General features: G+C 28.2%; 48 protein-coding genes and 1 pseudogene (1 of these 49 running past the window's edge). 28 read left to right on the forward strand and 21 right to left on the reverse strand.

Translation table 11 applies throughout. From position 1 onward, the window contains the following. Positions 1 to 138: 138 nt before the first annotated feature. Both C4S76_RS09275 and C4S76_RS09280 read right to left on the reverse strand, forming a co-directional pair. Positions 139 to 603, reverse strand: a complete 465-nt coding sequence (locus C4S76_RS09275; RefSeq protein ID WP_105194192.1) for a DinB family protein — start codon at positions 601 to 603, stop codon at positions 139 to 141. A 40-nt stretch (positions 604 to 643) separates the two neighbouring features. Beyond that, the gene (locus C4S76_RS09280) at positions 644 to 1309 is read right to left on the reverse strand and encodes an HAD family hydrolase (protein ID WP_105194193.1); all 666 of its coding nucleotides are present in this window, start codon (positions 1307 to 1309) and stop codon (positions 644 to 646) included. Between the two features lie 362 nt (positions 1310 to 1671). Between C4S76_RS09280 and C4S76_RS09285 the strand changes: the two genes are divergently transcribed. The 15 genes and pseudogenes from C4S76_RS09285 to C4S76_RS09355 all read left to right on the forward strand — a co-directional run bounded on the left by C4S76_RS09285 (position 1672) and on the right by C4S76_RS09355 (position 16407). Then, positions 1672 to 2928 (forward strand): nicotinamide-nucleotide amidohydrolase family protein, encoded by a 1257-nt coding sequence (locus C4S76_RS09285; RefSeq protein ID WP_105194194.1) that lies wholly within the window; start codon positions 1672 to 1674, stop codon positions 2926 to 2928. Between the two features lie 80 nt (positions 2929 to 3008). Continuing rightward, positions 3009 to 3557 (forward strand): hypothetical protein, encoded by a 549-nt coding sequence (locus C4S76_RS09290; protein WP_105194195.1) that lies wholly within the window; start codon positions 3009 to 3011, stop codon positions 3555 to 3557. A gap of 749 nt (positions 3558 to 4306) precedes the next feature. After that, positions 4307 to 5260 (forward strand): aldo/keto reductase, encoded by a 954-nt coding sequence (locus C4S76_RS09295; RefSeq protein ID WP_105194196.1) that lies wholly within the window; start codon positions 4307 to 4309, stop codon positions 5258 to 5260. 140 nt (positions 5261 to 5400) lie between these two features. Then, positions 5401 to 6663: a cation:proton antiporter gene (locus tag C4S76_RS09300; RefSeq protein ID WP_105194197.1), complete on the forward strand. Its 1263-nt coding sequence runs from the start codon at positions 5401 to 5403 to the stop codon at positions 6661 to 6663. Between the two features lie 175 nt (positions 6664 to 6838). Further along, entirely contained in the window at positions 6839 to 7048 is a 210-nt protein-coding gene (locus tag C4S76_RS09305; protein ID WP_105194198.1) for a hypothetical protein, read from the forward strand. Between the two features lie 129 nt (positions 7049 to 7177). Continuing rightward, a complete protein-coding gene (locus tag C4S76_RS09310; RefSeq protein ID WP_105194199.1) occupies positions 7178 to 8524 on the forward strand; it encodes an MATE family efflux transporter in 1347 nt (448 codons plus the stop codon). A 24-nt stretch (positions 8525 to 8548) separates the two neighbouring features. Beyond that, positions 8549 to 9151: a cytidylate kinase-like family protein gene (locus tag C4S76_RS09315; RefSeq protein ID WP_105194200.1), complete on the forward strand. Its 603-nt coding sequence runs from the start codon at positions 8549 to 8551 to the stop codon at positions 9149 to 9151. Positions 9152 to 9293: 142 nt separating this feature from the next. Next, positions 9294 to 10040 (forward strand): 3-oxoacyl-[acyl-carrier-protein] reductase, encoded by a 747-nt coding sequence (fabG, locus tag C4S76_RS09320; RefSeq protein ID WP_105194201.1) that lies wholly within the window; start codon positions 9294 to 9296, stop codon positions 10038 to 10040. Between the two features lie 74 nt (positions 10041 to 10114). After that, entirely contained in the window at positions 10115 to 11782 is a 1668-nt protein-coding gene (menD, locus tag C4S76_RS09325) for a 2-succinyl-5-enolpyruvyl-6-hydroxy-3-cyclohexene-1-carboxylic-acid synthase (RefSeq protein ID WP_105194202.1), read from the forward strand. Between the two features lie 3 nt (positions 11783 to 11785). Continuing rightward, positions 11786 to 12343 (forward strand): hypothetical protein, encoded by a 558-nt coding sequence (locus tag C4S76_RS09330; protein ID WP_245915823.1) that lies wholly within the window; start codon positions 11786 to 11788, stop codon positions 12341 to 12343. 382 nt (positions 12344 to 12725) lie between these two features. After that, complete coding sequence (locus tag C4S76_RS09335) at positions 12726 to 13493, forward strand: exodeoxyribonuclease III (protein ID WP_105194203.1); 768 nt, start codon at positions 12726 to 12728, stop codon at positions 13491 to 13493. Positions 13494 to 13525: 32 nt separating this feature from the next. Next, on the forward strand, positions 13526 to 14446 hold the full coding sequence (locus C4S76_RS09340) for an OmpA/MotB family protein (RefSeq protein WP_105194204.1): 921 nt from the start codon (positions 13526 to 13528) through the stop codon (positions 14444 to 14446). Between the two features lie 3 nt (positions 14447 to 14449). After that, a pseudogene (locus C4S76_RS12040) lies at positions 14450 to 14569 on the forward strand (glycine cleavage system aminomethyltransferase GcvT); the annotation flags it as partial. Between the two features lie 95 nt (positions 14570 to 14664). Continuing rightward, on the forward strand, positions 14665 to 15117 hold the full coding sequence (dtd, locus tag C4S76_RS09350; protein WP_105194206.1) for a D-aminoacyl-tRNA deacylase: 453 nt from the start codon (positions 14665 to 14667) through the stop codon (positions 15115 to 15117). Between the two features lie 294 nt (positions 15118 to 15411). Further along, positions 15412 to 16407: a ketose-bisphosphate aldolase gene (locus C4S76_RS09355; RefSeq protein ID WP_105194207.1), complete on the forward strand. Its 996-nt coding sequence runs from the start codon at positions 15412 to 15414 to the stop codon at positions 16405 to 16407. Positions 16408 to 16474: 67 nt separating this feature from the next. Here the strand turns inward: C4S76_RS09355 and C4S76_RS09360 are convergent, their stop codons facing one another. Beyond that, positions 16475 to 17968, reverse strand: a complete 1494-nt coding sequence (locus tag C4S76_RS09360) for an FGGY-family carbohydrate kinase (protein WP_105194208.1) — start codon at positions 17966 to 17968, stop codon at positions 16475 to 16477. Positions 17969 to 18015: 47 nt separating this feature from the next. Then, a complete protein-coding gene (locus C4S76_RS09365; protein ID WP_105194209.1) occupies positions 18016 to 19650 on the reverse strand; it encodes a glycerol-3-phosphate dehydrogenase/oxidase in 1635 nt (544 codons plus the stop codon). 400 nt (positions 19651 to 20050) lie between these two features. On the opposite strand from C4S76_RS09365, the gene C4S76_RS09370 reads away from it, so the two are divergent. Further along, complete coding sequence (locus tag C4S76_RS09370; RefSeq protein WP_105194210.1) at positions 20051 to 21247, forward strand: pyridoxal phosphate-dependent aminotransferase; 1197 nt, start codon at positions 20051 to 20053, stop codon at positions 21245 to 21247. 73 nt (positions 21248 to 21320) lie between these two features. On the opposite strand, the gene C4S76_RS09375 is transcribed toward C4S76_RS09370, so the two are convergent. The 7 genes from C4S76_RS09375 to tilS all read right to left on the reverse strand — a co-directional run bounded on the left by C4S76_RS09375 (position 21321) and on the right by tilS (position 31416). Continuing rightward, a complete protein-coding gene (locus tag C4S76_RS09375; RefSeq protein WP_105194211.1) occupies positions 21321 to 22574 on the reverse strand; it encodes an aminotransferase class I/II-fold pyridoxal phosphate-dependent enzyme in 1254 nt (417 codons plus the stop codon). Between the two features lie 20 nt (positions 22575 to 22594). Then, positions 22595 to 23626, reverse strand: coding sequence for a PLP-dependent cysteine synthase family protein (locus tag C4S76_RS09380; RefSeq protein ID WP_105194212.1), 1032 nt, complete (start codon positions 23624 to 23626; stop codon positions 22595 to 22597). A 164-nt stretch (positions 23627 to 23790) separates the two neighbouring features. Continuing rightward, the gene (locus tag C4S76_RS09385) at positions 23791 to 24954 is read right to left on the reverse strand and encodes a putative sugar nucleotidyl transferase (RefSeq protein ID WP_105194213.1); all 1164 of its coding nucleotides are present in this window, start codon (positions 24952 to 24954) and stop codon (positions 23791 to 23793) included. Positions 24955 to 25192: 238 nt separating this feature from the next. Then, positions 25193 to 25876 (reverse strand): SIR2 family NAD-dependent protein deacylase, encoded by a 684-nt coding sequence (locus tag C4S76_RS09390; protein ID WP_105194214.1) that lies wholly within the window; start codon positions 25874 to 25876, stop codon positions 25193 to 25195. 93 nt (positions 25877 to 25969) lie between these two features. Continuing rightward, a complete protein-coding gene (locus tag C4S76_RS09395; protein ID WP_105194215.1) occupies positions 25970 to 28015 on the reverse strand; it encodes a protein-disulfide reductase DsbD family protein in 2046 nt (681 codons plus the stop codon). Positions 28016 to 28161: 146 nt separating this feature from the next. Continuing rightward, positions 28162 to 29478, reverse strand: coding sequence for a YihY/virulence factor BrkB family protein (locus C4S76_RS09400; RefSeq protein ID WP_105194216.1), 1317 nt, complete (start codon positions 29476 to 29478; stop codon positions 28162 to 28164). Between the two features lie 633 nt (positions 29479 to 30111). Beyond that, positions 30112 to 31416 (reverse strand): tRNA lysidine(34) synthetase TilS, encoded by a 1305-nt coding sequence (gene tilS / locus C4S76_RS09405; protein ID WP_105194217.1) that lies wholly within the window; start codon positions 31414 to 31416, stop codon positions 30112 to 30114. A gap of 354 nt (positions 31417 to 31770) precedes the next feature. Between tilS and C4S76_RS09410 the strand changes: the two genes are divergently transcribed. The 6 genes from C4S76_RS09410 (at position 31771) to C4S76_RS09435 (ending at position 37630) form a co-directional block, all read left to right on the forward strand. Next, the gene (locus C4S76_RS09410) at positions 31771 to 31965 is read left to right on the forward strand and encodes a hypothetical protein (protein ID WP_146105726.1); all 195 of its coding nucleotides are present in this window, start codon (positions 31771 to 31773) and stop codon (positions 31963 to 31965) included. Between the two features lie 163 nt (positions 31966 to 32128). Continuing rightward, the gene (locus tag C4S76_RS09415; protein ID WP_105194219.1) at positions 32129 to 32782 is read left to right on the forward strand and encodes a T9SS type B sorting domain-containing protein; all 654 of its coding nucleotides are present in this window, start codon (positions 32129 to 32131) and stop codon (positions 32780 to 32782) included. Between the two features lie 61 nt (positions 32783 to 32843). After that, entirely contained in the window at positions 32844 to 33860 is a 1017-nt protein-coding gene (locus C4S76_RS09420) for an o-succinylbenzoate synthase (RefSeq protein WP_105194220.1), read from the forward strand. Positions 33861 to 33947: 87 nt separating this feature from the next. Beyond that, on the forward strand, positions 33948 to 34949 hold the full coding sequence (locus C4S76_RS09425; protein WP_105194221.1) for an AMP-binding protein: 1002 nt from the start codon (positions 33948 to 33950) through the stop codon (positions 34947 to 34949). A gap of 395 nt (positions 34950 to 35344) precedes the next feature. Further along, positions 35345 to 36952 carry a SulP family inorganic anion transporter gene (locus C4S76_RS09430; RefSeq protein WP_105194222.1) on the forward strand — a complete coding sequence of 536 codons (1608 nt, stop codon included), beginning with the start codon at positions 35345 to 35347 and terminating at the stop codon, positions 36950 to 36952. A gap of 27 nt (positions 36953 to 36979) precedes the next feature. After that, on the forward strand, positions 36980 to 37630 hold the full coding sequence (locus C4S76_RS09435; RefSeq protein WP_105194223.1) for a carbonic anhydrase: 651 nt from the start codon (positions 36980 to 36982) through the stop codon (positions 37628 to 37630). 50 nt (positions 37631 to 37680) lie between these two features. Here C4S76_RS09435 and purD read toward each other — a convergent pair whose 3' ends face one another. From purD to aspT, 4 genes are all read right to left on the reverse strand, one after another. Further along, positions 37681 to 38916, reverse strand: a complete 1236-nt coding sequence (purD, locus tag C4S76_RS09440) for a phosphoribosylamine--glycine ligase (RefSeq protein ID WP_105194224.1) — start codon at positions 38914 to 38916, stop codon at positions 37681 to 37683. A 177-nt stretch (positions 38917 to 39093) separates the two neighbouring features. Continuing rightward, a complete protein-coding gene (locus tag C4S76_RS09445) occupies positions 39094 to 40116 on the reverse strand; it encodes a type II asparaginase (RefSeq protein WP_181044098.1) in 1023 nt (340 codons plus the stop codon). Positions 40117 to 40172: 56 nt separating this feature from the next. Further along, positions 40173 to 41813, reverse strand: a complete 1641-nt coding sequence (locus tag C4S76_RS09450; protein ID WP_105194225.1) for a bifunctional aspartate transaminase/aspartate 4-decarboxylase — start codon at positions 41811 to 41813, stop codon at positions 40173 to 40175. 47 nt (positions 41814 to 41860) lie between these two features. Further along, entirely contained in the window at positions 41861 to 43564 is a 1704-nt protein-coding gene (gene aspT, locus C4S76_RS09455) for an aspartate-alanine antiporter (protein WP_105194226.1), read from the reverse strand. A gap of 486 nt (positions 43565 to 44050) precedes the next feature. Between aspT and C4S76_RS09460 the strand changes: the two genes are divergently transcribed. The 3 genes from C4S76_RS09460 to C4S76_RS09470 all read left to right on the forward strand — a co-directional run bounded on the left by C4S76_RS09460 (position 44051) and on the right by C4S76_RS09470 (position 46819). Continuing rightward, positions 44051 to 45712, forward strand: coding sequence for a DEAD/DEAH box helicase (locus C4S76_RS09460; protein ID WP_105194227.1), 1662 nt, complete (start codon positions 44051 to 44053; stop codon positions 45710 to 45712). Positions 45713 to 45817: 105 nt separating this feature from the next. Beyond that, positions 45818 to 46165 (forward strand): heavy-metal-associated domain-containing protein, encoded by a 348-nt coding sequence (locus C4S76_RS09465; protein WP_105194228.1) that lies wholly within the window; start codon positions 45818 to 45820, stop codon positions 46163 to 46165. Between the two features lie 363 nt (positions 46166 to 46528). Beyond that, the gene (locus C4S76_RS09470) at positions 46529 to 46819 is read left to right on the forward strand and encodes a putative quinol monooxygenase (RefSeq protein WP_105194229.1); all 291 of its coding nucleotides are present in this window, start codon (positions 46529 to 46531) and stop codon (positions 46817 to 46819) included. A gap of 208 nt (positions 46820 to 47027) precedes the next feature. Here the strand turns inward: C4S76_RS09470 and C4S76_RS09475 are convergent, their stop codons facing one another. From C4S76_RS09475 to mnmD, 3 genes are all read right to left on the reverse strand, one after another. Next, positions 47028 to 47276 (reverse strand): hypothetical protein, encoded by a 249-nt coding sequence (locus C4S76_RS09475; protein WP_105194230.1) that lies wholly within the window; start codon positions 47274 to 47276, stop codon positions 47028 to 47030. 400 nt (positions 47277 to 47676) lie between these two features. Continuing rightward, positions 47677 to 48117: an NUDIX domain-containing protein gene (locus C4S76_RS09480; protein ID WP_105194231.1), complete on the reverse strand. Its 441-nt coding sequence runs from the start codon at positions 48115 to 48117 to the stop codon at positions 47677 to 47679. After that, positions 48105 to 48776, reverse strand: a complete 672-nt coding sequence (mnmD, locus tag C4S76_RS09485; RefSeq protein WP_105194232.1) for a tRNA (5-methylaminomethyl-2-thiouridine)(34)-methyltransferase MnmD — start codon at positions 48774 to 48776, stop codon at positions 48105 to 48107. The genes C4S76_RS09480 and mnmD overlap by 13 nt, the downstream gene beginning before the upstream one ends. A 105-nt stretch (positions 48777 to 48881) precedes the next feature. Here mnmD and C4S76_RS09490 point away from each other — a divergent pair, with 105 nt between their 5' ends. The 3 genes from C4S76_RS09490 to C4S76_RS09500 all read left to right on the forward strand — a co-directional run bounded on the left by C4S76_RS09490 (position 48882) and on the right by C4S76_RS09500 (position 52442). Further along, on the forward strand, positions 48882 to 49946 hold the full coding sequence (locus C4S76_RS09490; protein ID WP_105194233.1) for a branched-chain amino acid aminotransferase: 1065 nt from the start codon (positions 48882 to 48884) through the stop codon (positions 49944 to 49946). Positions 49947 to 50036: 90 nt separating this feature from the next. After that, entirely contained in the window at positions 50037 to 51725 is a 1689-nt protein-coding gene (locus tag C4S76_RS09495; RefSeq protein ID WP_105194234.1) for a glycosyltransferase family 39 protein, read from the forward strand. Positions 51726 to 51773: 48 nt separating this feature from the next. Beyond that, the gene (locus C4S76_RS09500; RefSeq protein ID WP_105194235.1) at positions 51774 to 52442 is read left to right on the forward strand and encodes an ABC transporter ATP-binding protein; all 669 of its coding nucleotides are present in this window, start codon (positions 51774 to 51776) and stop codon (positions 52440 to 52442) included. Positions 52443 to 52532: 90 nt separating this feature from the next. Here the strand turns inward: C4S76_RS09500 and C4S76_RS09505 are convergent, their stop codons facing one another. The 3 genes from C4S76_RS09505 to C4S76_RS09520 all read right to left on the reverse strand — a co-directional run. Next, the gene (locus tag C4S76_RS09505) at positions 52533 to 52853 is read right to left on the reverse strand and encodes a DUF493 family protein (protein WP_105194236.1); all 321 of its coding nucleotides are present in this window, start codon (positions 52851 to 52853) and stop codon (positions 52533 to 52535) included. 60 nt (positions 52854 to 52913) lie between these two features. Further along, positions 52914 to 54683, reverse strand: coding sequence for an AMP-dependent synthetase/ligase (locus tag C4S76_RS09510; RefSeq protein ID WP_105194237.1), 1770 nt, complete (start codon positions 54681 to 54683; stop codon positions 52914 to 52916). Positions 54684 to 54864: 181 nt separating this feature from the next. Then, a protein-coding gene (locus C4S76_RS09520; RefSeq protein WP_105194239.1) for a transglutaminase domain-containing protein crosses the window boundary here: on the reverse strand, positions 54865 to 57671 show its 3' portion. Its footprint extends 940 nt past the window's final position; 2807 of the gene's 3747 nt are visible here — the last part of the coding sequence; the start codon falls outside the window, past its right edge — the gene reads right to left on this strand; it ends in the stop codon at positions 54865 to 54867.

The raw sequence follows: 57671 nt of genomic DNA on the forward strand, positions 1-57671 counted from the left end.
TAAAATAGATAATTACATATTTAAATATATAAATTAATAAAAAAAAGAAATGTAGGATTACATTAATTAAATAGAAAGGAATCTTTAACCCTAATTTTTTTTATTATGGTTAAAATTTTAATAATAATAGAAAAATATCTAAAAATTAACAATAAGGTTTTTCATTGTTTTAATAATTCCACAATGTATTCCTTCATGGAGATTATTAAAATTTATGGCATCTTCAATATTATTTAAAACAATCCCCATACTTGTAGTAAATTCATTATATGTTTCAAATTTCTTATCTTCATAGTCTTGCTCCAATTGGTCTACAAGTATTATTAATTTTTGTTTTACAAATTCCACTTCATCATCATTTATAAGAAATCTGGTTTGGGTTCCTTTCTTATAATTCTCTACCCAATCATTTGTAATTAATAAATCTAAATTTGAAAATTTATAATGTAATATTTGTTGTCCTATTAAACAATGAGCCATATGCCAAAATATATTACATTTAAAGCCTTTTGGGACTACCTGCAATTGATCCAAACTTAAATCATCTATTGTTTCAATAATTGCTTTCCTACATGCTTTCAATATTTCGAATTGCTTTTTCATAAGGACATTGATAATGTTTTATACAAACTTACAAAAAAGATTAATTTATTCCTTGTAAGTCTTTTATAATTTGAGGAGTAAGTTCATTAAAGTGGTGAATTATCATATTAGCATTTTTTAAATCTTGATCTCCTGATCTATCACTTGAGTATCCTATACAAAACACACCTGCTGCATTAGCTGCTAAAACACCGTTTGTAGAATCTTCTATAATAATACAATTTTGTTTAGTTTTTTTTGAAAGCTCTACTGCTTTTAGAAAAATTGCAGGATCTGGCTTAGATTTTGGAAAATCTTCTCCACTAACTATATGGCTAAAATATGGAAACAATTTAAATCTGTTAAATACTTTAGTTAAAGTAACTCTTGCTGAAGAGGTTGCTAATATTAATTGAAATTTTTCTTTATATAGATTTTCTATAAGATTTCTCATTCCAGGAAGTAAATCCAAATCTTTTTTTTCTTCAAATGCCTGATTAAAAATATTTCTTTTTTGTTGAACCAGCTCTTCTACTCCTTGTTTAAGATTATACTTATCTTTTATTTTCTGATATAAATTTTTAGTTGATAACCCACGAAAGGTATCATATTCTTTATTTGAAATTTCTAATCCTATCTGTTTAAAATGTTTAAAAAAAGCATACTTATGTACAGGTTCAGTATCAACAATAACACCATCCATATCAAAAATAACCGTATTTATCATTAATTTTTTTATTTATTATTTTTATTAATCTAACCTATATTTTAACAATATATAGAAACTATAGATTTTATTAAAACATATTAATTTTAAAATATATTTATATTTCTATATCAAAATCTGTTCAAAAATATTAATTTTTCACAAATCTTATACAATTTAATTTATCAGTTAAAAAACGGATAAAATATAATTTTAGAATATAGTATGTTATTTTAAATCTCTATTTATTTGTTGCATATTAACACATTTTTACATACTTTTAAGAAAATCCTCTTTGTATCTTCTACCCAATTTTTATTACAAATTATTTTTTGTAAACATGATTTTCTCTTATATTTATACTATAAATTATAGATTTATATATGAAAGCTTACATTATAATTATTGGAGATGAGATTCTTTCAGGTAGAACTTTAGATACAAATTCAAATTTTATTGTTTCAGAATTAGACAAAATAGGAATATCTACATTTAAAATTGTGACTATTCCTGATCAAGTATCCCAAATTAAAAATCAAATTGAAGTTGCTTTTGCATCTGAAGCTAATTTTATTTTTACTACCGGAGGATTAGGCCCCACTAAAGATGACAAAACAAAACAAGTAATCACTGATTTTTTAAATGACACTTTAGTTTTACATCAGCCCAGTCTGGATTATATTAAGCAGATATATTATAAAAATAACAGGGTAATGAACCCTTTAACTTATAATCAGGCTATGGTCCCTTCTAAATCCGAAGTAATTATTAACAAATATGGTACTGCTCCAATTCTTTGGACATTAAAAGATTCTAAGTTATTAATCAATTTACCTGGTGTTCCTTATGAAACCTGCGGAATGCTTAAAGAGGTTATTATTCCTAAAATAAAAAATGATTTCCAATTAGATTATATTATCAGAGAATCAGCTATTGTTATTGATATTCCTGAAAGTGAACTCGCCATAAAACTTGAAAATTGGGAAAATAATTTACCTGAATTTATTTCATTAGCTTATCTCCCATCTGGCTCGAGAATTGAACTTCGGTTAACAGCTATAGGAAAAAATAAAATTTATTTACAAAATAGTATACAAAATGAAATAAATAAATTAAATAGTCTTTTGGGTAAAAATCTTATAATTTCTCAAACTACTAAACTAGAAGAAATTATTGGTAATTTTCTAATAAAAAATAATTTAACTATTTCTGTAGCGGAAAGCCTAACCGGCGGATCCATCTCTAAAAAAATCACATCCATATCAGGTTCTTCTCGGTATTATAAAGGAGGGGTAACAGCCTATAGTAAAGAGGCAAAAAAAAATGTACTAATGATTAAAGAAGAAATACTAAAAGAAAACAATATAGTAAGTGAAACTATAGCAAAAGAGATGGCTATCCATTGCTCTTCACTTTTTAACTCTGATATTTCAATATCTACTACAGGTGTTGCCGGTCCTAACTCTGATGAATTTAACAACCCTGTTGGATTAGCTTTTGTAGGTATTTATTATAAAGGAGATATTGTAATAAAAAAATATTTATTTCCTAATCTTACCCGTGAAGAAATGATTGCAAGAATTACTTATAAATCGCTTGAAAGTTTATATTTTAAATTTATTGACGAAGAAAATAGCTAATAAAATAATTTTATGACATTATATTTGAAATTTATACATGTTTTAATATTAGAAAAATTTTAATTAATATTATAATAAAAATGAAAAAACTATTTATCATATCAACACTTTTACTTGTATTTGCTGAAGCTCATTCTTTACATGCCCAGAAAACAAATTGCGCTTTAATTGATGGCGTTTTAAAAAGCAAATTAGCTCAACAAGCTTACAATGCAATTAAAGAAACAGATATGGAAAAAAGACTTTATTGTAGTGATAACAGAAAATACCTGTTTGGGTTTAAAAACAACACAAAAGGAAACGAGGAGTTACAAATAGGCTTTTACTATATGGAAGAAAGCGTTGAGAACAATACTTACTCGCAAAGAAAGGAATTTACATCAATGTGTAAAAAAATATACAAACAGATAAAAGGTAAAGACAAGAAAAAACCGCTTGTATCGTTTCGCTTGTTTTTTATTACAAATTCAGGCACATATGCTATGGGAAAAATAACATATAACGAAAAGGGGCAACCTTGGTCGTACACAAATGAAAAACATATAAAAACTGGTTACGGAGGTTACAACATATTTCCCGGAATCAATCGGCCGATCGACTTCAGTTACACTTCCGATATTATTTATTAAAAATCAATATCCCAAAAAAAATCTATAAATATAGATGTTAGATAAGTATTAGTATTCATTTCGGGAACTTCAAAAATAGGACCATTAGATTTTTAAAAAACGGTAGATTTAAAATTAAGTAAAGAAGCAGTAAAAATCCCTTACAAAAGCTATTTCAATTAGATTTTATTACTAGAGAATCAGCTTTTATTATTAATATCACTGAAAGTGAACTCGCTATAAAACTGGAAAATTGAGAAAATAATTTGCCAGAATTTATTTCATTAGCTTATTTTCCCCATAAGGCTCCAAAATTAAACTTAGATTAACAGCTATAGTAAAAAATTAATTTATTTATAAAATAGCATAAAAATAAATAAATTAAAATCTTATAATTTCTCAAATTACTATACTAGAAAAAATTATTGGTAATTTTTTAATAAAAAATAATTTAACTATTTCTGCATCCTAAAGCTTAACCAACGGATCCATATCTAAAAAATCACATCCATTTCAGATTCTTCACGGTATTATAAAGGAAGAATAACTGCCTATAGTAAAATGACAAAAATATTTATTTCCTAATCTTACACATGAAAAAACAATTGCACGAATTACTTATAAATCGCTTGGAAATTTATATTTTTAAAATTTCTTAACAAATAAAACAACCAATAAAATAATTTTATATAAATATAGTAAATTTATACTATATTTGTATATTGAAACAATTTTAATTAATATTATAATAAAGACATAAATATACAAAAATGAAAGTTAATAAAAGAAAATTAGGGAATTCGGATTTAGAAGTTTATCCTTTTGCTTTTGGAGGTAATGTTTTTGGCTGGACAGCTAATGAAAATACTTCATTTGAATTACTTGATCAATATACTGAATTAGGTTTTAATTTGATAGATACTGCTGATGTGTATTCTGCCTGGGTTCCAGGAAATAAAGGTGGAGAATCTGAAACTATCATTGGTAAATGGATTCATCAAAAAAAAAATAGAGATAAATTAGTTATTTCCACAAAGGTTGGCGGAGAAATTGATGCTAAACATAAAGGACTAAAAAAAACATATATACTTTCAGAAGTCGAAGAATCATTGAAACGCCTACAAACAGACTATATCGATTTATATTTCACTCATTTCGATGACCTGGAAACACCCATAGAAGAAGTATTAGAAGCCTATCAACAATTAATAAAAGAAGGTAAAATTCGATGTATAGGCGCTTCAAATATGTCTCCTGAAAGAATAATAAAATCTTTAGAAACTGGTAAAAGCAATCATCTTCCTGTTTATACTGTACTACAACCTGAATATAATCTATATGACCGTGAAAAATATGAAACAGAATATGAACCTATAGCTAAAAAATATGGCTTAGGGGTAATGTCATATTATTCCTTAGCAAGTGGTTTTTTAACCGGAAAATACAAATCAAACGAAGATCTTAATAAAAGCAAGAGAGGGGATACAATTAAACAATATTTGAATGAAAGAGGAAAACGTATTGTACATGCCTTGGAAAAAATTGCTGCTGAAAACACAGCCACTGCTGCCCAAGTTGCACTAGCTTGGTTAATACAACAACCTACTATTACAGCTCCCATAGCTAGTGCTTCAAAGTTAGGACAATTAGATATTTTAAAAGCCGTAGATTTAAAATTAAGTAAAGAAGCAATACAAACCCTTACAGAAGCAAGTAAATATTAAAAATAAAAATTTATTAAATATTATTTTTTTATAAAAAATTAATGAAAAAATGTAAAAAATTAAAATCCCCCAAAAATCAAAGCCGTAATTTGGAATAAAGAAAGATAATTTAATATTTTTGTATAAAATATCACAAAAATATGGAGTTATACTATTCTTTTTCTATCCTTATTGTATTAGCAGCTATTTTTTCATATATCAATGTTCGATTTCTAAAATTCCCTTCTACAATAGGAATTATGGTTATCGCTATAATAATATCTATAATATTAGTATTATTAGGAAATTTCACTTCTAAACCTCTTCATGATTTAGCTGAACTGATAAAAAATCTTGATTTTACTGAAATTTTGATGGGGGCAATGCTTAACTTTCTTTTATTTGCTGGCGCCATACATATTAATTTAGCAGATCTAAAAGAACAAAGATTACCCATTATAGTTTTTTCCACTCTTGGAGTGCTAATCTCGACATTTGTTGTTGGTTTTAGTCTATATTATATTTTAGATTACTTGCTTCCCATAATAAATATACATATAGAAATGCCATTAATTTATTGTTTACTTTTTGGCGCACTCATTTCTCCAACAGATCCTATTGCGGTTATTAGTATACTCAAACAGGCTAATGTTTCTAAATCATTAGAAACCAAAATTGCAGGAGAGTCTTTATTTAATGATGGGGTGGCCGTTGTTGTATTTGCTATATTAGCAAATCTTGCTGCTGATGAAAAGGTTGTTCAAACCGGACATATGGACTTATCTTTTTCACACATTTTTGCTTTATTTTTACATGAAGGGGTAGGTGGTTTAATATTAGGAGCACTTTTTGGTTATATTGCTGCTTATGCCATTAAAACAGCTCATGATTATAAAGTCTCAGTACTCATTACTCTTGCAGTAGTTATGGGCGGATACCTTATTGCTCACTCTTTACACACATCTGCCCCATTAGCTATGGTAGCTTCAGGACTTATTATAGGTGATTCTAAAAGAAAAATTAGCTCCAACAAAAAAAGTAACGTAGGCAATTTTTGGGAACTTATAGATGATATCATGAATGCTATTTTATTTTTATTCATAGGGCTAGAACTTCTTCTCATCGAAAATTTGCAAGATTATTGGCTTATGGGAGCTATTTCTATCATTACCGTTATTATAGCAAGATACTTATCTATAAAAATTCCTACCATAATTATACCATTTGAAGAAAAATTTTCTAAAGGAACCATTGCTGTTCTGGTATGGGGAGGCTTGCGAGGAGGTGTATCTATAGCTCTTGCTTTATCCGTACCCGAAAGTCATTATAAAAACGTAATTATAGCTGCCACCTACTTTGTTGTAGTTTTTTCAATTTTTGTACAGGGTATGACTGTAGGTAAATTAGCAAAAAAAATTCAATAGTTTGAATATTATTAGTAAACACAAGTAATTATTAAAATTATATAACAAATTAAAATAAAATTAATATATTAACCTTCTTTGGCATATTTATTGGTTTTTTAAAAAATATATAATTAGGACTTTATACACTAAAAAATTCTTTAAATAAATATATTTAATTAAATAACAATCAAATATGAAAAAATTAATAATTGGAGCTGCTATTGGAGCTGGTATGGTTTATATAGTAAGAAAACTTCAAGAAGAAGGGTTTTTAGACGAATTATCTAATAATATGGATAATATTGCAAACAAAGCTAAAAAAAATTTTAACAAAGCTTTTAATAAAACGAAATATGAAGCGGAAAATTTAAAAGAAAATATTCAAAATGAATTGCAAGAATAAAATGATATTTAGACGTAAATAACATATTTAAATAAAAGAACAGCTTATTATAGCTGTTCTTTTATTTAAATAGTATTAAAAAATGTATCTTTTAGTAATTTTACAAATTAAAAATCATACTGTTCAAAAATGGAAAATAAGGGACTCCCTCTAGAGTTAGGAACCAAAGATATTGGAAAACTACTTTTACAATATTCATTACCAGCAATTATAGCAATGACTGCTTCCTCTCTCTATAATATTACTGATAGTATTTTTATTGGACATGGGATAGGTCCACTTGCCATAGCTGGCTTAGCAATAACCTTCCCATTAATGAACTTAGCTTCTGCCTTTGGTTCTTTAGTAGGAGTAGGAGCTTCCACTCTACTTTCCGTAAAATTAGGACAAAAAGACTATAGCACAGCTAACAACATTCTCGGAAATGTTGTAACAATGAATCTTATTATGGGAATTGCATACAGTGTTATTATGCTCCTTTTTTTAAATCCCATACTTTATTTTTTTGGTGCAAGTAATATTACTTTACCCTATGCACACGATTTCATGGTCATCATATTATTGGGAAATGTGGTAACCCATATGTATTTAGGACTAAATGCATTGCTAAGATCTGCCGGTAGCCCTGAAAAGGCAATGTTTGCTACTATATTCACGGTAATTATAAATTTAATTCTAAACCCTTTATTTATATTTGTTTTTCATTGGGGAATTAGAGGTAGTGCTCTTGCAACAGTAATTTCTCAAATCACCGTACTAAGTTGGCAAATATATTTATTTAATAATAAAAATAATTTTTTACATTTTCAAAAAGGAACATTCAAATTAAAACGCCGAATTGTTATAGATTCTTTATCTATAGGTATGTCTCCTTTTCTTATGAATACCGCCTCATGTATTATTGTTATTTTAATTAATAAAGGTTTGTTAAAATATGGAGGAGATCTTGCTGTGGGTGCTTATGGAATTATAAATCGTATTGCTTTTCTTTTTGTTATGATTACTATAGGATTAAATCAAGGAATGCAACCTATTGCTGGATACAATTACGGAGCCGCTCATTATTCCAGAGTGAGAAAAGTATTAATAAAAGCTATAACCTATGCCACTATAATTATGTCTATTGGGTTTATTATTGTTCAGCTTACGCCTCACACTGTAGCTTCTATCTTCACCTCAGATCAAAAACTTATTGATTTATCTACCACAGGATTACGTATAGTATTTATATTTTATCCTATAGTAGGATTTCAAATGGTTACTTCTACTTTTTTTCAAAGTATAGGAATGCCAAACAAAGCAATATTTTTATCCCTTACCCGACAAGTACTTTTTTTAATCCCTTGTTTACTTATTCTCCCACATTTTTTTGGAATTACAGGAATATGGGCTAGTATGCCCATAGCAGACTTTGTTGCCTGTACTGTAGCAGCTATTATGCTGTATTTTCAATTTGCTAAAATAAAAAATAAATAATCCCTTAAAAACATAAAAAAAGCTATGAATGATAAATATATTATAAATATCGGAAGACAATTAGGAAGTGGTGGAAGATTAATAGGTAGACAATTAGCCAAAGATTTAAATTTTGCTTATTATGATAAAGAACTGATTAGTTTAGCCTCCCAAGAAAGTGGTTTAAACAAAGAATTTTTTGAAAAAGCTGATGAAAAAAATAATTTTAATTTCTTTAAAAATTTTTTAGGGTTGCAATTTTCAAAAAATTATTTAGGAAATGATACTCTTTTTAAAATACAAAGTGATATTATTAAAGATTTAGCAAATTTAAAATCTTCAGTTTTTGTGGGAAGATGTGCAGATTATATTTTGAGGGAACAACCTCTTTCTTTAAATATTTTTATAACTGCCGATATTGAGGACAGAGCAAAAAGAACCGCAGAAAGAAAAAACATATCAGAAGCAGAAGCTTTAGAATATAATAAAAAAACAGATAGACAAAGAAAAGAATATTATAATTTTTATAGCAACAGAGGTTGGGGTAGAGCTAGCTCTTACCATTTATGTATAAATTCATCTGTTTTAGGATTAGAGAAAACCACGAATTACATTCTATCTTTTATAAAAGAGAAATTTAATATATAAAATCTAATTTGATAAATCTATTCCTTACTCTAAAAAAATGTTTTAAAACCTAATGAAATAATTCACGTATTCCTTTTTTATAAGTTATCTAGATTTAGACAAAAGTTATTATCTTTGACATGAAATTAAATAACATTGTATTATGAAATTGCTAGAAGGAAAAACAGCGATTATCACAGGAGCAACCCGAGGTATAGGAAAAGGAATTGTAGAAATGTTTGCACAACATGGAGCTAACATAGCTTTTACATATGTTTCTTCTGTAGCAAAAGCTGATTCTCTAATTAAAGAATTATTTTCCATAACAAAAATCAAAGGATATAAATCTGATGCTTCTGATTATGATGATGCTCAAACTTTAGTTGATGAAGTCTTAAAAGAATTTGGCCAAATAGATATAGTTGTTAATAATGCCGGAATTACTAAAGATAACCTTCTCTTAAGAATGAATAAAGAAGATTGGGAGGAAATTTTAAAAATAAATTTAAATTCTGTATTCAATATTACCAAAGCTGTAACCAAACCCATGATGAAACAAAAAAGCGGTTCCATTATAAATATGAGTTCTGTAGTTGGTATAAAAGGAAATGCAGGACAATCTAATTATGCTGCTTCCAAAGCTGGAATTATAGGTTTTTCAAAGTCTGTAGCCTTAGAATTAGGTTCTCGAAACATTAGATGCAATGTTGTTGCTCCCGGTTTTATTGAAACTGAAATGACTCAGGTTTTAGATCAAAAAACAGTGCAACAATGGAGAGATAATATTCCATTAAAGCGTGGAGGAACTCCTGAAGATATAGCCAATGCTTGTTTATATCTTGCTAGTGATCTGTCTAGTTATGTAACCGGACATGTGCTTAATGTTAATGGTGGAATGTTGACCTATTAAATAAAAACATAATAAATAAAATTATAAGAGATTAAATATTTTTTAATCTCTTTCTTTTTTTAAATTATAAGAAAATGTATAGCAAAAAATTATCCGTACAATTATTAGGAGAAGTTCTTTACAGATACGGAATTACCGATATAATAATTTCTCCCGGATCTAGAAATGCTCCCCTAACCATTCATTTTACCCATCATAAAAAATATACATGTTATAGTATTGTAGATGAACGTTCAGCTGCCTTTTTTTCTTTAGGAATGGCACAATCTAAGCAAAAGCCTGTTGCTATTTGCTGTACTAGCGGAACAGCTTCTGCCAATTACTATCCGGCAATTATAGAAGCCTTTTACCAAAATGTTCCCATGTTAGTACTAACTGCGGACAGACCTGAAAATTATGTAGATATTTTCGATGGACAAACTATTCGTCAAAAAGAAATATATAAAAATCATATATATGGATCCTTTCAACTTTCAGAATCAGAAGAAGATCATTCTATCGCTAATAATTTTTTAATTATAAAGAAAGCCTTACAAACTTGTATATTAAAATCTGGACCGGTACATATTAATATACCTTTTTCCGAACCGTTATATGAGCAAACGGAAAAAATAGAAATTAATATAGAGAAACTTACTTTACCTGAAAGAGGCTATTCTTTAGAAAATTATGATTATTTAATTCCATTTTGGAATCGATATGATAAAAAAATGATTTTGGTAGGAATGCAACAATCCAATTCTGAATTAAAAATATTACTTGATAAAATTGCTAAGAGGAAAGATACGATTATTCTTACTGAAATAACTTCAAATATCAATTCTTCTAACTTATACTCAAATATTGACCGTTATATATCTCCTTTTGGAAAGGATACCATGGAAGAATACAAACCTGATCTTCTTTTAACTATCGGTCAAAATGTGGTTTCAAAAAAAATAAAAGTTTTTTTACGTAATTCAAAATTAAAAGGTCATTGGCATTTAGACGAATTTTGGCATCCTGATACATTCTTTTCCTTAACTGAAAAAATTATAGATTCTCCTGTTAATTTTCTCCAAAAACTTGTTAATCAACCTCACAAAGATTCTAATTATTCTTTAATTTGGGAAAAATTGAAAAATGAAAAAGAAAAAAAACATGAAGTATTCGTTAAAAATCTTCCATTTTGTGATTTAAAAGTTATAAAAATTTTAAATGAAAAAATTCCTGATCATTATAATCTTCAAATATCTAATAGCTCTATGATCCGATACACACAATTATTTAATTTTAATTCTAAGCATAAAATATTTTGCAACCGTGGAGCAAGTGGTATTGACGGGTCCATTTCTACAGCTGTTGGTTTTGCTGTTGCTGATAAAAATCCTACTCTATTAATAACTGGAGATATGGGCTTTTTCTATGATTCTAATGCTTTCTGGAATAAATATATTCCAAGTAATTTTAGAGTTATTCTTATCAATAATGGTGGGGGAGACATTTTTAAGATTATACCCGGCCCTGATACTACGGAGTCTCTGAATGAATTTTTTGTAACTCAACATAATCGGACTGGTCATACATTTGCTAAAGAATATAACTTTGAATATATTGAAGTTCACCGTACAGAAGAATTACTAAAGAACTTAGATTCTTTTTTCTATGTATCTAATAATCCTAAATTATTAGAAATAAACACAAAAGGAAGACCTAATTCAACTATATTACGAGAATATTTTAATTTTTTAAATCAGGAATAAATTATGAAAATTACTTTGTTTACCCCTATGAAAGAAGAAAAAGAAAAAATTATGAATGGTTTCAGAGAATTTACTTCATTGAAACATTCTTATGAAGTTATAACTTCCGGTATAGGTCGTGAAAAAATAGCTAAGGCTCTCTTAGCAAAACCTGAATCTGATTTAGATATATTGGTTGGTTTTACAGCAATTACAGGGATTGAAAATACTATGCCTGAAGAATTAAAAAAAGGTAAGTTAGTTGAAGTAGTTGCTTCTTCCCTTATAGGTTATACAGGAGAAATTTTTGAAAATGGAAAGTTGCAGTTAACAACCTCTAAAACAAAATTCCCTTCTCTCCACTCACTCACTTCAGATAAATTTGTAACAACGACTGATCTTCCAGTAGGTACACTTATAAATATGGAAGATTATACCTTTATGTATTTAAAAAGACCTCAGGATTTTATCCTTCGTATTATTTCAGATTTTTTACCTCATCAAGAAAATATTGATTTTTTTAAAACTATTGAAAATATCTCATTTACTCCTGTTATTAAATTTTTAGAAAGTTTAACATAACCCTCTTTCTTAAACCTCTAACTTCATTTAGTTTTTAACGAGATCATAATATCTTGAATTACTTTTAGATAGATTTAAATCTGATATTTCACTTTTAAATATAAAGCTAATTAGGTCACTTTTTATTTTAGGAAATGACATTTTGTTATGTACTAGCAATTTCATAAATTTAAATGGATGTACCTTTTACCAGAACGCTATAATTATTTATATCTGATGAGTTCTTATTTTTTGCGAAAAATAAATTTAAATTCGGCACATTTCTCGATCATACACATATGAGAAAAAAAATTAAATGTATTCTCGAATTTATAATATATTTTTTCTTAACAAAGAATTTCCAAAATAAACTAAAAAGATAAAAAAACAGTATTTTTGCTAAATGAAATTATTAAGTTATAATGTAAATGGCATACGTGCTGCTTTAAATAAGGATTTCATAAAATGGTTGCAATCCGCAAATCCAGATATACTAAGTTTACAGGAAATAAAAGCTCATACAGACCAATTTAATATTTCCCAATTTGAAGATTTGGGATATTATACCTATTGGTTTCCTGCAGAAAAAAAAGGCTATAGTGGAGTAGCTATATTATCTAAAGAAAAACCTATATCCGTAAAATTTGGGTGTGATAACGAGACGTATGATAAAGAAGGTAGAGTAATACAAGCTGATTTTAAAGATTTTTCGGCTATTAGTGTATATGTTCCTTCTGCTACCAATATGGATAGATTGGGCTTTAAATTAGATTTCTGCGAATATTTTCTGAATTACATAAAAAATAGAGAAAAAGAAAATTCTAATTTAATAATTAGTGGAGATTTAAATATCTGTCATCAGGCTATAGATATAAACGATCCTGTAAGAAATGCAAAAGTTTCCGGTTTTTTGCCTCAAGAACGTGCATGGTTAGACAATTTTTTCACGCAATGCAATTTAATTGACACTTTTAGAGTTTTTAATCATGAACCTTTTCAATATTCGTGGTGGACATATAGAGTTAAAACAGCCAGACAAAATAATAAAGGTTGGAGAATTGATTATAATTTAATTACCCGTAACCTTGAAAATAAATTAGAAAGAGCATATATTCTTACTCAAGCAATACACTCAGACCATGCTCCGGTAGGAATAGAACTGAAAATATAAACAAATAATAATATTTATAATATTTTAATTCCATGAAAAAAACACTAATAGCTATTCCCTTATCAATTACCATTATTTCTTGCGTTCCTCAAACAAAATATAAAGAGTTGGAACAAAAATATTATGCAGCTTTACAAGGAGAAAGCAAAAACAAAAAAGAAATAGAAGAAAAAGAAGCAGAATTAAATAAATTAAGATCACAATATACCTCACTTAAAGAACAAGAGGAAGCATTAACTAAGAAAAAAGAAGATTTGGATAAAGAATATGAAAATCTACAATTAGAATACACTGCCAAATTGAAAGATCTAGATGATTTACAGAAAAAAAATGCTGAAATTTCAAATGAAGTAAAATCCAACTTAGAAGATAAAGAAAAACTTTTAGGAGATCTGGAACAAACACAAACCCAACTAAAAGAAAAAATCAAAAGAATTAACGAGCTAGAAGGTCTTATCAGCCAGCAAAAAGAAGCTGTATCAGGATTGAAAGAAAAATTACAAAACGCTCTAAAAAATTATGAAGGCAAAGGAATAACAGTGGAAGAAAAGGGAGGGAATGTATATGTTTCTATGGAAAATAAATTGCTGTTTCCTTCAGCTAGCTGGACTGTAGAATCAGAAGGGCTTAATGCTTTACATGAATTAGCAGCTGTTTTAGCAAATGATAAAGATCTTAACATAATCATACAAGGCCATACAGACTCTGATAAGTATTTGGGAAATGGGAATATAAAAGATAATTGGGACTTATCTGTAATGCGTGCTACTTCTATAACCAGAGCACTACAAAATGAAGGAGTGTCTCCCACTCAGATGACAGCTTCTGGTAGAGGAGAATATTTACCAATTGCAGAGAATTCTACAGCCACCGGTAAAGCTATGAACAGACGAGTAGATATAATTATAGCACCAAACCTAGATGAAATCACTAAACTATTAAATGAATTATAAATCATAAAGAAGATTGCATTATTTAGTAACCATATAAAGTTAGTAGCTAAAATGGTAAACTTTGCGGGTTTTGAAATGCCTATACAATATTCAGGAATCAATAATGAACATTTAGCAGTCAGGGGATATTCACAAATTAATACTGATATTTTTATTGAAGTCAGAGATAAAAAATTAAAATATAAAATAACCAAACTTCCTTTTATTTAAAAATACTTATGAGAGTTGTCATACAAAGAGTTATAGAAGCATCTGTAAAAATTGATGGACAAATCAAAGGAAAAATTTCTAATGGACTCTTATTATTTTTAGGTATTGAAAACTCAGATAATCATGAAGACATACAATGGCTTGTCAATAAAATTATAAATCTGCGCATTTTTAATGATGCAAATGAAGTAATGAATAAATCCGTTCTGGATATTGACGGAAATATTTTAGTAATAAGTCAGTTTACTCTTTATGCTTCAACTAAAAAAGGTCATAGACCTAGTTACATAAAAGCTTCTAAACCCGATTTCGCTTTTCCTTTATATGAAAAATTTAAAGAAGAATTAACATTTTCATTAGGTAAACCTATACAATCCGGGATATTTGGAGCTGATATGAAAATTTATTCTATTAATGATGGTCCGGTTACTATTATAATAGATTCTAAAAATAAAGAATAAAACGAAAAACTGATAAATGAATATTTATCAGTTTTCATTTTTATGTACCATTGTTAAAAAAACAAAAATTCTGTATTTTTAAATTAGTATTTATACTATATGATATTTTTCATTACTACAATTAAACATATTTACTTTATCTTTCAAAATTAAATATGAAATATACATTATTTCATTACTAAATTATTTATTAAAAATAATTAAATAGAAAAAACTACATTCACTCAAATTTTTTTAATACTCTATAAAAAATGAGGTGTTTATACATATGAAACAAATTAAAACCTATAAAATATGATTAATTATAACGAATTAGGAGTAGTTAATACTAAACAAATGTTATCTAGAGCTCTTAAAGAAAGATATGCTGTTCCTGGGTTTAATTTTTGCCATCTGGAACAAGTACAGGCAATAATACAGGCTATAGTGGAAACAAAATCTCCGGTAATTCTACAAATATTAAAAAGTGACAGAGAATATATTGGACCTAAATTAATTCCTGATATGGTTAAAGGATTAGTAGAATATGCTAAAGATTTAGGGTTAGAAAAACCACAAATAGCTCTACATTTGGATCATGGAGATACTTTGGAACTTTGTAAAAATTGTATAGATGATGGTTTTTCTTCTGTTATGATTGATGGTTCTCATCTTCCATTTGAGGAAAATATAAAACTCACAAAATCTGTAGTAGATTATGCACATAAATTTAATGTAACTGTTGAAGGTGAGTTAGGGGTAATTGCTGGCGCTGAAGGATATAAATATTCAAAAATATCTACGTATACAGAACCTGAAGATGTTATAAATTTTGTTTCTCATACAGGTTGTGATTCATTAGCCATATCCATAGGTACAGCTCATGGATCTTATAAATTTACTGCGGAACAATGTGAAAAAGATGAAAGAGGAGTATTAGTCCCCCCACCTTTAGCCTTTAATGTTCTTGAGGAAATCGAAAGAAAATTATCAGATTTCCCTATTGTCCTTCATGGTTCTTCCACAGTACCTCAAGATAAAGTAAAAACTATCAATCTATATGGTGGAAAATTAAAAGATGCAATAGGAATTCCTGAATCTCAGCTTGCTAAAGCAGCAAAGCAAGCTGTCTGCAAAATCAATATTGATTCGGACAGTCGACTAACTATGACAGCTTCAATTCGTAAGTTTTTTGCTGAAATTCCCTACGAATATGACCCCAGGATTTACCTGGCTATAGCAAGAGATGATATGAAAGAAGTGTATAAACATCTAATTAGCAATGTTCTCGGATCTGCCAATAAACTATAGTTTACAACCAAAAACTCCCGAATTTCGGGAGTTTTTTTAGTCATAGATTAAGCAGTGATTTTTTAGTTTATTTGTTTTTCCATAAAGGATATATTTGTTTCATATATTCCTTATACTTTTCATAAGCAGGAATAATCATCTCTTTAATTTTCGGATCCGGATCTATAGCTATAGATTTTGACCCCATGGTTTTAGCAGCTTCATCTAGATCTTTGAATTGCCCAATTCCTACAGCTACGATCATAGCTGTACCTAATGCTCCTCCTTCGGAAACTTCCGGTATTAATATTTGGCGATCTAAAACACTGGCTAGCATTTTAGGCCAAATACTACTTCTCGTAACGCCACCAACTACCCGAATTTCATCTACTTGGAAATTTTCAATCAAAGGATCAATGTGATATTTATGGTTAAACGCTATACCTTCATAGATTGCTTTAAGTAAATGCCCTCTATTATGCCAAGCCCTCATTCCCATAAAACAAGAATCTGCATCTACATCTAAAGGATTTCCATATAAGAAAGGGAAAAATACAATATCGGAAGGATCATCAGCTACCTCAGCAATTTCTTTATCTACAAAACCATAAGGATCTATACCAGCTCTTTTAGCTATGTCCAACTCTTGTTGGCATAAAGTCTGAACAAACCATTCTAAGTTTGAAGAAGAAGCGGGAGATATAGCCATATTCATCCATAGACCTTTTCTTATAAAGCTTCTACAAAACCAGTCTTTGGAGACTTTGGGCTGAGCAGAAATAACTTCATTAATGCTATATGTTCCTGCCATCACCGCTAGTTGTCCCGGATGTGTTGCCCCTGCTCCGATAGCTCCTGCATCCACATCATGTAACCCGGCAACTACTGGAATACCTTCCGGCAGTCCTGTATGAATATGGGTATCATACCCGATAGATCCTACTATATCTGTGGGATTATTTACTATAGGTGCTATCTTTTCTAATTCACTCAAATCATATAGTTCAAATGCTTTAGGATCCCATTCTTGTTTTTTATAGTTAAAAAACGAAGTACTCGCCTCTGTTAAATCTGTTCCTACGGTTCTTGACAACCTATATCTAATAAAGTCTTTTGCCCACATAAATGATTTAGCTTTAGCTAAGGTTTCAGGCTCATTTTCTTTTAACCAGGCTAATAATGTAGCGGGTGAGGAAGGAGAAGCTCCCTGTCCAGTAGTTAAAAGCAATTCTTCTAATTTTTTAGAGTATTTCAAAGATGTTTCAAAAGCTCTTGTATCTAAAGATAAAATTCCCGGTCTTAAAGGTCTATTATTCTCATCTAAAATCCATATTCCATCTCCATGTGCACTACATCCTACTCCTATTATTTCATAATTTTCAAGTTTCCCCATTAAGTGCCGTAACATTTTACACACGGCAGCCCAAAAATCTTCACCTTCTCTTTCTGACCAGTGTGGTTTAGGCATATCATGAGGAGACGTAGCTGATTGTGATGCAGTAATATTTCCTTTCAAATCAAAAGCAATTGCTTTCATTCCGGTTAGACCTATGTCTATACCAATAACAACTTTTGTTTTCATAATTAATTTTTTGTGATTTTTTGTTTATTTATATTTTTAATTTGTTTTTATTTTACTTCTAATCTTTTAATATAGTTTTTATAAAGCTCTATTTCTTGTAATCTTCTTTCTTCATTCCAATCTAAAATTTTTGCACAAATTTTTGAAACTGGCTCTATTGAACCTAATCCTAAGTCATCTTCTAAACCGGTCATAATTCTTCGTGCGATTACATCGGATAGTCTATATGCTTCTTCAAATGTTACTGCCCATTCAACTTCTCCTACCGTCAAACCAAAAGCTTCATCAATAATCTCTTGTCTCTCTGGTTTTTCCATAATGAATTTTGATAACTTTACTCCAATAGTTCCATATTGATCTGCCAAACGTCTTATTAAAGTTTCATTAATACCAGTGTTTTTAATCTGATTTCGTAGTTCTTCCATAGAAGTTATATTACCTCCGGGCAATTTCATTTTTCGGGTTTTACATTTAACATTCTTACCTAAACGTTTGGATAAAATATCACCAAAATCTTCTCCTACTTGTCTAAATGTGGTTAGCTTCCCTCCAACTAAAGTATATAAGCCATCATATTTATCTTTATGATCTACAATTTTATGTCTTCGCGTAATATCAGAAACTTTAGAGCCTTCACTATAAGGTAATGGACGTACACCTGTATAAGCATAGATTACATCTTTTTTAGTTAATTTTGCCTCGGGTAATACCTTATTGGTTTCATAAAGTATATAATCATATTCATCTTGTGTAGCTGAAGCAGTGTCTAAATCTCCCACAAAAGGAATGTCTGTAGAACCTATCAAATATCGATCTTTCCAAGGAATGACCATCATAGGACGTGCATCATCAGATTCATAATAAAAAGCATCGCTAGGAGCACCCGGAAAGGAGTGTAATACTAAGTGTGTGCCTTTAGTTCCTCCATTCATTCTTGGTAAAGAAATATGTTCTTTAGGCCATACATCATCTATCCATGGACCTGCATCATTAATAACTATTTTAGTTGGCACATCTACTTCTTCTCCACTCAATTCATCTTTTATTTTAATTGAATTTACTTTACCATTTGAAACATTTAAATCTATAGCTTTTACATGTGTTAAAATCTCTGCTCCTGCTTCTTTAGCTGCTAAAGCTATTTCATAACATAATCTTTCAGAATAATCAACTTGCGCATCGGAATAAGCACATCCCCCTTTAAGGTCTTTGGGATTTAACCCTGGTTCTTTTTCTAATATTTTTTTTCGGGAGAAAAACTCAAAACTTTTCAATGATTTATCAAATGAAAGAATATCATAAGCAATCATCCCTAAACGTAAAATCATTGCAGAATTTTGATTGTTTTTATAAAAAGGTATAATAAAACGGAGTTCGCGAACTAAGTGTGGTGCAGACTTTACCAACCATTCCCTTTCTTTTAAAGACTCACGTACTAAAGGTACATCATATTTTTCCAAATATTTTAGTCCTCCATGAATCATACGACTAGACCAAGAGGAGGTACCTGAACCTATATCTCCCTTTTCAACTAATAGTACTTTGAAACCACGTAAAGCAGCATCCCAGGCTGTACCGAGACCATTAACTCCACCTCCGACTATAACTACATCATAACCAGATTTAGTACTTTCAAATCTATTTTTTCTCTTAAGAGATAAGTGCAAATTATTATCTTCCATTTTTTTGTTATTTTTAATCGATTTATTTCAAATGTATAAACTATTTTTTAATAAAAAAATATGTTTTTTATACATATAAAATATTGAATATTTGGTTCTTATAATAGTATTTTTATGTTAAATATCATGGTTACTTTTTCGAAATTTAAAATTATTTCTTTCGATTTAATAACCTATTATACATATATTTATAATATTCTTATTGATTAAAAATCTCAATAATTACACACACAATTATATTTATAGTAATAAAAAATAAAATAGAATTTATATAGATAGCACTTTTATATGCCAGGCTATAAATAAAATCACTTAATTAAAAAAATTAGATTATTTATTTTTATTATTTTTGCTGTGCGTAAAATCTTAACAGTCAAAAAAAACATTATAATTTATAATAATGCCAAAAACTTCTCAAAGAGGCCAATTAATGCCTGAATCCCCTATAAGAAAATTAGTACCTCTTGCTGATAAGGCTAAATCTAAAGGCATAAAAGTATATCATCTAAATATAGGCCAACCAGATATACAGACACCAAAGGTTGCTCTGAATGCTTTACATACTATCGATAGAAAAATATTAGAGTATAGTCCGAGTGACGGTATAAAAAGTCTTAAATCTAAATTGGCAGATTATTATCACAGATTTAATATCGATGTTAATGAAAATGATATTATTGTAACTACTGGTGGCTCTGAAGCTGTGAATTTTGCATTTATGAGCTGTTTAGATCCTGGTGATGAAATTATAGTACCTGAGCCTGCTTATGCTAACTATACAGCTTTTGCAATTGCAGCTGGAGCTATAATTAAATCTGTTGTTTCAACTATTGAAGAGGGTTTTGCGTTACCATCTATCGAAAGGTTTGAGGATCTTATAACGCCACGCACTAAAGGTATTATGATTTGTAATCCTAATAATCCTACAGGTTATCTCTATACCCAATCTGAGATGAATCAAATAAGAGATTTGGTGAAAAAATATGATTTATATTTATTTTCAGATGAAGTATACCGTGAGTTTTGTTACAACAATACTCCTTATATATCTGCTTTTCATTTAAAGGGAATTGAGGAAAATGTAGTACTCATTGATTCCGTATCTAAACGATACAGTGAATGTGGAATACGTATTGGGACTTTAGTCACTAAAAATAAAGAGCTTAAGAATAATGTGATGAAATTTTGCCAGGCTCGTTTAAGCCCTCCTTTATTGGGACAAATTGTTGCAGAAGCTTCTATTGATACTCCAGAAGATTATATGCGAGAAGTATATAATAAATATTTAGAACGACGCAATTTTTTAATTGACGGATTAAATAAAATACCTGGCGTATATTCTCCAATTCCAATGGGTGCTTTTTATACTGTAGCAAAACTTCCTATTGATGATGCAGATAAATTCTGTGCATGGTTGCTATCTGAATATGAATATGAAGGCAAAACGGTAATGATGGCACCAGCTTCGGGTTTTTATACTAACGGTGCAAGAAAGAATGAAGTACGTATTGCTTATGTTTTAGATAAAGAAGATTTAAAACAAGCATTAATTATTCTTAAAAACGCTCTTGAAGTATATCCCGGACGAATAGATTAATTATTCTAATTTATTAATTTTCATAATAAAAAAACTCCTTATATATTAAGGAGTTTTTTTATATTTTTATTTACTATTTAATATCTAAATGTAATTTATCTTCTTCTGCTTTATATATTCCATTTATAAGTTTTTCTCTTACGGATTCAAAAGCATGTAGTGTTTCATCTATATCTTTGTCTGTATGAGCTGCCGTAGGTATTAATCTTAAAAGAATCATTCCCTTTGGAATTACAGGATATACTACTACACTCGTAAAAATACCATAATGTTCTCTGATATCTTTAATAAGTAAAGAAGCTTCTACAGGAGAGCCTTCTAAATAGACCGGAGTAACACAAGTGTTGGTATTGCCTATATTAAAACCTCTTTCTTTTAATCCATTTTGAAGTTTTATAACGTTATGCCAAAGTTTGTCTTTTAATTCTGAATTACTTCGGAGTAATTCTAATCTTTTAAGTGCTCCTAAAACCATAGGCATTGGTAAAGACTTTGCAAAAATTTGAGAACGTAGATTATATTTTAGGAATTTAATAATCTTTTTATCTGCAGCAATAAAAGCCCCAAAGCCTGCCATAGATTTTGCAAAGGTAGAAAAATATAAATCTATTCCATCCTGACAATTTTGTTCTTCACCTGTTCCTGCTCCTCTTTTACCTAAAGTACCAAAACCGTGTGCATCATCTACTAATAATCGGAAATTATATTTCTTTTTAAGTTCTATAATTTCTTTTAATTTCCCTTGCTCTCCTCTCATTCCAAAAACACCTTCAGTAATTACAAATATTCCCCCACCAGATTCTGCTGCGTTTTTTTCTGCTCTTTTTAGATTTTTCTCTAAACTTTCTATATCATTATGTTGATAGGTAAACCTTTTTCCAAAATGTAACCTTACTCCATCTACTATACAAGCATGACTATCTACATCATAAACAATTACATCATTTTTTGAAACCATGGTATCTATAATAGAAACCATACCCTGATACCCGAAATTTAGTAAATAAGCAGCTTCTTTATTAACAAATTCAGCTAATTGTTTTTCTAATTCAGCATGATATGGGGTTTGCCCCGACATGGCTCTTGCTCCCATTGGGTAGGCCATTCCATATTTTTTTGCCGCTTCGGCATCTGTTTTTCTTACTTCTGGGTGATTGGCTAATCCTAGGTAATCATTTATACTCCATATTACCATTTCTTTGCCTTTAAATATCATCCTTGAACCTATTTCTCCTTCTAAAACGGGAAACATGTATTCTCCTTCTGCATATTCTGCATACTTTTCTAAAGGTCCTTCATGGCTTTTTATTCTTTCAAAAATATCCATTAATATAGTTTTGCTTTATTTTATTTAACTCGTTCTATAGTAGCATTAGATTCTAAACCGTTAAGTTTACTTTTTGTAAACCCTTGAGATTTCATCCAATCATCACTAAATACTTTTGTCATATACCGTGATCCATGATCTGGAAATAAAAGTACTACTACTGAATTTTCATTAAAAGTATCTTCTATTTTCCGTGCAGCTACTAAACAGGCACCACTGGTATACCCTACCATCATTGCTTCTTTTAATGCAAGTTCACGTGTAGCGTATGCACTAGGCTCATCTGATACTTTTATATATTGATCTACTACAGAAAAATCTAATGCTCCAGGGATTAAATTCTTTCCTAAACCTTCAATTTGATAAGGTTTAATTTCATTTGGGTCTAATTCTCCTGTCTCAAAATATTTCTTTAAAACAGATCCTACAGCATCTACTCCTATAATTTTAATTTGAGGATTTTTTTCTTTTAAAAATTCAGCAGCTCCTGTTAAAGTTCCTCCTGTACCTGTACATCCTATTAAGTGAGTTATTTTACCTTGTGTTTGTTCCCAAATTTCGGGACCTGTAGTTAGATAATGTGAATGTGTATTTTCTTTATTGAAATATTGATTGATGTATAATGAGTTAGGGGTTTCTTCTGCTATTCTTTTTGCTACCTGATAATAAGATTTAGGATCATCTGCGGGTACATTAGCAGGGCATAAAAAAACTTTAGCTCCCATAGCTTTTAAAAAAGCTATTTTCTCTGGTTTGGTTTTATCACTAACGGCTAATATGCACTTATAACCTTTGACAATGCTAACCATTGCTATAGAAAAACCGGTATTTCCTGAGGTAGTTTCCACAATTGTGGCCCCCGGTTTTAAAATTCCTTCTTTTTCAGCATTCTCAATGATATGAAGAGCTATTCTGTCTTTAGTTGAATGTCCAGGATTAAAGCATTCCAGTTTCGCAAAAAACTCACCTTTCATCCCTTCTGTTACTCTATTCAAGCGAACCAACGGTGTATTGTTAATTAACTCAAGAATATTGTTGTAAGTTCCAGCCATTCTGTTATATATTTCTTTTAATTTTAAGGGGCAAATTTAAGCTTTTTTTTTTTACAATAAAACTTAACCTAATGAAATTTACTAAAAACTCTTTTTTTAATAAAATATATTGTCTCTTTTATAATCATTACTTTAATTTGGTAAAAAAAACTATTTATTTAGAATTATTTATTAAGTAGGTATAGATATTCCAAAATATCTTTTTCATCTTCAGATAGTTTTTTATTTCTTCTTTTCATCATTCTTTCTGCAACTTCTAAAGCTTTTGAAAAATTAAACTTAAGATTTTCAGACTTACCTCCCCAAGAAAAAGACTTTATTATATTGGGTGGAAAACCCGAAGTAAAAATATTGGCAAAAACCCCAACAACTGTTCCCGTATTAAATTGGGTATTTATGGCAGATTTTGAGTGATCTCCCATAATAAGTCCTGAAAATTGTAATTCTGTACTTATAAATGTTGATTGTGGATAGTTCCAGCATTTAATAATATCATAATTATTTTTCATATTTGAAGAGTTGGTATCTGCCCCTAAATTACACCATTCTCCCAAAACAGAATTTCCCAAAAACCCATCATGCCCTTTATTAGAATATGCTGTTAAAATACTATTATTAACTTCTCCTCCTATTTTAGAATAGGGACCAATAGTTGTACCCCCATAAACCTTTGCCCCCATATGTATTTTAGATCCTTCACATAAAGCTAAACTACCTCTTATGTGACTTCCCTCCATTATTTCCGAATTTTTCCCCAGATAAATTACCCCCTCTTGGGTATTTAAAGTAACATATTCCGCAGTTACTCCGTTTTCTATAAATATTTTTGAACTGTCCCCTATTACATTTACTGTTGAAGATAAAGTCTGTGATTGATTTTGCTTTGAAACGAGAGTAAAATCATAATTAATAGCATGATTATTATAGGTAAACAGATTCCAAGGATATGCTATATGGATTCCATTAAAATTATATTCTATTTTTTTATTGAATTTTTGAGCAAAAAATTCACCTTCTGAACTCCTTGCTGCTATTATTTTATTTTTAAATACTAGTGCCTCTCCTTTTTTGAGATTTTTAATTGTTAGAATAAAATCCTGATTTGGAAAATATGAGGGATTAATAAATATGTTTTCTTCTTTATACTGTACAGGGTATTTTTTTGAAAGATATTTTTGGGTTAAAAATGAGATTTTTTCTGTCTGAAAAATTTTATTCCATCTTTCTGAAAAAGTAAAAATTCCCATTCTAAGTTCGGATACGGGTCGTGTGAATGTTAATGGAAGAAGATCTCCTCTTTCTTCTGCATCAAATAAAATGATATTCATTACATATATTTTAATTTTTCAAATGTAAGAAACTATGTCATTCCAGTTAATATATTCGTTATATATTCTTGATTAATTTCATTTATCATTTTATTTAGCTAAATTTTTTTAGAACTTTAACTCAAATTTAATTTTATAAAAATTCGATTCTGACAATAGAATATATATGTAAGCATAAAATACTAAGACCGAATAACAGAGTTATTTTTATTAAAAAATTTAGATTGATATAAAAAACTTATTTAGAAATTTTTTGTTTAAATATCTTTAACCCTTCTGTAGCACCTTTTTGTATATATATAATATTTTCTGGCAGATACATTTCTAAAGGATTAGGATCTATTATATAAATTTTTGCTTCAGGGGGTACAAAATTTAATAAAGAAGCTGCCGGATATACTTGAAGGGAAGTTCCTATAACTAAAAAAATCTCTGCCTGTGCAGTGTATTTAATAGCTTCTTCCATTTTGGGAACTTCTTCTCCAAACCATACAATATAGGGCCGAAGTTGGTTTCCATCTTCTGCTAAATCTCCCATATGAACATCTTCTAAAGTTTCATATATAAGTGATGGATTTTTTACACTTCTTACTTTGCTTAGTTCTCCATGTAAATGTATAACATGTTGTGAACCTGCTCTTTCATGGAAATTATCAACATTTTGTGTAATTATGGTTACATGAAAAATATTTTCTAATTCTTTAATTAAATAGTGACCTTCATTAGGGGTATGATCTTTTAATTCTGCTCTTCTTTTATTATAGAAATCTTGTACTAATTTCGGATTATTAATCCATCCTTCAATAGAAGCTACATCTTTAACATCATACTGATCCCATAACCCTCCCGAATCTCTAAAGGTACTTAAACCACTTTCAGCACTCATCCCTGCTCCAGTTAAGACTACTAATTTTTGTTTCATTTTAATTAGACTTCGTTTTTTGATTATATATTAAATTCAAATTTTATTACATAAGTATAATGAAAACTAATGTTATATTAATCTATAATTTGTTTATTGTTTATTGTTTAATTCTTTAAAAGTTTTAAATCCACATTGTAAAAAGTTTTGAAAATCATTTTTATTCATATAGCCGGCAACAGGAAAATTGAGAATTTTATTATCGGGGGTTATCAAAACATAGAAAGGTTGAGAGTTTGAATTAAAATTTTCTCTTTGAAAAGTAGACCATTTATTTCCTATGGTCTTGATCTTTCTCTTTCGACCTTCTTTTAAATCAACAACTTTTTGCTCTTCTTTTGGTAATAATTCAGAATCATCTACGTATAATGAAGCTATTACGAATTCTGTGTTTAATATTTGCCAAATTTGAGGGTTACTCCATATATATTCTTCCATTTTCCTACAATTCTCACATCCATATCCTGTAAAATCTATTAATATGGGTTTGTTTTCTTTTTTTGCTAACTCCAATGCCTGATTATAATCATGAATAATATTTAATCCTAAAACTCCTTTTTCATTTTCTTTGTGGTATATACTAATATTTAATGGAGGAGTTAATCCACTCATCAACTTCAAATTTGGTTTATCAGTTGGGAATAATCCAGGAATCATATAAATTCCGATAATCATAAAAATACCCGCCCATACTTTTCTTCCACTTCCTATTTTAGCTTTTTTATCATCATGAGGAAATTTTATTATACCTAATAAATATAATACTATTGCAAGGGCTATAAGTATCCATATACCGACAAATATTTCTCTTTTAAGGAAAAATGTCTTTGCAACTAAATCTGCTTTAGAAAGAAATTTAAATGCCAAGGCTAATTCTAAAAATCCTAAAACAACTTTAATAGTATTCATCCATCCACCAGATTTAGGCATGTTATGTAAAAATTGAGGAAATAGCGCAAAACCTCCAAATATCAAAGCCCAAGCTAAGCCACAACCTCCAAAAGCCATTGTAAGCTGGGTTGGGTTTTGTATTGCATTGGCTAATATACTTCCTAACACAGGGCCTGTACAGGAAAAAGATACTATAACCAAAGTTAAAGCCATAAAAAATAATCCTATAATTCCACCTGATTCGGAAGCTTTATCAGATTTATTGACCATCCAACTTGGTAAAGTTATATCATAATATCCAAAAAAACTAAAGGCAAAGATTATAAAAATTATAAAAAATACTAAATTGAGACCAATATTTGTAGAAATCTGATTAAATATATCCGGATTAATCCCATTAATTAAATGAAAAGGTAATGTAAATAATAAAAATATTAGAAGAATAAAAAAGGCATAAATTAATGCATCCTTTTTCCCTTGTTTTTTATTTTTTGCTTGTTTGGTGAAATAAGATATTGTAAGGGGTATCATAGGATATACACAAGGGGTCAATAAGGCTATTAGCCCACCGATAAAGCCAAATATAAAAATCCATAAAAATCCTTCGTCCTGAATTATTTTTTCTCCACATGCTTTGTTTATTGGATTATTAATATCTAAACTGGGTATAACAATATTGTCTTTATTGACGTTTATTATATCTTCTTTATCAACTACTTCTGATGCATTTAACTGAGAATGATTTTCCTTATTATCAATAGCTTGAGAAGAAACACTTGAACGTAATTCATCAATATTTTCTGGTTTTACAGTCCTAGAAAAGGATTCCCCATCTGGAGCTAAACAAACTTTATCATTGCAAATCTGAAATTCTACTTCTGCTTCAAATTTTATAGGTTTATTTCCTGTAACTTCAAATTTTTGTCGGTATTCAACTTTATTTGAAAGATATACTAATGTTCCTTCAAATACGTCTGAATATTCTTCTATTTTTTTACCTATTTCTTTAGTATTTCCTAGTAATTTAACATTGGGATTTTTAGGATATGTAAATGTAGTAGGAATTGCATTCTCTACTTTTATGTCTTTGGAATATAAATGCCAACCCTTTTCTATAAAAGCAGTAAAAACAGCTTCGTATTGATTCTGTTGAAGAGTGTGTATTTCAAATTCCCATTTTATAGGATTTTTTACTTGGGATTGTACAAATGTATTGATCAACAAAAAAAGACAAAATAATTTCTTCATATTTACAAAATTCCTAGTTTAATTTATTATGTTTTCAAAAGTAATATTTTTATAAAAAAAATCTTTATGTAACTAAAACTTTTATTTGTGTAAATATTGAAAGTATAAATTTCAATGTATAGGTTTTTAACTATAGTAAGAAATTCTCAAATATCTTTTAGAAGGGTATATTTCTCTTTTCTATCTATTATTTTACGGATTTCCAAAATTTTATTCCATATATTATTAAATTCCTGCATCGTATCAATTTTGAAGTCTTCAGAACCGTATAAATCCATTTTATTATAAAAATAACTAATGGTAATAAGATTTATATCTACTGCTGGAATGTATGCTATTTCTCTTGGATCCTTAGTAGGAGTTTCTGCAATTAGTCCTATTTGTTGTAAATAATATAATGTATCGCTCGTCAATTGTGTAGGAATTTTATATTTTTCTGATAATTCATCTGCTGTATAGGGTTTCTCGGCAGATTCAAATCTTTTAACAATAAGAGTCATAATTAATAATAGAACAAATTCTTTATATCGTTTACTTATATTGGTAATTTCTTTTTCAAAACTAAATTTATTTACATTTTGATAAGCAAAAGATAATTCTACCCCTAACAAACATATAAACCAACTTAATTGAAGCCACAATAATAGTAAAGGCAAAACAGCAAAACTTCCATAAATAGCATTATATTTTGAAATCCATATTTGCCCGGAAATGTAAAGAACTTGAAAAACTTGAAAACATATTCCACTAAAAACCCCTGCAAGGAAAGCAGCACTGAACTTTACTTTAGTATTGGGTAGGTATATATAAATAAATGTAAATAATAAAATGGTCAGTAAAAAAGGAACTATTTTTATTAATGGATTAGCAACCCATTCAATAATCTGCAAATCTGATGCAGAAGTTAAAACTATAGAAAGACCAGCATTACAAATCAAAAATATGGGAGCTATTATAATTAAGGCTAAATAATCTGTAAATTGTCTAAAAATTGTTCTTCCTTTTTTTATTCTCCATATTATATTAAAATTATCTTCTATATTGGATATTAAACTGATAACTGAAAATAATAAAAATACTATTCCTATACCGAGAAACAAGCCCCCTTTAGCATATTCTAAAGATTTATCAATAAATCCCATACATTTTTCAATCACTTCTTTTTGTCCGGAAAAATATTGTATTAATTGACTTTCTACAATGTTTTGAAGCCCAAAACCTCTAGCTATAGCAAATAATACTGCTAAAAGAGGAACTAAAGATAATAAAGAATTATAGGTAAGTGCCGCAGCTCTTGTATTTAGCTTTGAACTATTTATATTTTTATATAACAATATAAAAGCTTTAACTATATTAAAAAAACTTATTTTTTTAGATGTTTTTTCTTCTTCAGTTATGCGCCAAATACCATATGTAAGAAAGTGTATAATTTTACTTATATGTAGTTTAATTTTAGCAAACATTGCTGTATTATTAAAAATTTTGAAAATAAATGAAATTACTTTTTTATATGAATCAATAGTGCTTTTTTAATATACTACTTTTCCGTAGTAGTAATGAATACTTTTAATTGATTATTATATAATGAATATATTATTTATATCTTTTTAATATTTAATTTTGAATTTGTTCTAAGTTGATTTATATTTTAAGTAATCATATACAATATTTTAAATAAATTTTACCTTTTCTATCATCCTCTACTTCTTTAATATTCAATAATTATTTGTTTAGTTGAACAAACTTATTTATCATTAATTTTTTATTGCTGTTAATAGAAGTATGTATTTTCTTAAATAAATAATAACACATTTAAAGACTATTTTTTTCGTAAAAAATTTTTATTCGTATCATTAAATCTAGACAGCTAACTTCAGACAGACAAAACCATAATAATATTTATATAATATAAAATTAGCAATTTAAATATTATTTTATATTATAACTTACAATTATATTTATTTTAAAACAATTCTACAGTTTTTAAAATTAGAAATATAACCTTAAACTTAAATATGTTAAAAAATTAATCTTAAAATCTTTTGTAATATTTTTGTGTTTAAATAATTATAAAAAAGCAACAAACAAAATTTTCTTTAAGAAGAAGAAAGGTTAATATAGGATAAAGTCTCAGAAGTAACTTTAAAACGATCATCCAACCTAATTCCTATTACCCAAATAATAGCTCCTGAATTGTCACAAAGAATCAAAACCTCATTTTTCTTTAAAACAGAAATTTTATTATCTTTTAATAGTTTACTTATTTTTTTCTTTCCATTTCCGTTAATAGGATAAAAATAATCCCCTTTACTCCATTTTCTTATTATTAAAGGAAAAGAAATTTTATTGAAATCAACTATTTCATTTCCCATTTTTTTTTCTAAAGTTTCACTTTTTGTTATTTTTATTTTCACAGGATTTTCTATGTTAAAAGGAAGTTCGTTTACTAAAATTGGTTTATTGTAATTGGTAATTTCTCTTCCAATTTCTTCAACAATTAATTCTTCCCTATTGATCCATATTTTATGTGATGATGAAATGAAAACTCTGCCCGTTCCTGCCAAAAGTATATTATTTACATCTTTCTCATTACTAAAACCTAAAAAACTAAAGAAATAATAAACTAAAATAAAATCAGCATTACTTAATATTATTTTAGAATATTTACACACTCCATCTTCTTCAGAAATAATAGCTTTACTCTTCAGCCTAAGCATCTCTTTTTCTATAAAAGCATATGAACTTTGCATGATTTCCATACTTTTATTTAATTGATCTAAAAAATCAGATTTTATACTTTCTAATTCGGGGATTACTTTATGTCTGATTTTATTTCTCAAAAAATTTAAAGATTGATTGGTAATATCTTCTCTCCAAATTATATCATGTGTATTAGCAAATTTTTCTATTTCTTTTCTCGATATTTTTAATAGAGGCCTTAATATTTTATTCTTTTGAAAAGACATTCCCGATAGACCTTTCAACCCGCTTCCTCTTAATAAATTTATAAAAAAAGTTTCCGCATTATCATTCAAATGATGTGCGGTCACTAAATAATCAAAACCAAACTGGCTGATCAGTTCCTTAAAATAATTATACCTAAGAGATCTGGCTAACATTTCTATAGACTGCCCCCCTTTTTTCAACTGTAAGGTATTAAATTTTTTAGAAAATAACTCAAGCTTATTTTTTTTACAAAAATCTTCTACTAACTTTTCGTCTAAATCCGAATCTACACCTCTTAACTGAAAATTACAATGCACCACACTAAAAGATAACTTTGAATTCAAAAACAGATAAAGAAGCACCATACTGTCTACCCCGCCGCTTACTGCCAGTAAATAAGTTTTATTAGAACTTAATTCCATTAAAAACTTAGTTACATTAATTTTTCTTTTCATAGAAGAATAACAATTATTAAAAAACAAAGATACAAGTAGTTTTTATTATTGATAATTAAAAATAATAAATACAAAACAGGTTAAAACCCATATTTATCTTATATAATCTAATATAAATTTGTAATTAACTATACAAATCAAATATAATAATCTTAAAAACAATAGAAGAAAAAATTAATTTTTCAAAAAATAATAATTTTTTTTCTGATTTTTTTCCTTTTATTATTTTTCTTCTTAATAAATATCTGAGTATATGGGAAAAGATATTAATAATCTGACTTTTATTAGTTGCTTCCCAAAATTTTCAATCAATAAAATTACCTATAGGGATTTCCCCTACCAATGTAAAAAAAATTGAGTCCTCTTATGTGGGTCTTGTACTATTTATTATCCAACTTCGGAGATGTTTATGTATTAGGTAAAGAAACATCTCTTTTTGGAGATGGAAGCACTAATCTTACTATATGGCATAAAGTAAATGGAATTAGTAAAGTAAAATTAATAAGTACCGCTGATGCTGTAATTTTTGATTATACAAAAAAATGGTGATTATTATACCTGGGAAAAGAATACTTTTTTAGGTGATAATACCTCGAGCAGTATAAAGGAGCTTTTATTGTCAAAGCTACCATTATGGAAATAACCAATCTAAAACTATTTCACAACAAATTTAATTAAAAGAATTAATTTAAACTTAGGAAAAGATTGAACGGTGTGTGAGGGAACTATTATTACTCTGGATGCAGGTAACCCTGGAGAAACTTATCTTTGGAGTACCGGGGAAACTACCCAAACCATTAAGGTCTCTACATCGGGTAAATATTCCGTTACTGTAACCAACAAAAACAATTGTAGTATTTCTTCTTCTGTCAATATTACTTTCCATAATCCTTTTATTAAAGAAGTAAAGATCAATAATTACACTGCAGAAATTATTGCTGTAGGAAATCCTCCATTACAATATAGTTTGGATAAAATTCACTGGCAATATTCATCAGTTTTCTATAATTTGAAATTCGAGGTATATAATGCTTATGTAAAAAATGCTATGGAATGTATCTCTAATCCATTTCCTTTTGCTATTTTAAATCTGCCTAATGTAATTACTCCTAATAAAGATGGGATGAATGATGTTTGGAATCTTAAAGGTTTGGAATTATATCCAGGAAGTTCTGTGAAAATCTTTGACCGATATGGTAAATTAATAGTCAATACTAAAATTGATAAAGAGGGATTTGTTTGGGATGGTACCTATTTAGGAAGAAATGTGCCTTCTGCCAGCTACTGGTATGTAATTGATCTTACAGATGGTAGAAAATTAACCGGTTGGATTGTGGTTAGAAATTATAATGAGAAAGATCAATGAGTAATTTCCTTTAAATTTTGAAATCTTAAATAAAAGATAATATTTCATAATTTTGTATATTATGAAAGCATCTTTTTTACCATATAGCTTACTTTTCAAACAACCGGCAGGTACATCCCGAGGAATATTAAAAACAAAACTCACCTATTTTATAAAAATTAATATTGAAGAAAATGAATTTATAGGTGAGTGCAGTTTTTTCAAAGGTCTAAGTGCAGATCCGGAATCTGAATATGAAAAAAAATTACAATGGATTTGTACAAACATTGAAAAAGAGGAAAAAGAAACATTAATAGAGTCGTGCAGAAAATTCCCTTCTATCCAATTTGGCTTAGAACAGGTTTTTCAACAAATTAAAACTAAAAAACAAGGATTATTTTTTGAATCTGATTTTACAAAAGGTCAAAAGGGTATTTTAATCAATGGTTTAATTTGGATGGGATCTCTTGATTTTATGAGAAAACAAATTCAAAAAAAAATTGCAGAAAAATATAAATGTATAAAACTTAAAATCGGCATAAATTGGGAGGAAGAATTTAAAATTTTAAAAAATATTAGAAAGGAGTTCTCTTCTTCCGATTTAGAACTAAGAGTAGATGCTAACGGTGGCTTTTCTTTTGATGAAGTAAAAAAAGTATTGAATCAACTGGCAGAACTTGAAATACACTCTATTGAACAACCTATAAGTGCAGGTCAAGTAGATAGAATGGCAGAATTATGTACTAATTCCCCAATACCTATTGCGTTAGATGAAGAACTGATTGGCAAGTTTTATAAAAATGAAAAAGAAGCTCTTTTAAAAAAAATAAAGCCTCAATATATTATTCTAAAACCATCTTTAGTCGGAGGTTGGTCCGGTTCTAAAGAATGGATAAAATTAGCTGAAAAACAAAATATTGGTTGGTGGATTACTTCTGCTTTAGAATCAAATATTGGATTAAATGCTCTAGCTCAATGGACTGCCATTTTAAATAATAAAATGCCTCAAGGATTAGGTACAGGGCTTTTATATTCGAATAATTTACCTTCTAAATTAGAGATAAGAGGAGATAAATTATTTTATAATCCAGAAAAATAAACATTATATACCTTAAAGATTTATTTAAACAAAACCACATGAAACCTTACCTTATATAAATAATTTTTTATAATTCTCTTACTCATTATGATATTTTTAGATTTTTCAAAAGAAATAAATTTAGAAAAAATTCCTCAAAAAAAAGAATGGCAAAAAAATGTAGTAAAATTTTTAAAAGAATGGGTTTCTGATTCTGAAATAATTTGTACTAAAACTTCCGGATCTACTGGGGTGCCTAAAAACATAGAACTTTCTAAAAAATCAATGATACAAAGTGCTATACTTACCAGTGAATTTCTTAAATTAAAAACAGGTGACACTGCTTTGGTTTGTATGCCTACACAATATATTGCCGGAAAAATGATGTTAGTAAGAGCTTGGGTCTGGAAATTAAAATTATTTTGCATAGAACCTACCTCTAATCCTTTAGAAAAAATAGATCAAAAGTTTACTTTTTCTGCTATGACTCCCATGCAAGTAAGGAACTCTTTAGGTAAAATTAATTTAATTGAAAAGCTATTAATAGGTGGTGGACAGGTTTCTTACGATTTACAAACTATTTTAAAAAAATTCAATACTGAGATTTATGAGTCTTTCGGAATGACAGAAACCATTTCTCATATTGCATTAAAAAAATTATCAGGAAATAAAAATCATTATTTCCAATCAATGAAAGGAACAAAAATTCGAAAAAATGAAAAAGGTTGTCTTTGTATAAAACCTTCGTTTTTGAATGAAGAAGTAATAACACATGATATAATAAATTTAATTTCTGATCATGAATTTGAATGGTTAGGAAGATTGGATAATGTAATTAATTCCGGTGGAATTAAAATTTTCCCTGAAAAAGTAGAAAAACAATTAAAATCAATAATTGATCAGGAATTTATAATTTCAAAAAAATTTGATGAAATATTAGGAAATAAAGTAATTTTAATCATTGAAGGAAATGAGTCATCTATTTTAAGGAACAAAATTGAAAATTTCTCTTTTGAAAATAAATATGAAAAGCCAAAGGAAATAATTTATATTAAAAGATTTAAAAGAACACCAACCGGAAAAATTATACGAGAGAATAAATATAACTAATCAGATAAATATGAACTTGGTTTTGAAAATATTAAAATTATTAAATTTTCAATCCACTTTTATTTAAATAGTTTTATAAATCATAACTTTGATTTTTGTTAGCCCAAAAATTATACAAATTTTTATATATAAACAGTAATAATTCACAATTGATTGTAAATATTATGATAACTATTTTTAAAAATCTAAATTCCAAATTCTTGAAAAAACAGACTACTAGAATTAAAAATAATTTATGTTCGATTTAGAAATAATTTTAAAAAACTTTTCAAACTAAAACTTTATATAACAATATTTTATAATAACTTTTTTTTATAAAATTGAACCTAAAAGAAATGAACTCCTATTTTTATTTTTTAAAATATGAAACAGATATTTAATTTTTTAATATAATTATGTCATTAACTAAAACAAATTTAAAATCAGATATAATTGCTGGTATTGTTGTTTCATTAATAGCAATACCACTATGCTTGGGTATAGCTCTTTCATCAGGAATGTCTCCCTTTGCAGGAATGATTTCCGGAATTATAGGAGGCATTGTAATAGGGACTCTTAGTAGAGCTCAATTAAGTGTAAGCGGACCAGCAGCCGGTTTAATCACTATCATATCAACCGGAATAACAGATATTGGAATTAATGGAGTTTTATTAGCTATTTTTATTGCCGGATTATTCCAAATATGTCTTTCTCTACTTAGAGCTGGTGGAATTGCATATTTTTTTCCTTCCAGTGTCATTGAAGGAATGTTGGCTGCTATAGGTATTACTATTATTTTCAAAAATTTACCTACACTCTTAGGGTTTTCAGAACCTATTTTTAAAGAATCAGGAATTGAATATTACCATAGAATATTATCTGATATAACTCAATATGTAAATATAATGGCACTAGTTACCGGACTGTTAGCTCTTATTTGTATGGTGCTTTGGGATAAATTAAAACCCACCAAGTTAAAAACGTTTCCCGGGGCTATGATAGCTGTTTTTATAGGATTTATATGTTACTTCATGTTTAAAGAACAAAATTTTCCTTTTAATAATAAAGAATTAGTACAATTACCGATTATTGACAGTTTTGCTTCTTTTACCCACCTTTTTGCTTTTCCAAAATTCGAATTAATTTTTAATATAAATGTCTGGATATTAGCAGTAACTATAGGTTTAGTTGCTTCTATTGAGACATTATTAACAATAGAGGCTACAGATAAAATTGACCCTTTAAGAAGGATAACTCCTACAAATAGGGAATTATTTGCTCAGGGTATAGGTAATTCTATAAGTGGATTAATTGGAGGATTACCTATTACTTCTGTAATTGTAAGGTCTAAAGCTGGTTTAGATGCAGGAGGCAGAACTAAGACCACTACAATTGTTCATGGATTTATTTTATTATTGGGAGTTCTATTTCTTGCTAAATTTTTAAATATGATTCCCTTAGCTTCATTATCTGCAATTTTAGTAGTGACAGGCTATAAATTATGTACTCCTTCTTTATTTAAGCATGTTTTCAGTTTAAGTAAGCATCAATGGATTCCTTTTATAATTACTGTAATTTCTATTTTATTTACAGATTTGCTAAAAGGAGTTGGTATAGGGATGTTAGTAGCTATCTATTTTATTTTAAGAGGAAACATGAAATCTTGTTATACTATTTATAATACAACCATTGATGGAGTAAAATATATTCACCTCGTTCTATCTGATGAAATTTCTTTTCTTAAAAAAGCTACAATAATAAAAACTTTATCAAGGATAAAGAAAGGTTCTAATGTTATTATAGATGCCGAAAAAACCATTTATATAGACTTTGATGTATTAGAATTAATACGTGAATTTAAAAAAGAAACAGCTCCAATGAAAAATATTAATGTAAAACTTATAAATTTTAAAGATGTATATAAGATAGAAAATAATAAAGATGGAGTAAACCTTAATTCGGAAAACATTCAATCTATAAAACTAAACAATGAAAATTTTAAAAATTTTGATGCTATTATATAATTTGTATATACCTTAAAATTAAAAATAATGAAAGCTCATACTAAAGAAAATTTAGAATCTATAGATCCTCATGAAGCTTTACAATATCTAAAAGAAGGAAATTATAGGTTTGTTAATAACTTAAAAGTCAATCGGAATCTTTTACAACAAGTAGAGGAAACAAACGATGAACAACATCCTTTTGCTGTTATTGTTAGTTGTATGGATAGCAGAACTTCCACTGAACATATTTTTGACCAGGGAATCGGAGATATTTTCAGTATCAGAAATGCCGGAAATGTGATTAATACTGACGTATTGGGTTCCTTAGAATACGCATGTAAAGTTGTGGGATCCAAACTTATACTTGTTTTAGGGCATACACATTGTGGAGCTATAAATGGAGCTTGTAAACATTATGAATTAGGTCATTTAACAGAGTTATTACACAAAATTCATCCGGCTATGGAAAAAGTTGGTAAAGATAATCCTAATGATGATAAAGAACATGAAGATTATATAAATAAAGTAGCTCATGAAAATGTCATTCATAGTATTGATGAAATACTTGCCAAAAGTTCAGTTTTAAGGGAATTAATTGATCAGGGTAGAATTGGAATCACAGGAGGATTTTATGATGTTAAAACAGGAGAAGTTGAGTTTTTTGATGAAATTATTTATAATTCTCCTAAAGTCTAATTTATTTATAAAAACTAAAAATCCGGGAAATTTTCCCGGATTTTTAGTTTTTATATTTCCCCTATATCCGTTCTATAATAATTATAATCAAAATGAATTTTTTCTATATTCTGATAGGCTATTTTCCTAGCTTCTTCTAAGCTATTTCCTATTCCTACAACATTAAGAACTCTTCCTCCTGAAGTATAAAGTATATTATTGTTTAGAAAAGCACCCGCTATAAAATAAAGACATGTTGCTTTTTGAAGTCCTTTTATTTCAAATCCTGAATCATAATTTAAAGGATAACCACCAGAAGCTAAAACCACACAAACGGAATGTTTATTTTGCCAGTTTAGATAAATAGGTTTATTATCTATTGCATCGTTGAATACATCTAATATGTTATTTTCTAATAAAGGAAGAATCGCTTGCGTTTCCGGATCCCCCATTCTCATATTATATTCTAGTAAATAAACTCCATCTTGTGTAATCATAAGCCCAAAGAAAATGATCCCTGAAAAGTTCATATTTTCAGCTTTTAACCCTTCTAATGTTGGTTGCAAAATATCTTTATTAAAAGCTTCCCAATGTTTGTCCTTAAAAAATGGATTAGGAGAAACGACTCCCATTCCTCCCGTATTCAAACCTAACTCTCCATTCCCAATTTTCTTATGATCCTTAGCGGAAATAAAAGGAATTATTTCATTTCCGTTATATATTGAAAGAATAGATGCTTCAAAACCTACGAGGTATTCTTCTATTACAACATGATTTCCGGCACTACCAAATATTTGTTTATTTAATATTTCATCCAATGCCTTCTCTGCTTCAAATTCATCTTTACATATAAAAACACCTTTACCTGCAGCTAAACCGTCTGCTTTTATTACTAATGGGTATTTTTGATTTTGTGCATAATTATTAGCATCTGTATAATTATTGAAAGTTTTATATTTTGCTGTTTTCACACCATATTTGGACATAAATTTTTTAGCAAACTCTTTACTCCCTTCCAGTTGTGCAGATTTTTTATCCGGCCCTAAAATTCGAAGTCCCTTTTCCTGAAATACATTAACAATTCCATCTACTAGAAGCGCTTCAGAACCTACAATAGTTAAATCCATTTGTTTTTTCTCAGAAAAATCTGCAAGCTCTTCAATAGTTCCAAAATTGATATTTTTACCTATTTTAGCTGTTCCTCCATTTCCGGTAGAGAAATAAAGCTTTGCATCAGGATTATCCTTTTTTATTTTCCATCCTATGGCATGTTCACGACCTCCATTTCCAATAATTAAAACATTCATAAATATTATCGTTTAGTTTAGCTTAAATTATAACAAATATAAAATTAAAAATATAAACTTTTATTCATCATTTTACTTTTTAACTTGTTTATCAAACCAAATTTATTTTACCAGATAAATATTTGAATATAGAAAAAATCTAAATTGTTACACTATTTTGATTAACTGTTTTTTTAATTAATATTCGGTAAACATTCTTTGTATTTCTTTATAATCGTTTGTTTTTGTTAAAGCTAACATAAGTAAAACTCTGGATTTATAAGGATTAATATACCAAGAAGCCGAAAAACCATATTTATCATCGTCTATTTCATCCCATTGAGCTGTGGGACCCATTAAGATACGGGAAGAGCGTACTACTGCTATTCTTTTTTTAACTGCATTTGCAAGTGCATTTTGCATTTCAGTTGTTATATTCCCATTCCCTACTCCTGCTGTCACAATACCTTTTACACCTTCTTTAACAGCTGCATCTACAAATAAAGAGGTTGCATTAGAATAACTTAAAATAATTTCTACCCTTGGTAATTTAGTTATTTTACTAATATCAAATTCTGAATTTATAGTATGCCTTTTTAAAGATTCTCTTGTAAAAATCGGTTTTCCATCATACATAATTCCTAGTTGTCCATAATTTGGATCTTGAAATGTTCCTACTGCTAAAGTATTGGTTTTTGCAATGTCATCAGCTCCAATTATTTTATCATCCATGACTACCATTACTCCTTTTCCAATAGATTCTTTTGATGATGCACAGGCTACAGCATTATAAATATTTCTGGGACCGTCTGAGCTAATAGCAGTTGAAGGACGCATAGATCCAACTAATACAACTGGTTTATTACTTTTAACAGTAAGATTTAAAAAATATGCTGTTTCTTCTTGTGTATCTGTTCCATGAGTTATCACAACCCCGTCTACATCTGATTGCTTAAGTAGTTCATTAACTCTTTTAGATAATTTAAGCCATACTTCATCATTCATATTCTGACTTCCAATATTTGCTACCTGTTCTGCTTTAATATTGGCAATATCTTTAATAGAAGGAACTGCACTAAGTAATTGATCTACTGTAATTGCACCTGCTTTGTATTCTGAAACTACTGCTGTTGATCCTTGCCCGGCAATTGTACCACCTGTTGCCAATATGTAAATTGTGGGTTTCACTTGTGCATGTACTGATAAAATTAGTACAAACATAAACAAGCTAAAAAAGTTTTTAAAATTCATTGTTCTCATATTCTGATAATTATACTTTATTTTTTCGTTTTCTCCCATGCTTCAACATATTCATTCATAGTTTCTGACAATTTTTCTCCAATAATACGATAGTCATTTTCTTCCAAGTTAGCTAATGATACTCGTACTGACCATTCCGGTCCGGCAAAACCTCCTCCATTTAACAAAACTATAGAAGATTTTTCTGCTAATCTAAAGACAATGTCTACGGGTTCAAAATTCTTTTCTAAAAATAATACAAATTCTTTATCATAGTTTTTTAATGCCCATTCATGAATATCGATTTCACAATAGTAACCAGCTCTTTCCGGGTCTGGTATAACAGTCATATTCATACCTTCCCAAAGAAGATTATATCTGTGTTTAACTAAACCTGTACATTCCTTTTTATATTTATCTTCTTTGTCTAATAAAGCAAATGAAGCAAATAATAACATCTGAATTTGTTGTGGTAAAGATAATCCTGCTGTATGATTTAACGCTACTTGACGACTATCTGCAACTAACCGATCAATAAACTTAAGTTTTTCAGGATACAAGGTTAAACTGGAATATAATTTAGATAATTTTTGTTTTTCTTTTTCTGGTAGGGCTGACAACATTTTATCGTATATATTCTCTTCATGTAATGCTATAGCTCCTAATCTCCATCCTGTGGCTCCAAAATACTTAGAAAAAGAATATACACATAAAGTATTCTGTGGTAATTCTTTCATCAAAGATCTAAATCCGGGGACAAAGGTACCATAAACGTCATCCGTTAAAATCATAAGATTCGGGTTTAAATTTTTAACTACTTTAATTAAATATTTCCTACTTTTATCTGAGATTTCAACTGAAGTTGGATTACTAGGGTTTACAATAAAAAAAGCTTTTATTGTTTTATCTCCTAATTTATCCAATTCTTCTTCCGGATATTGATAATTTGAATTTCCATTCTTATCCTTGGCTGTTCCATGTATATAGGTTACCTTAAAGTTATATCTAGCCAGTTCAGGGATTTCTAAATAAGGGGTAAACACAGGAACTCCTAAAGCTATATGATCTCCTTTTTTTAATAAAAAATTTTCAAGCAATGAGTTAAATATGTAGCACATAGCAGCTGTTCCACCTTCTACTGCAAAAATATCATATTTTGCATTTTTTGGTACTTCATTTTTACACATTTCCTGTATTAAATAGTCATGGACTATAGGCTCTACATGCTGCAACATTCTTACCGGACTTGGATACTGGTCTCCAATGACTCCTTCTGCTAATTCATGTGCCCAACTATCCGGATCATATCCATGTTTTTTAATTCCATATTTATATGTATTTTTTAATAGGTCTATACCCGGAAGATTTTTATTATTTTTAAAAAATAATTCTAATCGTTTACCTATATCTTTTTTTAGAGGAATACCTGCTAATCCTACATGCTTATCCATTGCTCTTTTGCATTCTTCTATTGCAAATCGACCTAAAGTGAAAAAAGCTTCTCTTGGCAAAGTTGCAACCCAATTAGGATTTCCACGACCTGCATTCAACATGGTATTTACTGAATTTTTTTGTTGGTCGGTGGCTAATTTTACAAGATTATTTTTTAATTCAAAAGGGCTCAATTGTTCTAATTGTTGCTCTTTATGTCGAGAGGTTTTAAGTTTTGAAATGTCCATTACTATTATTCAATTTTTAATTTTTTTATACTATTAATTTTTACTTATCAGCTCATCATTAAAACTATAACTACTCCCCAAATTATAAGGAGAGTATTCCCTACTGCATAGGTTGTAGTATATGATAAAGCTGGTACTTTACTTTGTAAAGTGTCTTCTAGAGCACCTAAGGCTGCTGTAGTTGTTCTTGCGCCAGCACAAGCACCTAAAGTTATTGCCGGATTAAATTTAAATACATAACGTCCAAGCAAAATTCCTATCAACATAGGGACAAGGCTAACAAAAATTCCTGCTATAAATAAACTTACTCCAGACGTTTTTAATCCAGAAATAAAATCGGGTCCTGCATTTATTCCAACTACTGCTATAAACATATTAAGCCCCAAATTGTTCATTAGCCAAACTGAGGGGGCGGGAATATTTCCAAAAGTAGGGCGTAGTGAACGAGCCCAACCAAAAATAATACCCATAATTAATACTCCTCCACTAGCACTTAAACTTAATGGAACATTTCCAGCTCGAAATGATATAGAACCTAAAATTCCCCCTAAAAATATACCTATGCCTACATATAATATATCTGTTATATTACTTGGACGTTCTGGATACCCTACATAAGATGCAAATTTGTCAACATCACCTTTTCTTCCTTCTATTTCTATAATGTCCCCTCTTTGTATTTTTACATTCTTTAAAAGTGGCAAGGTTACCTTTCCTCTATGTATCTTAAGTATAACAACTCCATGTCTCTGTTTACTGAATTTAAGATTTTGAAGACTTTCTCCAATAATTTCTTTATTAGCAACAATTACTTTTAAATTTTCTACTTTAAAGTCTAAAAGTTTTAAATCAACAACTTCTTCCCCAATACAATCTTCATCAGCTAACATAGTATCTATAGGTCCGTTCAAAACCAATTTATCTCCTTTATTTATAGAGGTATCAGGAGTAGGATCATTAATGATTTTATTATTGGATGAAACTCGAATTTTTTCTATGTATATAGGCCAGCCTTTTTTAATAAGGAAATCTTCGACTTCATGAACAGTTCTTGATTGATCAAAAAATGCATTGGAAGCCTGAATAACCCTGAATGTGGTCCCATCATAAGCTTCTTCGAGTCCTGGTTCATCATCCTGTATTAACCCACCTAATGATTGTTCATAATCTTTTGTTTGTTTAATTACATCTTTTCCTAAAAGTTTTGGTCCGATAAAAGCTAAAAACCAGGCAGTTCCAGCTGTACCAAAAATATATGTAACCGCATAGGCAACAGGAATTTGATTAATCATCTGCTGTTTTTGAGAAGAATCTATACTTAATTGATTTATTGTATCTGAGGCTACTCCTATTACCGCTGAAATTGTACTTGCTCCGGCCAATAATCCTGCTGCATTTCCTATATCGAAACCAGCAATTAATGCTGCTACCCAACCTATTAGTAAACATGATACACAAACTAAAGCTGCAAAAGCGATTTGAGGTAAACCTTCTTTTTTTAATCCCTGTACAAACTGAGGACCTACACTATAGCCCACAGCAAATAAAAAGATCAGAAAAAAAGTCGATTTTACTGTTGGAGAAATAGTTATACCTAATTGCCCTATTAAAACCCCCATCAATAAAACTCCTGTAACTGATCCTAAACTAAATCCTTTAATTTTGATTTTTCCTACTGCAAAACCTAGAGCTAGTGTGAGAAAGATTGCTAGTTCAGGTGAATTTTGCATAGTCTTAATTATCCATTCCATATATTTTTTTTATAAATGCATTTATTTAATGTTATAAATTATTAAAAATAATTATTAATTAAAATACAATATTATAATTATTTAAAATAATTGCAATAAACATGCCAATAATAATTGCTTTTATGCAGATTTAATTTTCTATTGTATTTTATTTATAACAATAAGATTTATGAAAATTCTGATTTTAAAATTATTCTTACTAATTTTTCAAATCGACTTATAACAAAAATAGAAGGTTTAATAGTAAAAAGTAATTTAATTATTTAATAAATAATTTATTAATAATATATAGTTAAGAAGCTTTTTTTAATTTTTATTTATAAATTAGTTTAAAATAATATTTATAATTTAATTGAAAAAAATGAAATGATATAATAAAATAAATTTAATGAATTATATACATTAATAAAAACTTAAATATCTCACATTACAATTGTTAATTAATAAACAAATCCTTACCTTTGCATGTATTATTAAAAATAGTTAATGAATTTATTTCAAGAGTATGGTCTATCTGAAGATCTACTAAAGGCCATTACAGAGCTAGGGTACACTCAACCCACAGATATCCAAAAACAAACCATTCCTTACTTATTATCTAAAGAAGAAGATATAATTGCTTTAGCACAGACAGGTACAGGAAAAACAGCGGCTTTTTCATTACCAATACTGGAAATGATAGATAGCGAACAAAAAAATGTACAAGCTTTAGTCTTGTGTCCAACACGTGAACTATGTTTACAAATTTCGAAAGATATAGCGAGTTATTCAAAACATATGACTAATATACGCTCATTAGCAGTATATGGAGGTTCAAGTATTACAGAGCAGATACGAGGTTTAAAAAGCAATCCTCAAATCGTTATAGGTACTCCAGGCAGGGTAAATGATATGCTAAAAAGAGGGGTATTAAAAATTAATCATATTCAATGGCTTATTTTAGATGAAGCGGATGAGATGCTTTCTATGGGATTCAAGAATGAGCTAGAAACAATATTAATAGAAACTCCTAAAGAACGCCAAACTTTATTATTTTCCGCTACAATGTCTAAACAAGTTGAGAAAATAGCCAAAGGTTACATGAAAGGAGCCCATAAAATTTCAGCCGGAGGTATTAATGAAGTTAAGAAAAATATTACTCACAAATTTGTTATAGTCAGAGATAGACAAAAAAATAACGGTCTCAGAAGAATTTTAGATGCCAATCCGGATATTTATTCTATCGTTTTTTGTAGAACTCGTTTGGAGACACAAAATGTAGCAGATTTTTTAATGCACCAAGGATATTCTGCTGACGCCTTGCATGGAGATCTATCTCAAGCACAGCGTGATACGGTTATGAAAAAATTTCGGCTAAAAAATATTCAAATTCTTGTCGCTACTGATGTTGCTGCCAGAGGTTTAGATGTGAACAATCTTACACACGTAATTCATTATTCATTACCTGACGATCCTGAAGTTTTTGTACACAGAAGCGGAAGAACCGGGCGTGCCGGAAAAGATGGTGAATCTATTGCTATCATCAGACCTAGTGAAGTTGTAAAATTTAACAGGATAAAAAAAGAAACTTCTATTAAAGTAGAGGAAATGGAAATTCCTACTAAAGAAAGTATATTAAAAGCCAAAGAAATTTACCTTTCTTCTAAGCTATTAGCCTCTGATTTTACTACAAATAATTTTGAATTAAGTCAGATTCCTGATTTGGCTGACATATCAAAAGAAGAACTTTATAAAAGAGTTATGTATCTTGAATTAAAGTCTACTTGGGAATTTTATCAAAAAGAAAAAGATATAGCCCCTATTGATAAAAATGAAAGGTTTTCTGAGAGAGAAAGTGGAAGAAGAAATAGAAGAGATAGAGACAGAAAAGTTGCTAAAGGAGGTGGAAAAAACAGAAGAACTAGGAAAAATGGTAATTTTACGAGATTTTTCTTTAATTTAGGAAAACGGGATAACTTAAATAAAGTAACGATAATTGATCTTATAAATAAAAATACTAAAGGAGCTAGGGCAGATATTGGAGATATTGACATACGAGATAGATTTTCTTTTTTTGAAGTAGATTCAGGTTATGCTGATCAATTACTAAAAAAAATTAACAAGCTTAGTTTTAATGGTAAGAATATGTCTTTAGAAATTGCTCAATAAAATAATTTACTAAACTATTTTCATTACTTGATAAATATCATACTATTCTTTTAGGCATGAAAAATGCTTATAAGTAAATTGTACTAATTTTATTTTTTATAAAATATGGCTTCAATAAAAAAAATATTTTTTTCTTTGTTGATATTTCTATCTGCGATTACACTTTTTTCTGCTCAGATAAAAAATCAAAAAACAGAAATAGTAAAAATATATGGAAATTGTGAAATGTGTAAACAAACCATTGAAAAAGTAGGATCTATCCCTGATGAATCTTTAGTATTGTGGGATGTAAAAACAAAACAAGCAGAAATTACTTATGATTCCAATAAAACCTCTATAGACAAAATATTAAAGAGAATAGCTTTAGTTGGCTATGATAATGAAAAATATAAAGCAAAAGATGGAGTATATAGACAATTGCCTATATGCTGTCAGTATGAAAGAAAAAAATAAGCGCTCTTTTTTATGAGAATTAATAAATTCTCATATTTAATACATTAATTTATCAAAATGAGACTAAATATAAAATATTTAGTCTTTTTTATATTTATAGTTTTTCTATTTTACTAAAAAATAGAATTTTCTTAATATTTTTTAATTAAACATTCTCCGTTTAAATTATTATTTCTATATTTTTAATAATAAATCTATTTATTAAAAGTAATATATAAAATTATACGAAAATATTTAGAGGATATATTATTTAATTTACCTTTAAAATATTACACTGTACAAAAAAAAAGATAAAAAATACTAAATACTATTTTAATTTTTTATAATTTAACGCTACATATGTAAACTATAAATAAAATAATTATGACTGAATTAAAAATTGTTGCAACCCTTATTATTAAAAATGGATATAATCGGGAATTTGAAGAAATACTACATTTTATAGCGGATGAATCAAGAAAGGAATCTGGAAATATTTCTTACGAAATTCATCAGGATATAAAAAACCCATTAAAGTTTCTAATTTTAGAAACATGGAAATCCCAAGAAGCAATAAATGAACATAACCTTACTTTGCATTTTAAAAAATTTACAGACAGCATTAAAAATAAAATTGATACGTTACAAATAGATATTATTAAAAAAATTTATTAAATTTAAAATTACTTTTTTTATAATAAGTAACTTATTATCACTTTAAGTATAACATAACCCAATAAACACCCCTTATTTACTTTAATTTTATAAAAAAAGATAGCAAAAGTTATATACTTTTTTATTATTACAAATCTTTTTTAATAATAAAAAACTAATCTTTACAGATATAGATTAGTTTTTTATTATTAGTACTTACATAATTTTTTTAAGAGGCAACTCCTCTAGGATACCATACAGTACACATAATACCTTCACTTGCAACTTTCGGGTGTGCACATGTTGAAGTTTGAAATTTTGAACATTTTAAACAATCATCTTCTTTATGTGGAACAGCTTTAAATTCATAGGAACTACATACTTGATTTTGACTAACTCCAATTTCTTTTATTGTACATAATTGACCATTTAAAAAATGTTCACAGTTTCCACAACAATCGGCTAACTTTAACTCCATAACTATTTTATTTTATTGTTAAATATTGATATAAAGTTAATAATAATCAAACAAAGAATCATTCTAAATTGCTGATTTACATATATTTATAATTAGAATAAATTAAAATAAATTTTATAGCTTTACTTATATATTTTCTACATAAAAAGACCATTTATTTTTAAAATTTATTACGAATTTTTTTCACATTTCTTTACATAAGAATTTCTAACCATATTTTTTACTAGGGTTATTTTGTTGTAGTAGCTGTCAATGAGCACATTTGTATCATGACAATTTCTGCCTAAAACTAATAATACTCATTATCGCCAAAGATTTTAGATTAATTTTTTCAGATAACTTTTCAGGATTTTATAAATAAAAATATATTATTTATATTATTCAACAAAAAAACCTGATATTAGAATATTTGATTTATATTTTTTAGGTTTAATAATTTTTTAATTACCACCTTATCTACTGGTAAAGGAACATTTTCAATTTTTAAATCAGATAATGGAATCCAAACTACTTCTTCAATTCCTGAATCCATAATTTTTAATGTTGAAAAATCATTACATCCAACCCAGTAATAAATTGTCAATAATTGTTTTTCGGGAGTTAACTCTGATTTTATAAAAAAATCTTGTGTATAAAAATGTTCTTTTACTTCTATTTTTAAATTTAACTCCTCCATAAATTCTCTTTCCAGAGTTTGTCTTATTCCCTCTCCCAATTCTAAACCTCCTCCCGGTAATTTTAATAGTTGATTACCTGCATACATTTCTCTTAAAAACATAAGTGCATTGTCTTTTATTAAAAGTGCATATACCCTTACATTAACTGTTTTTAAATTTTCCATGCGTTTACCATTTCTCTTTTACCTTTAGGACCTTGTAATTTTTCTACTTTAAAACCGACTAATTCCATTGCTCTCCTTGCACTTCCTTTACTAGAATAGGTGGTAAGTAATGCTGGAGAGGACATACAATTATATATTTGCCTAAACATAGGTTCATCCCAAAATTCCGGTTGTACTCGGGCACCAAAAGCGTCATAATAAACCAAGTCTATATTTTGAATTGGAATATTTTTTAATTCAAAAAAATCTAAGTTATATTTTATTAACTTAAAATTATTTTCAATAACTATTTCTTTTTCCCATTCTGCCTCATGTAATAAAAAAAATTTTTTTTCAGCTTCTTCTTCGTCCGTTAATTTCCAATATTGCAATTTTTCGAACTCTTCTGTACTTACAGGATATTTTTCTATAGTGTAATAATTTATTTTTATGTTTTTCTCTATTGCTTTATTTAATGTTAAGAAAGCATTTAAACCTGTTCCAAAACCCATCTCCAAAATAGAAATTTCTTTTGAATGAATTTTATCTAACCCATTAGAAATAAACACATGATTGGCTTCCTGCAAAATTCCATGATGTGAATGGTAACATTCGTTCCATTCAGGAATTTTAATAGTATGTGTACCTTCTTCTGTAGTAATAATTACTCTTTCTAACATAAAAACAATAAAGTAATCTTCAAAATTACAATACTTTTTTCATGAATAAGATGTTTTTATTTATTAAATTTGAAGTAACAAAGAAAGCAAATCTAAATATAAATAATGGAAATAAATAAAATCCAACATTCTAAGCTTGATAAAGTAGATCCAAATAATTCTGCTTTTGGAGTAAATATATCTGATCACATGCTAATATGTGTATTTAAAGACGGAAAATGGGGAGAGCCAGTAATTATGCCTTATGGTGGAATGAATTATTCTCCTGCTTTAATGGCAATTCATTATGGACAAGCTATTTTTGAAGGAATGAAGGCATATAAAGATAGTAATGATAATGTTTTTTTATTCAGACCTGAGAAAAATTTTGAACGATTTAATAAATCGGCAGAAAGATTGGCTATGCCTAAAATTACTAAAGAAATATTTTTAGACGGACTTTTATCATTAATTGATTTAGATAGAAACTGGGTGCCTACCAAAGAGGGTAATTCCTTGTATATACGTCCAACTATGTTTGCTTCTGAAGAGATGTTTTCTGCCAGGATTTCCAATGAATATACTTTTGCTATTATGACTTCTCCGGCAAATAGTTACTATGATAAGCCTTTAAAAATAAAGATAGAAGATTATTATACACGTGCTGTGGACGGCGGTGTGGGTTTCACAAAATGTGCCGGAAATTACGGAGCGTCTTTCTATCCTACGAAATTAGCAAATGAGGCAGGCTACGACCAAGTTATATGGACTGACAGCAAAGAACATCTATATTTTGAAGAATCTGGAACAATGAATGTAATGGTAAGAATTGGAGATGTTTTATATACCCCTCCTACCTCCAATACTATTTTAAGCGGTATTACCCGAGATAGTTTGGTGACTATTGCTAAGCATAATAAGATTGAAGTGAAAGAAGAAAGAATTTCTGTGGATGATATATTTAATGCCTATAAATCCGGAAATTTAAAAGAAATATTTGGTTGCGGAACAGCGGTGGTTATTAATAGATATTCTCATGTGGCTTATAGAGATTTTATTATGGAACTTCCCGAACTTGATGAAAAAAATAGTTTTGCTATATTTCTAAAAAAACAACTTGTAGATTTACAAACCAATAAATCTGAAGATCCTTTCGGATGGAGATATAAGGTTGAAAAAAAATTATTATAAAAATTAAACGCATATTTGATTATCTAATTTTTAAAAAACTTCTAGTATAGGTTATTAGAAGTTTTTTTACGTTATTTTTATAAATTTGATATGATGAGACTTAAGGGTAGTGAAAATTCCATACAAAAAGTTCAATTTATTTTTATTAGCATTTTATTTTTATTAAACCTGACACAAGCCTTAACTCTTCCTTTAATTGATGATGAAGCTTATTATTGGGTTTGGTCTAAGCGTTTAGATTTTGGATATTTCGATCACCCTCCTATGGTGGCTGTCTTTATTAAATTAGGATATGCTTTATTTCCTAATATGTTGGGAGTACGAATAGTTTCGGCTCTATCAAATGTTTTATTTTATATTCTATGGATTTACATACTGAAACCTAAAACTTTACAAGAAAATTATTTACTTTTAGGATTATTAGGATCATCTGCAATATTTCAGGGTTTAGGTTTTATTTCTACTCCTGATACTCCTTTATTATTATTTGGAACTTTTTTTCTATGGAGATGGAAAGAATTTTTATGCATACAGAATTTTAAAACAACATTTCTTTTGGCCTTATCAATGGCTTTAACCATGTATTCAAAATATCAAGGTATAATTATAATTGTATGTGCTATACTTCCTAGTATACCTATTTTATTTAAAAACAAATGGTTTTATTTAAGTATTTTGTTTTCAATTATCTTATATTCTCCACATTTATATTGGCAATATATTTCAAATTGGCCTTCGATCAGATATCATATTTATGAAAGAACACAAAAAGTAGCAAAAGGTTTCTTACCCGGGGGATGGCTCTTAGGAATACTTGTAATTTCAAATCCTTTATTAATTTATTTTTATTTTAAAAGTTTAATTATAAAATCAAATTTTAAAGATTTACTCTGGGTTAAATCATTACAATGGGTATCTATAGGTAGTATAATTTTTTTCGGATTTTTTTCTTTTTCCAGAAAAATCCAACCTCAATGGAACTTAGTTGTTTATATGGCACTAATACCTCTTTGTTTCCTATTTTACAGAAAAAAAATATCTAAATATTTGTTACGAATTTGTTATTTTTCTTTATTTCTATTTATAGTAATTCGTATTTCTTTTTTATCTCCTATTATTATTTCTTATACACCGATGTATAAAATAAAAAAATTTGTATTACATGCAGAGGAAGTAAATCGAGGTATAGCTGTATTTGAAAGATATCAAAAAGCTGCTTTGTTTAATTTTTATACACAAAAACCTTCTGTAGCTTTACAGGTTTATACTCATCGAAAATCTCAGTATGATTTGTGGAATTCTGAAAATTATCTAAATGGTAAAAACATTACTTTTTTTGGATTAGAACATACTTCTAATCATTTTATTTTAGATGAATCTAATAAAAAAGAATATTATAAATATATTTCCAATTTTCATTCTTATTCTAATATTTCTTGTCAAATAAATTTAAATAAATCTTATCTTGATTCTGCCAAAATATTACATCTATATTTGAAATGGCAAAATCCTTATGAAAAAAATTTTATTCTAGAAAATAATTCTGCTCTTGAAGGTGGAATTATGTTAACTGACAAAAAATCTTTAGAACCTAAAATTTTCTTACCCTTCGCGCAAAGTATACAAATTTTACATGGAAATTCTGACGAAAAACTTTTTTTATTTGATCTCTCTTCGTGTGCTGCTAATCAATATAGAATATATATTGTTATTAAACCTTGCGGAATTTCTGGAAAGAACATTTCTGAAGGGATGAACATTAATATTTCTAATTTATAGAATATACTGCATTTGATTATTTTTTAGTAATTTTGATAAATTCTTCTCATGGTACATATAAAAAATATATATAAATCTTTTGGAAATTTAGAAGTATTGAAAGGAGTTTCTTTACTTATTAAAAGAGGTGAAATTGTTACTATAGTAGGAGAATCAGGTGCAGGAAAGTCTACTTTGCTACAAATTATTGGAACATTAGATAAACCTACCTCACCCGAAAAAAATCATAGTCTTATAGAAATTGACAGCTTACCTATAATTCAACTAAAAGATAAAGAACTTTCTCTTTTCAGAAATAAAAATATAGGTTTTATTTTTCAATTTCATCAATTACTCCCAGAATTTACTGCTATTGAAAATGTAATGCTTCCTGGGATGATAGGAGGAAAAACAAAGAATGAATTATATAAAAAAGCAGAGGATTTATTAAAATATTTAAATCTATCTCATCGTTTAGAACATAAACCAGGAGAACTTTCCGGTGGGGAACAACAAAGGGTAGCCGTAGCTCGTGCTTTAATGAATGATCCTAAAATAATTTTAGCTGATGAACCTTCTGGAAATTTAGATTCTAAAAATGCTGAAGACCTGCATCGACTCTTTTATCAGCTTAGAGAGGAATTTGATCAAACTTTTATTATTGTTACACATAATATTCATTTAGCTGAAATGGCAGATCGAAGAATGGAAATGAAGGATGGTAAAATTGTTAGTTAAAAAAATCTATTTTTGTTTGTTATTAAATAAAATTCATAAAAAAAGGAAGTTTCTATATAATAAAATAACTCCCTTTTTATAATTTTTATATTATAACATCATAATATCTTTTATTTTTCCTGCTTCTTTGTAATATTCAATTACAGAAATTGAATCTGGAACATATAATGTAACGGTTACACTTGTATATTTACCGTTTTTACTTTCCCTCATAACAAATGAAGCCTCCCCATGATCAAATATTTTGTGTAATAACGCTATATTTTTATCTCCAGTAGGAATAATAAACTTAAACATATAATTACCGGGGAAATCGTGCCTTTCATCGAGTTGTTTACGAAATCTATCATAAAAATCATCCGGATTTTTATCTTGATTATCAAAAATTTTTATTTTATCATTAGTTATCATATAACATGTCTAAACAAAACTTAAGCCAAGCAGATAATCTATGTCATTTTGGCTAATTAGCTATCTTCCATACATTTTATTATATAAATCTATATATTTTTGTTTTATAAATTTTCTTTTCAGTTTCAATGTAGGGGTTAATTCGCCTCCTTCTACAGACCATATTGTCGGGGTTAATTCTATTTTTTTTATCTTTTCCCAATGCCCTAATGAGGTATTTACTCTCTCTACATCTTGTTCTATTCTTTTTTTTAAAATTTCGTTTGTAATAAGCTCTTTCATTGAACTCTTAGTATCTATATTTAAATTTTTATATTTAATATATTCTTTCAAAAAAGCAAAATCTGGTTGTATTAATGCACAAGGCATTTTCTCTCCATCTCCAACAACCATTGCTTGTTCTATAAACCTAGATTTTTTCAAATTATTCTCAATAACTTGCGGGGTTATATATTTTCCTCCTGAGGTTTTAAACATTTCTTTTTTTCTATCTGTAATAACTAAAAATCCATCTTCCATATGTCCTATATCTCCTGTTTTCAGCCATCCATCTTCAGTAAATGCATTTTTCGTCATCTCCTCATTATTATAATACCCTAAGAATACGTTAGGTCCTTTTGTTAATATTTCACCATCTTCAGCAATTTTGACAATACTATTTTTTATTATAGGACCCACTGTACCTAATTTAAAATGATTTTCAGAAGGACCATTAACTGCTATAACAGGTGAAGTTTCTGTTAGCCCGTATCCTTCTAAAATAGGAAGCCCTGCCGCAAAAAAAATTCTATTTAAACTTACTGATAATGAAGCACTCCCACAAATCATAAATATTAATTCACCCCCTAAACCTTTTCTCCATTTTTTATATACTAAATAATCAGCTATTTTATGTAATAATCCTTTAGTTTTAAATGGCTGATATTTTTCTGCCAAATTAATGGCCCATAAAAAAATTCTAATTTTAAGGATTCCTGCCGAAGTTCCTTTTTGATAAATAGCTGAATAAAATTTTTCTATTAAACGAGGAACAACTGTCATTACATGGGGTTTTACTTCATTTAAATTTTCTACCAGTTTTTCAATACTTTCAGCAAAATATATAGAATAAGATCTGTATATAAATATGTAGTTTATCATAAGTTCTAACACATGGCTAATGGGTAGAAAGCTTAATGTTCTGCATTCTCCTTCTATTTTCAAAGGAACTCTTTCATGGCAACTCATTACATTAGATAAAATATTTTTATGACTAAGCATAACTCCTTTAGGTTTTCCTGTTGTTCCTGAAGTATATATGATTGTAGCCAAATCTTCTGTTTTCACAATTTGTTTTAAACTCTCTACTTCGTATTGAGTTTCAGGATTTTCTCCCATTGCGATCACTTCTGACCAATGGGTTGTTCCCTCTACTTCTTCAAATGAAAAAATGCTCACTAATAATGGACATTCTTTTTTTATATTGCATATTTTATCATTAAGGATTTTATCTGAAACAAAACAAAAAATACTGCCACTATCATTTAAAACAAAAACTGTATCTACTTCACTTAATGTTGGATATATAGGTACTGTAATTGCCCCTATTTGCTGTGCAGCAAAATTTATAATTAACCATTCTGTTCTATTATTTGAAACAATAATAGATATTTTATCCCCTGGTTTTATACCATATTTTATTAAGCCTCGACTCACTTTATTTACCTGATCTACTATACATTCTGTAGATGAATTTTTCCATCTACCATCTACTTTCATATTAAAAGCATTTTTTAATGGATTATTTTCCAATTGAAAATATAGTATATCAAATAATCGGTTTATTTTCATTTCCTAATATTAAGTTTATGAAAAGTAATAAAAAATTTTATATTGCTAAAACTATTTTTTATATTCTATTTTATTTAAAATATTTGATTAATAATATTAAATACAATAACAACGATATTTTTACTGAAAATTTATACCTTTTCAATATATAAATTGTGATAATCTTTTTTTATTCATTATCTTATTTATATCCTATAACTTCACTTTCAGCTTCTATAATATTTTCCACAAATTCTTTAAAATTTTTATATTCATTTACTGGGATGTTTTCCCAAGAGGTTTGTGCTGTTTTGATAATTCTAAGTTTTGTAGGTGAAATCTGATCATAGGTTAGTTCAAATTTTCTTTTTCCATATTGAAATTTTTTATTTTCAGGTACTTCAATAAACTTTTTCCCATCTGTTAAATTTAATACAATTTCTTCTTTATAATCATTTTCACCTTCATAGCTAATGTAATATATATCTGTTTCTCTTTGTTCATTTAAGATAATATTTTTATTGTATACCTGAGAAAAAAACGGGACAGATAAAAGATTCATATTCCCTATTTTCTTAGATTTTTCAGCAATTTCTATTTCAGTTTCAAAAATCAAAGGTGAGGATGTTAAATCATTACCTTTTATAAGTTTTGATGATTTTATCATTACTGATTTGTTTAACATATGACCGATTTGTTCTTCCAACTTATTTTTCCTTTCTTTTTCTGTGTTTGCTTCTGAGAATAATTGATTGTAAAAAGATTTTGATGTACCGAAAGAGTTGTATTGCATTTTAATTTTTTTTGAATCGGTATTAATGAAAACTTCTGTAAAAATATTCACTTTATTTTCTAAATTATTTGCATTGTTTAGCTCAATAAGCTTAGCATTATCATTCTCTGTTTTACTATGATTAATTACCAGAGCTTTTGCTTTGTAGTTACTCAAAGAAATTGCCCTAAATGGTAGATATTTATTGGTCAATTCTAAAAATACATCTTTACCATCTATTTTTACTTTTGCAATACAATGATTGAATCCTAAATTAGGTAATGATAAGGATGATTGTTCATTATCATTGGTAAGTACTAAAACTAAATTTGCTTGAAGACCTGCTTTTTGAGCTAAGGTAACAAATAAAGCAGATAAGTCTTTACAATCTCCAAGTTTAGTTTGTAATGTTCTGGACGGTTTTTGTGGAATATATCCACTTTGTCTAAAATCCATATAACTATACTTTATATTTTTTTGTATATAGTTATAAATTTTCTCTGAAATTTCATTTTGAGATAGAGAGGTTATTCCTTGTGGAAAAATTTCATTAAATGCTAATTCTAATTTTTTATCTTCCACCATTACTTTACTTACTACATCGGCATACCAATTAGCAATTTCTCCCCAAGATTTTATAGTTCCTACTACTACAGAGGTACAAATATCTAAATACGGTTTTGCATAGTATTCATTATAATCAAATGAAGGTGTATTTTTTAAAACCCAAGTAGTATATTTTTTATTTTTTATATTTTTTGTTTTATTCTCTATTTTACCATTATTTATAAATGTAAAATAATTCATATTTTCAGGGGCTATAATTGTAAATCTGGATTCTACTACCGGATAAGTGCCATTGAAGTAAAAAACTTCATTAAAATCTTTGAAAAATCTTCCTGATTTTTTTTCAATCTCATCATATTGAATAAGAATCACATCTCCAACTTCTAAATTAGTAAAAACTATATTGCCGGCATTTTTTTCTGCCGGAACTATTACTCCGTTTTTCTTAATGATTTCAGATTTTAAGATGTTACTATAATAACTTACATTATACTCTTTAAAATCTTCTACTCCTTGTTCTGAAGTAATTTCATAGATTATAGTTTCTTTTCCTTTAGAACCACCTTCTGGAAAAATATTAACAATATATTCATCTAAAAGTTTTGTAGCTCCACTTTCTCCTATCAGTTTTGTATTGCGTCTTTCCTTAATTAAAGAATAAAGATCTTTCACCGCAATATTATCTATCTCATCGTGTTCTTTATTTATATCTTTTAAAACATTTCTAAGATTGGTATTAGCTGGATTGTGCAATAGTGCACTTTTAAGATACTTTACGGATTCTTCCTTATTATTTAAATTAGTATAAATATAACCTATATCTGCCAAGATCGAAGATGAATATGGAAAGTTTTCCAATGCTTCTTTTGCCTGTTTTAAAGATTCATTATATTTTAGTTCTTTATTCAAAATTTGAATATATTCTTTTCTATAAAAATTAACATCCGGATATTTTTCTATAAGTGAAAGTACGAGTTTTTCGTATTCTTCATATTTTTTAGCCTTATCATATCTTTTTAATAAATCTGAAATAATAGCAAAATCATCTTTTTCTTTTAATGCATTTTCTAATCTTATGATGGAATTATCTTGTGAAGAACCTGAATAATCAAAAATATCAGCAAATAATACTAAAAAAGAACTGTTTTGATAAGATGCATCTAAAATTTCTTTTACTTTATTTATGGTTTTAACCATATCCTGCTTTCTTCCCGATATCAACACATCCATAGTTAGTGCTCCTACTTCAGATTTTGTTTTGGCCAGCCTATTTTTTAATTCTTCTAATTCATGAATTGAGACAGATGATGACCAATTTTGGTCTGCCATTCGATCGAATAACGATACATAATATTCCGGATCATCTACTTGAATATTTTTAACTATTTCTTTATTTTTTTCATCTTCATTTATATTTACATTATATTTAATCCTTAAATTTCTTATAAAAGATGATTTAGGATATGCTTTTTCAAACTCGTCCAATATTTCATCGGCTTTTGTATTCTGTTTATTTGCTAAATAGCCATTTAGTAAAATAATTTTATCGGTTATATTATTAGTTTCTTCTTTTATTTTTTGTTTAAAAAACGTTTCATAATGAAATTCTGCTTCTTCTAATTTTAAATCTTCAATTTTACTTATATTATATTCTTTATAATAATCATAGT

It is taken from the genome of Apibacter adventoris, from assembly GCF_002964965.1.
Classification (GTDB): Bacteria; Bacteroidota; Bacteroidia; order Flavobacteriales; family Weeksellaceae; genus Apibacter; species Apibacter adventoris.

What these genes read in the sequence shown, in the direction of transcription:
- C4S76_RS09275 (WP_105194192.1), bottom strand. Translation starts at nt 603, where the DNA reads ATGAAAAAGCAATTCGAAATATTGAAAGCATGTAGGAAAGCAATTATT.
- C4S76_RS09280 (WP_105194193.1), bottom strand. Translation starts at nt 1,309, where the DNA reads ATGATAAATACGGTTATTTTTGATATGGATGGTGTTATTGTTGATACT.
- C4S76_RS09285 (WP_105194194.1), top strand. Translation starts at nt 1,672, where the DNA reads ATGAAAGCTTACATTATAATTATTGGAGATGAGATTCTTTCAGGTAGA.
- C4S76_RS09290 (WP_105194195.1), top strand. Translation starts at nt 3,009, where the DNA reads ATGAAAAAACTATTTATCATATCAACACTTTTACTTGTATTTGCTGAA.
- C4S76_RS09295 (WP_105194196.1), top strand. Translation starts at nt 4,307, where the DNA reads ATGAAAGTTAATAAAAGAAAATTAGGGAATTCGGATTTAGAAGTTTAT.
- C4S76_RS09300 (WP_105194197.1), top strand. Translation starts at nt 5,401, where the DNA reads ATGGAGTTATACTATTCTTTTTCTATCCTTATTGTATTAGCAGCTATT.
- C4S76_RS09305 (WP_105194198.1), top strand. Translation starts at nt 6,839, where the DNA reads ATGAAAAAATTAATAATTGGAGCTGCTATTGGAGCTGGTATGGTTTAT.
- C4S76_RS09310 (WP_105194199.1), top strand. Translation starts at nt 7,178, where the DNA reads ATGGAAAATAAGGGACTCCCTCTAGAGTTAGGAACCAAAGATATTGGA.
- C4S76_RS09315 (WP_105194200.1), top strand. Translation starts at nt 8,549, where the DNA reads ATGAATGATAAATATATTATAAATATCGGAAGACAATTAGGAAGTGGT.
- fabG (WP_105194201.1), top strand. Translation starts at nt 9,294, where the DNA reads ATGAAATTGCTAGAAGGAAAAACAGCGATTATCACAGGAGCAACCCGA.
- menD (WP_105194202.1), top strand. Translation starts at nt 10,115, where the DNA reads ATGTATAGCAAAAAATTATCCGTACAATTATTAGGAGAAGTTCTTTAC.
- C4S76_RS09330 (WP_245915823.1), top strand. Translation starts at nt 11,786, where the DNA reads ATGAAAATTACTTTGTTTACCCCTATGAAAGAAGAAAAAGAAAAAATT.
- C4S76_RS09335 (WP_105194203.1), top strand. Translation starts at nt 12,726, where the DNA reads ATGAAATTATTAAGTTATAATGTAAATGGCATACGTGCTGCTTTAAAT.
- C4S76_RS09340 (WP_105194204.1), top strand. Translation starts at nt 13,526, where the DNA reads ATGAAAAAAACACTAATAGCTATTCCCTTATCAATTACCATTATTTCT.
- dtd (WP_105194206.1), top strand. Translation starts at nt 14,665, where the DNA reads ATGAGAGTTGTCATACAAAGAGTTATAGAAGCATCTGTAAAAATTGAT.
- C4S76_RS09355 (WP_105194207.1), top strand. Translation starts at nt 15,412, where the DNA reads ATGATTAATTATAACGAATTAGGAGTAGTTAATACTAAACAAATGTTA.
- C4S76_RS09360 (WP_105194208.1), bottom strand. Translation starts at nt 17,968, where the DNA reads ATGAAAACAAAAGTTGTTATTGGTATAGACATAGGTCTAACCGGAATG.
- C4S76_RS09365 (WP_105194209.1), bottom strand. Translation starts at nt 19,650, where the DNA reads ATGGAAGATAATAATTTGCACTTATCTCTTAAGAGAAAAAATAGATTT.
- C4S76_RS09370 (WP_105194210.1), top strand. Translation starts at nt 20,051, where the DNA reads ATGCCAAAAACTTCTCAAAGAGGCCAATTAATGCCTGAATCCCCTATA.
- C4S76_RS09375 (WP_105194211.1), bottom strand. Translation starts at nt 22,574, where the DNA reads ATGGATATTTTTGAAAGAATAAAAAGCCATGAAGGACCTTTAGAAAAG.
- C4S76_RS09380 (WP_105194212.1), bottom strand. Translation starts at nt 23,626, where the DNA reads ATGGCTGGAACTTACAACAATATTCTTGAGTTAATTAACAATACACCG.
- C4S76_RS09385 (WP_105194213.1), bottom strand. Translation starts at nt 24,954, where the DNA reads ATGAATATCATTTTATTTGATGCAGAAGAAAGAGGAGATCTTCTTCCA.
- C4S76_RS09390 (WP_105194214.1), bottom strand. Translation starts at nt 25,876, where the DNA reads ATGAAACAAAAATTAGTAGTCTTAACTGGAGCAGGGATGAGTGCTGAA.
- C4S76_RS09395 (WP_105194215.1), bottom strand. Translation starts at nt 28,015, where the DNA reads ATGAAGAAATTATTTTGTCTTTTTTTGTTGATCAATACATTTGTACAA.
- C4S76_RS09400 (WP_105194216.1), bottom strand. Translation starts at nt 29,478, where the DNA reads ATGTTTGCTAAAATTAAACTACATATAAGTAAAATTATACACTTTCTT.
- tilS (WP_105194217.1), bottom strand. Translation starts at nt 31,416, where the DNA reads ATGAAAAGAAAAATTAATGTAACTAAGTTTTTAATGGAATTAAGTTCT.
- C4S76_RS09420 (WP_105194220.1), top strand. Translation starts at nt 32,844, where the DNA reads ATGAAAGCATCTTTTTTACCATATAGCTTACTTTTCAAACAACCGGCA.
- C4S76_RS09425 (WP_105194221.1), top strand. Translation starts at nt 33,948, where the DNA reads ATGATATTTTTAGATTTTTCAAAAGAAATAAATTTAGAAAAAATTCCT.
- C4S76_RS09430 (WP_105194222.1), top strand. Translation starts at nt 35,345, where the DNA reads ATGTCATTAACTAAAACAAATTTAAAATCAGATATAATTGCTGGTATT.
- C4S76_RS09435 (WP_105194223.1), top strand. Translation starts at nt 36,980, where the DNA reads ATGAAAGCTCATACTAAAGAAAATTTAGAATCTATAGATCCTCATGAA.
- purD (WP_105194224.1), bottom strand. Translation starts at nt 38,916, where the DNA reads ATGAATGTTTTAATTATTGGAAATGGAGGTCGTGAACATGCCATAGGA.
- C4S76_RS09445 (WP_181044098.1), bottom strand. Translation starts at nt 40,116, where the DNA reads ATGTTTGTACTAATTTTATCAGTACATGCACAAGTGAAACCCACAATT.
- C4S76_RS09450 (WP_105194225.1), bottom strand. Translation starts at nt 41,813, where the DNA reads ATGGACATTTCAAAACTTAAAACCTCTCGACATAAAGAGCAACAATTA.
- aspT (WP_105194226.1), bottom strand. Translation starts at nt 43,564, where the DNA reads ATGGAATGGATAATTAAGACTATGCAAAATTCACCTGAACTAGCAATC.
- C4S76_RS09460 (WP_105194227.1), top strand. Translation starts at nt 44,051, where the DNA reads ATGAATTTATTTCAAGAGTATGGTCTATCTGAAGATCTACTAAAGGCC.
- C4S76_RS09465 (WP_105194228.1), top strand. Translation starts at nt 45,818, where the DNA reads ATGGCTTCAATAAAAAAAATATTTTTTTCTTTGTTGATATTTCTATCT.
- C4S76_RS09470 (WP_105194229.1), top strand. Translation starts at nt 46,529, where the DNA reads ATGACTGAATTAAAAATTGTTGCAACCCTTATTATTAAAAATGGATAT.
- C4S76_RS09475 (WP_105194230.1), bottom strand. Translation starts at nt 47,276, where the DNA reads ATGGAGTTAAAGTTAGCCGATTGTTGTGGAAACTGTGAACATTTTTTA.
- C4S76_RS09480 (WP_105194231.1), bottom strand. Translation starts at nt 48,117, where the DNA reads ATGGAAAATTTAAAAACAGTTAATGTAAGGGTATATGCACTTTTAATA.
- mnmD (WP_105194232.1), bottom strand. Translation starts at nt 48,776, where the DNA reads ATGTTAGAAAGAGTAATTATTACTACAGAAGAAGGTACACATACTATT.
- C4S76_RS09490 (WP_105194233.1), top strand. Translation starts at nt 48,882, where the DNA reads ATGGAAATAAATAAAATCCAACATTCTAAGCTTGATAAAGTAGATCCA.
- C4S76_RS09495 (WP_105194234.1), top strand. Translation starts at nt 50,037, where the DNA reads ATGATGAGACTTAAGGGTAGTGAAAATTCCATACAAAAAGTTCAATTT.
- C4S76_RS09500 (WP_105194235.1), top strand. Translation starts at nt 51,774, where the DNA reads ATGGTACATATAAAAAATATATATAAATCTTTTGGAAATTTAGAAGTA.
- C4S76_RS09505 (WP_105194236.1), bottom strand. Translation starts at nt 52,853, where the DNA reads ATGATAACTAATGATAAAATAAAAATTTTTGATAATCAAGATAAAAAT.
- C4S76_RS09510 (WP_105194237.1), bottom strand. Translation starts at nt 54,683, where the DNA reads ATGAAAATAAACCGATTATTTGATATACTATATTTTCAATTGGAAAAT.